This window comes from Candidatus Manganitrophaceae bacterium (assembly GCA_016200325.1).
Taxonomy (GTDB): domain Bacteria; phylum Nitrospirota; class Nitrospiria; order SBBL01; family Manganitrophaceae; genus Manganitrophus.
In genome coordinates this window covers 1-57,671 of record JACQEZ010000015.1, presented here as the reverse complement: position 1 = coordinate 57,671, position 57,671 = coordinate 1, and the positions used below count along the sequence as shown (strand labels likewise).

Here is a 57,671-nt window from a genome sequence, read left to right as displayed (position 1 = left end):
AAATAAAGCATAGACCGCATAGAGAATCTTCTTAAAATCAGCGGTGAGGTTGAACGCCACAACAACGCGGTAAACAAGCGACCGCAAAGACTGATTAAGCGGATTTTCACCGGCCCAAAAATGGGGGGTCGAAGCGGTCTCTTGTTGAGAGAGGGCCGGTCGAACGATATCCTGAACCCACTTTCCGAAGTAGCTGGTTTGCGTCTCTCCGGCGGAGAAGAAGAGGTCGGGGAGAAAAGAAACGAAGAGATAAATCAGAACACACCAGGCGAACACTTTCCACTTTCTCCGAAGGAGAAGATAGGGGAAGAAAAGAAGCGGCGTGACTTTCAGCGCCGCCGCCATGGCGATTCCAAAAGCGGCCGAGAAATCCTTCTTCTCCATCAGCCCATAGAGTCCCAATAAAATAAAGAAGAAGACCAGATAGTCGTATGCCTGGTTTTCCAAAACGGCCAGTATAAGTTTCAACCCGACTGCCAGCGACAAGAGTCTAAACCAATAAAGTTGATTCGGGCTGAATTTCACCTCGAACGTTTTGAGAATCAAAGATTCGCACAGTCGGAAGCTACAGTAGAGAATGGAAATCGAAAGGATGTACCAAAGCAGATTCCGCAGTCCGATCGGAAGCGGTGCGAAAGGAATCATCAGAAAAGCGAAAAGGGGAGGATAGGTAAAGGTCGGTGCGCAGGGAATGAACGGCTGTCCGGAGAGAAGACAGTTTGCGGCGACCGGATAAAGGATCAGTCCGTTTTTGATGAACCGAAAATAATAAAGCCCGACCCCGATCCAGAATAGGAAGGACCATTTCCGAAACCGCGTCAGGTCGGGCGCGTCAGAGAGCATTTTTGAACTGCTGTGCCCCTTCTACTTTTTTAGATCCCAGACGGAGCTTCCAGACCTTGATCAATGCATCGAGAATAATCCATTTTGAAAGCTTGGAGCTTCCGTACCGCCGATCTGTAAATACGATTGGAATTTCTTTGACTGAAAAGCCGTTCCGATAAAATAAATAAGCGAGCTCAATGGTGAACTCATAGCCGTTTGACCGGATCTCTTGATAGCCGATCTTCGTCAGCAACTCTGTCCGAAGGCATTTGTATCCGCTCGTTAAATCGTAAATCGGAACGTTGAGGACCCAGCGCGCATAACGGTTTCCCCAGCGGCTCAAGAGCCTTCTAAACCAGCCCCAATCTTCAATCGCTCCGCCGGGGGCATACCGCGAGCCGAGGACAAAATCAGCCTCCCCGATCGTCTCAAAGAACTGATTTAAATAGGCCGGATGGTGCGAGAGATCGGCGTCCATACAGACGATGAGATCATAGTGATGCTTGAGGGCATAGGTGAATCCTTCCAGATAAGCGCGCGCCAGACCGTCTTTGCATTTTCGCTCCAAGAGTTTGACGCGATCGTTTTTGCGGGATATCTCAGAGACGATCTTCCCGGTTCCATCGGGAGAGTTATCGTCGATGACCAGAACATCGACCTCTCGTTTCACGGTGGAATAGATGGCATCAATCAGATGTGAGATATTTTCCTTTTCATTAAAGGTCGGGATCAGGATCAATATCTTCTCATCTCTCAGCATGTCAGCCTTTCCTTTAGGGTCGGTCTCTTCTAGTATTTTGTCTGTCGCTCTTGATCGACCGATCAAGCGAGGAGCGTGTCGGCTGGAGAACGGTTGGGGCGGAGGTGGAAGAACGGATCGCTTTTCTAAGGATGTTTTGGCGGAGCGATTTCAATACACCCCCAATACGAAAGAACGGACGGATGATGCGGGTTAGGCGTTGAGAGGCGGTGCAAAAGTTTCTTTCCTCCCAAAGTGATACCAAATTAGCGCCTTTTGGTTTCCTTGTCAATACCTAATAGAGGTCCTCCGGCCGGTTTGCGGGCACTCGGCTCTCTTGTTCAAACAGGGAGGATCAGGGCTGACAAAAAGAACGGAGGGAGATCGGGGGATAAAACCTCCTGCAACGCGCAGCCGCTTTCACCCTCCGTTCCGAGGGACGGAGCGACCTCTTTCCAACTCGGATTGCGTTTGCTTTCATCCATTGTTTATACTGGCAGCGGCAGCGCGGTTAAGTGACGGCTACGTGAGAGAGGGAGATTGTTCGTGTTCAGGTTTATTTTGAAGGTCGGCCTTTTGTGGTTCTTTTTGCTCACCCTTTTCCAGGGCGGAACCGCTTTGGCAAACCATCAGGTCGATCAAATCGAGGCGGGGTTGTCGGATGCGGTGGGGGAGCTGGCGAAGGCGAAACTGCAGGATGCGCTCTCCGACAGAGACCAGGCGTACGCCTACTTTCTCGTGGCGGTCTACAACCATGATCCCACCGCGCGGCAGAAGGCGGAAGCGCTCTACACCCGGTTGGACACCCCCGAAGGGGAGGCATTTCTCGGGAGCCTGATGATGCTGAAAGCCCGTGATTGGGAAGGAGGGGTTCTTCAGGTATTCAAGCGTAAAAGGCTGGTGCAACAGGGGATCGAACAGCTCGATCAGATGGCCCGGGCCCATCCGGAAGACCCACAGGTCCATATCATTCGGGCCATCAGCTACCTCGGATTACCCGCGTTTTTTGGAAGGTTTAATGACGGCCTCGCCGACATGGAGCAGGTGATCCGGTGGATGGATGGGGGGAAGATCAAGGTTCCTCAGGAAGAGCTTCTTTTTCGGGACCGCTCTTCGCTCTATTATTATGCAGGCCGGTACTATCTAAAGCAGGGAGAGAGAGAAAAAGCGAAGGAGATGTTTTCGAAAGCAAACGCCTCCAACTTCCATACGCCGTTTGCAGCGGCCGCGCGAAAACGGATCGCGGCGCTCTCCTGATGTCCAATTCAATTTTCGAGTTTATCCCAGTCCCGCCGACAGCGCTTGAACGATCCGGATGAACGGCGTCGGATAGACCCCCAGCCAGATCAGTAACCCGGCCAATAGAATCATCACCCCGCTTCCGAGGGGAGAGAGCGGCGGGGTCGGCCTTGCTGTGGTCAACTCCATTTTTGTATAGAGGACGATCACCAGCCGTAGATAATAAAAGAGGCTGATCCCGCTGGTGACGGCGAGAATCAACACGAGAATCCAGCGCGCCGAAGCGGTCCCTGCTGCAACGATGTAAAATTTTCCGACAAAGCCGGCCGTCAGCGGCAGCCCCGCCAGAGAGAGAAGCATCGCCGTAAAAATTCCCGCCAGCAGCGGCCGGCGCCAGAAGAGACCGCGGTAGTCGTCGAGCCCGTCGGCGTCCCGTCCGGCCTCGGAAAGAAGGATCACCACGCCGAACGCGCCGAGCGTCATGACAAAATAGGCGGCGAGGTAAAAGCTGACCGTTTCGACCGCCATCCTCCCCGACGCCAAAAAGGCGACGAGCAGGTAGCCGATCTGTGCGATCGAAGAGTAGGCGAGCATTCGTTTGACGTTCTGTTGAAGCAACGCCAGGAGATTTCCCACAATCATTGACGCGGCGGCAATCAGGCTGATCCCAACGGCAATCGGTCCGGCCGCGGGAAGGTCGGCGCTGAAGCGGAGGAGCAGGGCGAAGACGGCTCCTTTCGAGACCGTTGCGATGAAGGCGGTCACCGGCGCCGGCGCCCCCTCATAGACATCCGGGGTCCAGAGGTGAAACGGGACAAGCGAGAGCTTGAAGCCGACCCCGGTCAAAATCAGCGCCGTCCCGGCGGCGAGGAGCGTCGGATGGACCTCCGGGTTCTCGTTCAACAAAAAGGCGATCCGCTGGAACGACATCGTGCCGAGGTCGGCATAAATCAGCGCCATTCCGAAGAGGAGAAACGCGCTGGAAGCGGTCGCCAGGACCAGATATTTAATCCCCGCCTCGAGCGGCCGTTTCCGGTTTTGGAGATAGGCATTGAGCGCAAAGAGGGGGATGCTGAGGGTTTCGAGGCCGAGAAAGAGCGAGGCGAAATGGCTGCTCGCCGCCAGCACCGCCCCCCCCAGCGTGGCGATCAACAGAAGGAGATAAAACTCTTCCGGTCGATCGGCTTGTCTCTCCAGATAGCCGTAGGCGAGCGCCGCCACGGCGGCGCTCGCCGCGATGATTAATCCAATATAGAAAAGGGCGTACCGGTCTATCTGAAGGAGCGGCGTTACTGGTCGGGGCGCCACCCGGAGCGAGAAGAAAAGGGAGACGAACGCGGCGGCGAGCCCGATCAAGGTCCAGGCCAGCGTCAGGCGGTGGCTGCGGGTCACGGCGATCGTCAGCATCGCGGCAATGGCCGCGGCGGCGATAAGAAGAAAGGGAAGCAGTGCGGTAAAATCGGCGGTCTGCATCGATTACCTCGCCAGCGCCAGCGTCGCATCGGCGACGGTCTGTTGGAGGGAGATCATCGCGATCCGGAAGGTGTCGAAGACCGGCTGCGGATAAAGGCCGAGCCAAATCAGCGCGAGGATCAAGGGGACAAGCACAACGATCTCCCGAGCGGAAAGATCGGGCAGCCTCCAGCGATGAAGATTCGGTCCGTGGAAAGTCCGCTCGACCAGCCTGAGCGCATAGAGGGTGGCGGCCAGGAGGCCGACCGTCGCCAGGGCCGCTCTCCAGCGGCTGACCGGATAGGTGCCGAAGAGGATCAGGAACTCGCCGATGAAATGGCCGAGGCCCGGCAGGCCGAGCGCCCCCATCGCAAAGAAGAGCCCGGCCCCGCTCAGGCGGGGGATCGTCTCCCAGAGTCCCCCCATCCGGCCGATCTCCCGGGTCTGCATCCGCTCCTGAAGTTGACCGACCAGAATAAAGAGCGCCCCGGTGCTGATTCCATGCGCGAGCATTTCGACCAATGCCCCTTGAAGCGCCAAACCGTTCCAGGCGAAGATGCCGAGGAGGACAAAGCCGAGATGGCTGACGCTCGTGTAGGCGACCAGTCGCTTGAGGTCCGTCTGCGAATAGGCAAGCAGCGCACCATACAGAATGCCGACGACGGCGAGGGTCATGACGATCGGAGCAACCCGCCGCGCGGAGATCGGAAAAAGCGGAATGACAAACCGGAGCATCCCATAGGCGCCGGTCTTCAGCAAGAGGCCGGCGAGCAACACACTCCCGGCGGTCGGCGCCTCCGTATGGGCATCGGGCAACCAGGTGTGAAAGGGGACCATCGGAAGCTTCACCGCGAAGGCGATGAAGAAGCCGAGCATGATCCAGATCTCAATCCCCGGCGGAATGACCGTGCCGAGGAGATCGGCATACTGAAAGGTCCACGTCCCGGTCTGCCGGGCATGGAAGAGGACCAATGAGAGAATCGCCACCAGCATCAGCAGCCCGGAGAGCTGGGTGAAGAGAAAGAACTTGAGGGCGGCATAGACGCGCCGCTCATGGCCCCAAAGGAAGATGAGAAACGACATCGGGATGAGCATCATCTCCCAGGCAAAATAGAAGAGAAAGAGATCGGCCGCCAAAAAGACCCCGACCACGCCGGCAAGCGTCCAGAGGAGATGGAGGTGAAAGAAGCCGACCCTTTCTTGAATCTCATTCCAAGAGGCCAAGACGGCGAGGGTGCCGAGGAAGAAGCTGAGGACGACCAGAAGGAGGCTCAACCCGTCGACCGCCAGGTGGAAGTGAATGCCGAATCGGGGAATCCAGCTCCGGTCGAATTCTTCCATCCAGGTAATCGGAGCGCTCGGCGAGGAGAAAATCGCCCTCGCGCCGGCGTGTCGCATCCAGAGATCGAGGCTCGTCTGAAATCCAATCAGCGTCGCCACCAGCGCAATCCATCGCGGCCATTCCCGGCTCCAGCGCCCCGCCGCCGCAGCGAGCGGCCCGCAGATCAGAAGAATCGCGATTAAAGTAAGAAGCATCATATGAACAGCACCAGCCCAATAAAGAGGACCGTTCCGGCGGCGATCCCGCCGACATACCATCGGATTCGTCCGGTCTCGGTCCGCCGCAGCGCGTCGTAAGAGAGTGTCGTCAGCCGGGCAAGGCCGATATAAATCAGATCGATCCAATCGGATCGGGCCGCCCGGGCCAGGGCTTTCACCGGCCGGACCACCCTCCGATCATAAAAGAGATCCCACCCCCATCCGGTATACCAGAGGGTGTACATCCCGGCCGCCATTGGCAACCTCATCAGCCCCCGGACAGCCGCGCGGCGGCGGAGGTAGAGTTCATAGGCCAGGAGAAGGCCGACCATAAACGCCGCCGCAACGATCACTTCCGAGCCGAACGGGGTCAACCGCCCCGGCGCCCCTTCCCGGTCCGGAGGAAGCGCCGCGTGCAGAAAGCGGCTGAGGCGCGGGCGGCTGGGGAGATTGATGAATCCGCCGAAGATCGACAACAGGGAGAGGACGACGAGCGGGATCCGGATCAGGAAGCCCGGTCGCGGCGCCGCTTCCGCTTCGGTTCGTCCGAAGAAGACGAGGAAGAAGAGGCGAAACGTGTAGAGCGTTGTGAGGACGACCCCGATCACCCCCGCCGCCCAGAGAACGGGGCCCCCGCCGATCCAGGTTCCCCAGAGAATCTCCCCTTTGCTGTAGAACCCGGCGGTGATCAAGGGAAGGCCGGCCATCGACGCCCCGCCGATCAGAAATCCCCAAAAGGCGAGCGGGACGATTCGGCGCAATCCTCCCATCCTGAAGAGGTTCTGCTCTCCCTCCATCGCGTGAATAACCACCCCCGCGGAGAGAAAGAGAAGCGCCTTGAAAAAGGCGTGGGTCATCAGGTGAAAAATCGCCGCCGACCAAGCGCCGACGCCGAGGGCGAGGAACATGTAGCCGATCTGACTGATGGTCGAATAGGCCAAGACCCGTTTGAGATCGGTCTGCACCAGCGCGCTGAATCCGGCGATCAACAGCGTCGCCGCGCCGATCACCGCAACCACCGTTTGCACCGGTGGTGCGAGAATAAAGAAAGAGGCGGTCCGGGCAATCAGATAAACCCCGGCGGTCACCATCGTCGCCGCATGGATGAGGGCGCTGGTCGGCGTCGGTCCGGCCATCGCATCGGGAAGCCAGACCTGGAGCGGAAGCTGGGCCGATTTTCCGATCGCTCCGACCAAGATCAACGCCGCCGCGGTGATCGCCAGCGGGCTTCCGATCGGCCATTCGGCCACGGCGTGTTGCATCGCCGCGGCGATGTCGAGTGTTCCCAATTGCGTGAAGAGGAAAAAGAGGCCGATCGCCAGCGCGGTGTCGCCGACCCGGGTGACGATGAATGCCTTCCGTGCCGCGCGTCCGTTTTCCGAGTTTGTATACCTGAATCCGATCAGCAGATAGCTGCACAACCCGACCCCCTCCCAGCCGAGATAGAGGAGAAGGAAATTATCGGCGAGGACCAGGACCCCCATCGCGGCGACGAAGAGGTTCATGTAGGCGAAGAAGCGGCTGTATCCTTCCTCTCCGCGCATAGAGTCGGCGGCGTAGAGGTGGATCAGAAAGCCGACGCATGTGACGATTAGAATCATCGTCAATGAGAGGGGATCGAGGACGAATCCGATCGGCACCCGAAGGTCGTCGACCCTGATCCACGACCCGAGCGATTGGCTGTATCGGCCCTCTGGCGGAGGGGAGAGAAGGAAGTCGGCGGCGATCCCGAGCGAGATCAACGCGGCGAGGGCGATGGACCCGACGCCGAGGAGCGCAGTCGTTCTTCGAGAGAAACGGGGGCCGAAGATCGCCAAGAGAACCGCGCTGAGGAGTGGGAAGGTCGGGATGAGCCAGAGTGCTGTCCGCATCTTATCCCCTCATTTCGCTCAAGGCATCGGCATCGAGCGATTCATATTGGCGGTGCATCCGGAGGACCAGCGCCAATCCGACCGCCACCTCGGCGGCGGCCATCGCCAAGATAAAAAAGAACATCACCTGTCCGTCGGCCTGCGCCCACCGTGCGCCGGCGACGACAAACGCAAGCCCGGCGGCGTTGAGCATCACTTCGACCGACATCAAGATGAAAATAATGTTACGCCGAACCAACAGGCCGATCAGCCCCACGGTGAAGAGGAGCGCCGCCAGAAGCAGTCCGTGCTGCACGGGAATGAACATCATCCGCCATCTCCAATTTCGGTTTATGCCAGCCGAGATGATAGGCCCCGACCAACGCGCCCATCAGCAGAATCGACGCCAGCTCGACGCCGATCAGATAGGGTCCGAAGAGAGCCCGGCTGACCGCCTTGGGATCGACCTGTTCGACCGCCGGGCTCGGAAGGCCCGCCTGGGTCAAGAGGTAGACGACCTCGGCGATAAGGACCGCCGCCAGAATCGACGGGCCGATCCAGACCGCCGGCCGAAGCCAACGGCGTTCCTGCTCGGTCGCCCGCTGTCCGAGATTGAGCATCATCACGACGAAAATAAAAAGGACCATGATCGCACCGGCATAGACGATGACCTCCAAGGCGGCGACGAACGGCGCGCCGAGAAAGGAGAAGAGCAGCGCCACGGCCAAGAGAGAAACGATTAGATAGAGCAGCGCATGGACCGCATTGGGGCTCATCACCATCAAGAGGGTGGCGGCAACCGCAACGGCACCGGTAATATAAAATGAGATCAGCATTGTGACTCCAAATTTCGGATTGCGGATTGAAAGTAAAGGGAGAGAACCGATCCGATTTCATTCCGCATTCCGGAAGATCTCCTACTAGGGCATCAGGCTGTGCAGATCGACCGGTGGCGATTCCCGCTCGGCCTCTCCTTTGTCTTTCCCGCCGATCGCCGCGCCGGCGACCTTCCAGTAGTTATAGCCGTGATACTTCCCCTCGCCGGCGATCAGGAGATCTTCTTTTTCATAAACCATCTCTTGCCGGTTGTATTCGCTCATCTCGAATTCCGGGATCAGCTGAATCGCATAGGTCGGGCAGGCCTCCTCGCAGTAGCCGCAGAAGATGCAGCGGGAGAAGTTGATCCGGAAGAACTCCGGATAGCGCCGGCCGGTTTCGTCCTGCGTCGCCTGCAGCGCGATACAATCGACCGGACAGGCGACCGCACAGAGATAACAGGCGACGCAGCGCTCCCCGCCGTCCGGATCGCGCGAGAGGATAATCCGCCCCCGATAACGGGGGGGAAGCACCGCCTTCTCCTCCGGATACGGAATGGTCACCGGACGCCGGAAGAGATGGAGAAAGACATCCCACAGGGTGCGTAAGATACTCCACATGGTAGAACCCCTTTTATTGCGGATTTCGGAATAAGGGAGGAATCCGCATTCCGAAATGGTTTATCTCCCTCCTCTCGCCAGCACCGCCGCCCCGGTGATGAGCAGGTTCAACAGCGCGAGCGGCAGGAGCACCTTCCATCCCAACGCCATCAACTGATCGATCCGGGGCCGTGGCAAGGAGGCCCGCATTAAAATAAAAAGGATCAGAAAGAAAGCACTCTTCAGCAGAAACCAGACCACCGGCGGCAGGAACGGCCCGAGCCATCCGCCGAAGAAGAGGGTCGTCATCATCGCGGAGAGGAGGATCATCCCGAGATATTCTCCGATAAAAAACATCCCGAACTTCATCCCCGAATATTCGGTGTGAAAACCGCCGACCAGCTCCGTTTCGGCCTCCGGCAGATCGAACGGGAGCCGGCGCGTTTCGGCGACCCCGGCGATCGTAAAGAGAATAAATCCGAGAAATTGCGGAATGACAAACCAGACTCCCCGCTGCGCCTCGACAATGTCGGCAAGGCGAAACGAGCCGGCCAGGAGCACCGGCCCCATCAGCGACAGGCCGAGGAAGACCTCATAGGTTATCATCTGGGCCGCGGCCCGCAGTCCGCCGAGCAGCGCATATTTGTTGTTCGACGACCAGCCGCCGAGGACGATGCTGTAGACGGTGAGCGAAGACATCGCCAGAAAAAAGAGAATGCCGATGTTCAGATTGGCGAGCACGACGCCGGGCGCAAACGGCAGAATGACAAACGACATCAGCACCGCCGCCATGATGATCGCCGGGGCGATCACGAAGACCGGTTTGTCGGCGAACGGCGGAATCCAATCTTCCTTCGTAAAGAGCTTGATGGCGTCGGCGAGCGCCTGCAGCGATCCGAAAGGGCCGACGCGGTTCGGCCCCAACCGGTCTTGCCAGACCGCCAAGAGACGCCGCTCCACCCAGGTAAGCCATCCGGCGAGGCTGAGGGTGACGAAAAGGAGCGCAATACTAAAGAGCAGTGTCCTCAATATCATGACGCCATCCTCAGCATCCCTCCGGCGGCGGGGCGGATCCGGCTCCAAGCGGGAAGGGTCGCCCCCATCCAGGGAGGAAACCCGGCCGGGACGGCTGCCAATCCTTTCGGCAGCGCCGGATCGATCCGGACCAGCAGGGTCTGCGCCGCTCCGCCCCATTCGACCTCGACCTCGTCCTCCGGTTCGACCCGAAGACGCTTTGCATCGTCCGGGTGTAACGCGATGTAAGGGGCCGGCGCCAATTTCATGATCGCCGGCGCGCGGCGGCTCAGCTCCTCCGAGCCGAAAATGTGATGGCGGGGGATCAGGAGCCACTCGTTGGCGCGGGAGATAAAGGAGGCCGGGATCTCCTGAAAGTAAGCCGGCGCTTTCCCCCCTACCGGCTCGATCAGACGGACGCCGGAGCGCTCTTTCGGCAAGGCGTCGTCCGCCTCTCCTTGGAGCTTGATGTTCGCCTGCTGATTCGAGTTCCACCCCGGCGCCCAAGGGATCGGGCGGAGACCGGCCGGCGTCTCTCCCGAATACCCTTCCATCGAGAAGGCATAGGGGGAGTCGGGATCGTCGGGAGGCTTCGGCTCATGGACATTGATATTCGCCCAGATCGCCGTCCGCCCGCTGAAACGAAACGATTCGCGCGGAATTTTTTGGTCGACGATTCGAAACGCCGCCGACGGCGCGGCATCGCCGGCCGGCGCCAACGCCGGGATCGCCTGCGCCATCGCCGCGATCAAATCGTCAAGCCCCCGCCAGCGCTCGATCTCTTTTCGGCCCGCCTCAAGCATCCCGTCGCGCAGCCATCGCCAACTCTCTCGGATCTCTCCGGAAGGGATAAAAACTTGAGTGAACCGCTGCGCGCGTCCCTCGCTGCTGACGAGGGTTCCGGTCGCCTCGGCAAAGGTGCCGGATGGAAGAACCAGCTCCGACCGGGACGCGGTCGCGTGGTGGAGCGCGTCGAGGGTCACCAGATGCGGGACGGTGTTGAGAAAAGGCTCGACCGACGCCTCCTCCGCACGGCGCGTAAGGTCGTTCTCCAAGACCAGCGCGGTCTCCGCCGTTCCGTCGCGGACGGCGCGGAAGGCGTCGCTCAGCGGGCGGCCCCCCATCATCGTCAGACCGAGGCTGTTTCCTTCCGGAACGGTGAAGGCGAGTCCGGCCTGCTTTCCCGCGGCGCAGAGGGCCCAGGCGACATTCGCTGCGGCGCCGATCACCGCGTCGCTGTTCGCGCTTACCCCGCTGACGATCAGAGGACGTTCCGCGGTCTGCAGCGATCGGGCGATCCGGTCCGCCAAGGCGCCGACCGCGGATGGAAGGTCGGGAACGGCGGGGGCGTCCGGATCGATCGCATGCGCCACCGCAAGCGCCAGCCGCGCCAGCGCTTCGGGGGCGGCCCGATAGGTTTCGGTCGCAATCTCGTCCAAACGGGTGGCGGTCGAAGCGGCGATAAAGAGGGGGCCCTTCAGATCCCTGGTTGCGTCTCGGACCGCGATATCGTTCCAGCTTGGGATTTTCATTTTCTCGGCGGCGGCCAGGGCATACTGTCGGACCGACTGCCGGAGGCTCAATGCCATCCGTGGGGCGACCTGTGTCACATCTTCTCCGACGATGAAGACCGCATCGGCGCGTTCGATTTCGGCGAGCGACGGGGTGCGGGCCGGGCCGTGCCGAAGAAGGTCGAGGATCCGCGAGAGGAGCCGATGCTCCGCGTCGGCGATCCCCAGAAAAAAGTGATCGGGACCGACGGCGGTTCGGAGCGCGAAATTCGCCTCCAGCGAGGCGCGCGGCGATCCGATTCCGATCACCCGCCCCTTTCGGAGCAACCCACCGAGGTGCGCGACCGCCGCTTGCTTTGAAATCGGTACCGCTTTTCCCTCGCGGCTCAAGAGCGGCTCCCGGATCCGCTCGGGGCTATTGACGAATTCGTAGCCGAAGCGCCCCCGGTCGCAGAGAAAGTAGCCGTTGACCTCCGTGTTGTAGCGATTGATGTTCCGCCGCAGCGTGCCGTAGCGCTCACCGGGGGAGATGTTGCAGCCCAGCCCGCAGTGGACGCAGACGGAGGGGGCGGTCTGCAGATCCCATTTGCGGACATAGTGACGGCCATAAGTGGCATCTTTGAAGACGCCGGTCGGGCAGACCTCATCGAGGTTGCCGGAGAATTCATTCTCCAACACCCCATCGCGCTCCCGGCCGAAGTAGACGGTGTTCCGGAGATGAAAGGCGTGCAGGTCGCGGCCCCCGGCATAATTCCGGTAGAAGCGGACACAGCGATAACACTGAATACAGCGGTTCATCTCATGCTTGAGGAACGGGCCGAGGTCCTGATTGCGGTAGGTCCGCTTTCGGAAGCGGTAGCGGCGGGCGACATGGCCGCTCATCAGCGTCATATCTTGCAAATGGCACTCGCCCCCTTCGTCACAGACGGGGCAGTCGTGTGGATGATTGAGCATCATCCCTTCGATGATCGCGGCGCGGAAGGCCTTCGCCTCCGGGTGCTCAACGGAGATTCGCGTGCCGTCGGCGGCCGGGGTCATGCAGGCCATGACGATTTTGCCGCGCGTGTCGTTCTCGTCTTTAAACGCTTTCACCGCGCACTGGCGGCAGGCGCCGACCGACCCCAGCGCGGGATGCCAGCAGAAGTATTCCAAATTCAACCCGGACCAGAGGACATTTTGAAGGACATTTTGGGTCGGATCGGCCGGGTAGGGTTTGTTGTCAACGTAGAGTGTCGCCATTCATCCTCCAAGGGCAGCGCTTTTCATCGATATGCCGTTTGAAATCGTCGCAAAAATAGTTCAGGCCGCTTGCAAGCGGCTCCATCGCGCCGGGGGCGAGGGCGCAGAAGGTATTTCCGGGAGCCATAAATTTCGTCTGCTCTCGGAGGATCTCGAGATCTTTCTCTTCTCCCTCGCCCCGCTCCATCGCCCCCAAGACCTGCTCCACCCAGGAAAGCCCGCTCCAGCAGGGGGTGCACCAGCCGCACGACTCCTGCGCGAAGAACTGCTCCAGATTCCAGAGGAGTCCCACCGGGCAGGTCTGGTCATCAAGGATGATCATCGTCCCGGTGCCGAGGCGGCTGCCGACCGTCCGGAGCGCATCGAAGTCCATCGGGACGTCGAGCTGCGCGTCGGTGATGAATTCGGTCGAAGCGCCGCCGGGGATCGCCGCGCGGAATCGGAGGCCGTCGCGCATTCCGCCGGCATGTTCTTCGAGAATCTCGCGGGCCGGCGTCCCCATCGGCAGCTCCCAAAGCCCGGGGCGCTTCACTTTGCCGCTCGCGCCGTAGAGTTTCGTCCCGCCGTCTTTCGTCCGGCTGAGCCCCTTAAACCAATCGGCGCCGTTTTTCAAAATGTGCGGGATATTACAGAGCGTTTCGACATTGTTCACCACGGTCGGTTTACCCCAAAGGCCGACCGTCTGCGGATAGGGAGGTTTGGCGCGGGGATTGGCCCGTTTCCCCTCCAACGCGTTGAGCAGGGCGGTCTCCTCGCCGCAGATATACCGGCCTGCGCTGACGTGGAGGATCATTTTCAAACCGTGGCCCGACCCGAGAATCTCCCGGCCGAGATATCCCCGCTCGGTCGCTTCAGCGATCGCCCGCGAGAGCGCCTCCTGCGCTTGCCGGTAGGCCCATCGAAGAAAAATGTAGGCGACATCGGCTTCAATCGCATAGGCGGCGATGATCATCCCTTCAATCAATTGGTGCGGATTTCCTTCCAGGAGACGCCGGTCTTTGAAGGCGCCCGGCTCCATCTCATCGGCGTTGGCGACCAGATATTTCGGATGGGGCGCGCCCGCTCCCATCGGGACGAGGCTCCATTTCACCCCGGTCGGGAAGCCGGCGCCGCCGCGGCCCCGCAGGCCGGCGCGCTTGACCGTCTCAGTGACTTCCGCCGGCGACATTTGGAGTGCTTTTCGAAGCCCCTGATATCCGCCGGCCTGTTCGTAGGCATCCAAGTCGAGCGGGGTTCCGTCGGTCCGGAGGTGTTGGGTGAGCGGTTTTTCGAGGGTCGGCATCGTTATGAATACTCCTCTAAGATTTTTTCTATTTTTTCGGTCTTCAGGTCGAGATGAAGGTCTTCATTCACCATCATCACCGGCGCCCGGTCGCAGGCGCCGAGGCAGACATTCGGCAAAAAAGTGAAGCGATGATCGGCGGTCGTCTGGCCGAGACGAATCCCGAGCCGCTCCATCAAAGCGCCTCGGATCCGCTCATACCCCATGATCCAGCAGCTGACGCTGTCGCAGAGGAGGATGACATGCCGGCCGACCGGCCGACGGTAGATCCGGTTGTAGAAGGTGGCGATTCCGTCGAGCTCATCGGGGGCCATGTCGAGGAGCGCGGCAACGTCCCGGAGCGCTTCATCGGAGACCCACCCCCGGTGTTTCTGGACGACCTTCATCGCATCGATGCAGACCGCCTGCTTGGTCGGGTAGTGGGTGAATTCGGCTTCGATCTCTTTTTTTTCCTCGGGACTGAGCAAGGGGGACTCCTCTCTTCTCGTTTCATCTCCTTCTCACCGGTCGACGTCCGAGAGGACAAAATCGACACTTCCAAAAACGGCGACCAGATCGGAGATCGTCCGGCCCCGGCAGAGGAGGGGAAGCATCTGCATGTGGGGGAACGACGGGGTTCGGATGCGCGTCCGATACGAGGTCGTGTTCCCGTTGCTGATCAGATAGTAACCATTGTTCCCCTTGCTCGCTTCGATCGCCCCCAGCGCCTCGCCGGGAGGGACGACCGGGCCCCAGCTGACATTTAAAAAATGGGCGATGAGGGTCTCGATGTCGTGCATCGTCCGCTCTTTCGGCGGCGGCGAGGCGAGCGGATGGGTCGATTTATAAGGGCCGCCCGGCATCTGTCGAACGCACTGGTCGATGATGCGCAGGCTTTGCCGCATCTCCTCCATCCGGACGAGGGCGCGATCATAGCAGTCACCGTTCTTTCCGGTCGGGATCTCGAAGTCGAATTGATTGTAGCCCGAATAGGGGTGGGCCCTCCGGAAGTCCAATCCCAATCCGCAGGCGCGGAGGTTCGGCCCGGTCATTCCCCATTCGATTGCCTCATCGATGTCGGTCTGCCCGACCCCTTTCGTCCGCGCTTTAAAAATCCGATTCTGGATGATCTCCTCTTCATATTCGGCAAGGCGCGCCGGAAAATAGTCGAGAAAGTCTCGGAAGAGCCGCTCCCATCCGATCGGTAGGTCTTGTGCGGTTCCCCCCGGACGAAACCAATTCGGGTGCATCCGCGCCCCGCAGATCGCCTCGCTGATCGCATAGGCGCGCTCCCGATCGTTGAAGGCGTAAAAAACCGGCGAGAGCTGTCCGACATCTTGGGCGAAGGTTCCAAGCCAGACGAGGTGATTGGTGATCCGATACAGCTCGCACATCATCACCCGAATCACCTGGGCCCGCGGAGGGATATCGATGCCGGCGAGCTTCTCCAGCGCCGTGAGGTAGGCGAGGTTGTTGATCACGCCGGAGAGATAGTCGACCCGGTCGGTATAGGGGAGATAGGTATACCAGGTCTGCCGCTCGGCGATTTTCTCCTGTCCCCGATGATGAAAGCCGATGTCGGGGACCGCATCGAGAATGATCTCGCCGTCGAGCTGTAAGACGACACGTAAAATGCCATGGGTGCCGGGGTGTTGCGGTCCCAAATTCAAGAAGATGAAGTCGGTGCCGTCGTCGCTTCGCTTCATCCCCCACTCTTTCGGTTCAAAGCGGAGTTGCTCCTGCTCCTCGACCATTTTCCGGTCGGGCATGTTCAGGCCGAGCTCGGTCCCCCGGGCGGGGTGGTCTTTCCGAAGGGGGTGGCCTTCCCAATCGCGCGGCATCAGAATGCGGACCAGATGGGGATGGCCGTCGAAGACGATGCCGAACATGTCCCACGTCTCCCGCTCGTACCAGTCGGCCGACGGCCAGAGATTCGTGATTGTCTGAACGGAGGGCGATTTCTCCCGCAGCGGCACCTTGAAGCGGACGTAGGCATTTCGGTCGACCGAGTAGAGATGGTAGACGACCGTGAAATCGCTCTGCGGCAGACCGGGCTGGGGGTTGCGGGCCCGCTCGTCGACGCCGGTCAGATCGTAAAGCATTTTGTAGGGACGATCGATTCCCTCTTTCATATACCGGAGCACCGCCGGAATCTTCTCCTTGGCCATCCAGAAGGTCGGGATGCCATCGACGGTCGGCGGCGCAGAAAGAAGCGCCGGTCCGGCTTGGGCTCGGATCGCCTCGATTAAGGGGCGTTCAGCGCCCGGCATCTTTGCCTCCGAGGGCCAGATCGTGTGACGCGTAATCGGGCGGGGTGAGCCGGCCGATCGATTGGCGCTTCGGCCGCTTCAGCTCGCGCTGTGCGGGGAAGGCCGGCCGCTGCACCCCTTGCGGGCCGACGACCCAACTCAGCGGACGCCGCTCTTTTCCGACCAGGTTTTGCAGCAGGAGCAGCCCTTCCATCAGGCTGTCGGGCCGGGGGGGACATCCTTGGACGTAGACATCGACCGGCAGAAATTTATCGACCCCCTGAATCACACTGTAGACGTCGAACATTCCGTCGGAGTTGGCGCACGAACCCATCGCGATCACCCAGCGCGGCGCCATCATTTGCTGATAGAGCATTTTGATCATCGGAGCGGCCTTATAGAAAACCGTTCCGGAGACGATCATCAGATCGGCCTCGCGCGGGGTTCCGCGAATCACCTCCGAGCCGAATCGGGCCAGATCGTACTTGCTTGTCAAGCTGGTCGCCATCTCGACATAACAGCAGGAGAGGCCGAAGTTAAACGGCCAGATCGAATTCTTCCGGCCCCACGCGACGAGCGCTTCGAGCCGGGAGAGGGCGACGTTGCCGTGCGGCGCTTCATTGGAATTGGGATTCGGGAGATCGGAGGAATTCGGATTATTTTCTTTAGGGTTCTGTTTGCCAAACCAGCCGCGCATCCGATGGGGATCCTTTCTACTATGGGTAAATCATAAATAAGCAATCGGCCGAGACCTCTTCTAACTTATCTTGAGCTCAGAGCGGATCGCTGACCGCGCTTTTTCCTAATGGGAGTACCACCGCGCCGAACCCCAATCGAGGGCGCCGAGCCGCGCCAGGTAAACCAGCGCCGCGAGCAAGACGCCGATGAAGAGGGCGATCTCGCCCCAGCCGATCCAGCCGAGCTCGCGGGCCGCCACCGCCCAGGCATAGACAAAGGCCGCCTCCAGATCGAAGATCACGAAGAACATCGCCACCAGGTAAAACTTGGCGGAGAGCCGAAGCTGGGCCGAGCCGGTCGGCAGGATCCCGGACTCGTAGGGGGTGTCGGTCAAGGTGTTGTGATGCCGTTCTCCTAAGAGGGCCGAGAGGGTCAGCATTCCGACCGTCAGGGCGATCACAAGCACGAAGTAGATTCCGAGGGGCCAAAGGTCCATAACCAATCCAGGTTGTGTTTCCATTCTAGGAGGAGCCGACGAAGCGAAACAATTAGCCGTGGGGGTGATAGCTTTTTGGATAAGGATTGTTTCGGGTTGAAAGAGGTCCAGGCCGGGATAAAGATTGAATCTCGGAAATGGTGTGCTATGATAATCGCCTGACCCGTTGGCGTGCCTCGTTCTCCGCACTTCCGAATCTGTCGGCAGACGAAAATGAAAAAAGATTTTCCCTCACATTTTGTGACGATTCCCCTCTTCATCGCTGTCTACTTCCTCTCCGGCAGACTCGGCCTCTCTTTGGCGTTTTTCAACGCCAGCGCGACGGCGGTCTGGCCGCCCGCGGGGCTTTCACTCGCCGCGCTTCTGTTTTTTGGATTCCGGCTCTGGCCCGGTGTATTCATCGGCGCCTTCCTGGTGAATCTGGCGACGGCGGGGGCGACCGCCACCTCTCTCGGCATCGCAGTCGGAAATACGCTGGAAGCGGTCGTCGGGGCCTGGTTGGTCCGGTTTTTCGCGAACGGTTGCCACGCGTTCGATCGGCCGACCGATATTTTTAAGTACGTTCTCGCGACGGCCGTCAGCACCGCGATCAGCGCCTCCTTCGGTGTCACCAGCCTCCTGCTCGGCGGCGTGGCACGCGGGGGGGAGTTGGGGCTGATCGGGTTGACCTGGTGGCTGGGCGATATGGTGAGCGACCTGACGGTGGCTCCTTTCCTCCTGATCTGGGGAGCGCGGCCGTTTCCTCGCTTGACCCTTCGCAAAGGGCTCGAAGCGACGTTGCTCCTCCTCTTTGTTTTTGTCATCGAGCAGATCGTTTTCGGCGGATGGTTTCCCTCCAACACCAAAAATTATCCGTTCGAATACCTCGTGGTCCCTTTCCTTCTCTGGGTCGCTTTCCGCATGGGACGGCGGGGGGCGGCCGCGGTGACCCTGCTGATGTCGGCCGTTGCGATGCGCGGAACTCTTCGCGGGTTTGGCCCTTTTTTCACCGGTGATCTAAATGAGTCGCTTCTGCTGCTCCAAGCGTTCATAGGGACGATGACCCTGACCATTTTAGTGTTGGCCTCGGTGATCTCGCAGCGGCGGCGGACGGAGGAGGCGCTCTCGGTCTCGGAAGAGCGCTTCGCGAAGGCATTCCGGTCGAGTCCCGACGCGCAGTCGATCACCCGGCAGTCGGATGGCGCGTTCATCGAGGTGAATGACGCCTGGGTCGGTCTCTTCGGATACCGCCGCGACGAGACCCTCGGCCGCACGACGCTGGACTTGGATCTCTACGTCGATCCCAAACAGCGAGAGGAGGCCCTCTTGCTGCTGGAGAAGGGGGGAAGCCTACGCAATTTGGAGGTGGCGGTCCGCCGCCGGTCGGGGGAGGTGCGCCAGATCCAACTCTCTCTGGAAAAGGTGGCGCTGCAGGGGGAGCCGTGTCTCTTGACGACCCTTCGAGATGTAACCGAGCAGAAGAAGGCGGAGTCGGCGTTGCGCGAGAGTGAGGACCGGCTGCGGCTGGCGGTTGAGTCGACGGGGCTCGGAACGTGGGATTACAACCCGGTCACCGGCGCGTTGGCGTGGTCGGTTCGATGTAAAGAGATTTTCGGTCTGCCGCCGGAGGCGGAGGTCGATTTTTCCCTCTTCTTGCAGCAGGTTCACCCGGACGACCGGGAGCGGGTGCGCGAGGCGGTCGACCGTGCAATCGATCCGGCGAGCGGGGGGAGATACTCGATCGAATTCCGGACGGTCCCGCTCCAGGGAGGCCAGCCCCGCTGGCTGGCGGCCCGCGGACAGGTTTTCTTTGATTCTGCGGATCGGCCGGTCCGCTTCATTGGAACGGTGCTCGACATTACCGACCAAAAACATTCCGAGGAGGAGTTGAAGCAAAAAACAGACGAGGCCGAAGCGGCGAGCCGGGTGAAGTCGCAGCTGATTTCCAATGTATCCCATGAGCTGAGAACCCCGTTGAACAGCGTCCTCGGCTACACCGATCTTCTGCTGGATGGGACTTATGGCGTGATTGACGGGAAGCAGCGGTCGGCGCTCGAAGGGGTACGCGGGAATGCGGGAGAGCTGCTCGATCTAATCAATCAAATTCTCGATTTCTCCAAAGTCGAGTCGGGGAAAGTCTCGCTCGAGATCGGTGAGGTGGAGATCGCTCCGATCGCACGAGAGGTGGTCGCGGGGATGTGGCCGCTGATCGCCCGGAAATCGTTCTCCACCGACCTAGACCTGCCTCCCGACCTTCCGGTGATCGAATCGGATCCGCAGAAGATCCGGCAGATCCTCTCCAACCTGCTCTCAAACGCGATCAAATTTACCGAAGAGGGAGAGATTCGAATCGCGGTTCGGAATTTCCCGGAAAGAGGAGGGGTCGAAATGACGGTGGAAGACACCGGCATCGGCATTCCGTCCAAGGAGCTGCCGCGCATCTTCGATGCCTTTCACCAGGCCGACGCCACCGCCACGCGGGAGTTCGGCGGGACCGGCCTGGGGCTCACCATCGTCAGGGACCTGGTCGGTCTTTTGAGGGGAGAGGTTCATGTGACGAGTGAGATCGGGAAAGGATCGCGCTTCTCCGTTTACCTTCCCTATCGATTTCATCTGAAATAATTTTCCCGCTTGATGCGCGGGGTGAAGTATGGAACAATGGCATCGCCTTGCGAGACTTTGGTTTTCTCCCTCTTGGTATTTCATGTTACTAAACGAATGAGGAATCGATGCCTTGGACGCCCCCTCCGCTCAAAACAGAACACCTTTATCTGGTCGGTCCCGACGATGCCGTGCAGCCGGCCTTCGCCTGGAACGGCCGCGACGCCGCGGCGCAGGCGCTGCCGGGTCTTCCGAGCAACTGGAAAATCCACCTTGCTGAGAGCGATCAGCCGATCGGAACGATCGGCTATATCCGCTGGGAGCGGGAGGCGCGCAGCGCGGAAGTCGGATTCATCTTGATGAATATCTATACCGGCCGCGGCTACATGACCGAAGCGTGCCGCGCGGTCGTCGGTTTTGGATTCGAGGGGATGGGTTTGGACCGGGTGGAAGCAAAGTCGCTTCCGAACAACCTTGCTTCGATCCGTGTCTTGGAAAAAGTCGGGATGACGTGTGAGGGACGGTTTCAAGGGCGGCTCTCGTCGAAGGGGCCGCTGGTCGACCTCGATCTTTTCTCGATCAAGAAAGCGGCGTGGCAATCTGCGCAAGGTTCTCGATAATATAATCGGGATGGATCGGGCTTCGCTCCGCCTCGGTCCGTGAGGTGCAGCCGGAGAGGACCAGAATCGTCGCAAGCCCGGCGCGCCGGCCGCCCAAAATGTCCGAGTCGAGCCGGTCGCCGATCATCGCGGTTCTCCCCCCCGGTGGGAAGAGGCCGAGCGCGATCTCAAAGACCGCCTTCTCCGGCTTTCCGACGACGACCGGCGCCACGCCGGTGGCATACTCAATGGCGGCGACGATCGGCCCGGTGCCGGGCCAGAGCCCGTCAGGCATCGGAAAAGTGGCATCTCGGTTCGTCGCAATAAAGGTCGCCCCGCGTTGGATGGCGAGGGCGGCGATCTTTAGCTCCGGATACGAGAACGCTTCGTGTCCTCCCACCACGACGATCCGCGCCCCAACCCCCTCCGCTCCTTCCAGCACGCATCCTCCCACCGATTCAATCTCCGATCGGAGGCCGTCGCTCCCGACGACGAAGACCGGTTCCGAGAGGCGTCCTTCCTTCTGTAGATAGAGCGCGGCGGCGCGTCCGGAGGTCAAAAACTCAGTCGGCTCGGCGGGGATGTCGAGGCGGCGGAGTTTTTGCGCATAGACGTCGGCGGTGTGCCGGGGGTCGTTCGTAATGAAGCGCCGTTTCTTTCCGGCGGCATGCAAAGCATTCAGCGTCTCGGCGGCGCGGGGGGTCGGCCGGTCGCCGATATAGACCACCCCGTCGAGATCGATCAGAAAGTGATCGAAGCGGTCAATTAACCGTAGCGGGGTCATAGGGAGTGCCGTCATACGGTTCGGGACGGGAGGAAGTAGAAATGATCGGTCGGTCCCTGTCCATGGCCGATGGCGAGGCCGTGGCGGATCGCCTCGGTGACATAGCCTTTCGCCTCCCGGATCGCCTCTTTGAGCGGCTTCCCCTGTCCGAGGCGTGCGGCGATGGCGGCGGAGTAGGTGCAGCCGGTTCCATGGGTGTGCTGCGAGTCGATAAACTCGGTTCGATAGAGGGTGGTCTCCTTCCCGTCGAAGAGGAGGTCACATCCCCGCTCTTCCAACAGGTGTCCTCCCTTGATCAGAACGGCACGGCAGCCGAGCGGATGGATCTTACGTGCGGCGGCCTCCGCGTCGGAGAGGGTTCGGATCTTCATCCCGGTCAACAGTTCGGCCTCGTGGATGTTCGGCGTCACCAGCGCCGCCAGCGGAAACAGATCGGTCCGCATCAGTGTGATCGCGTCCGGTTTCAGGAGCGGATAGCCGCTTTTGGAGACCATGACCGGATCGACGACGAGGTTCGGGGCGCCGACTTCTTTGAGCAGAAGCGCCACCCGCTTGACGATCGCTTTAGAGGAGAGCATCCCGGTCTTGACGGCGGCGACGGTGAAATCATCGAAGATCGCCCGGATCTGCGCCTCTACCACCCTGAGCGGAAGGTCAAACGCGGTCGTCACGGTGCGGGTGTTTTGCGCCGTGATCGAGGTGAGGACCGACATCGCGAACGCGCCGTTCGCCTGGATCGCTTTGATGTCGGCTTGGATGCCGGCCCCGCCGCCGGAGTCGGAGCCGGCAATCGTCAGGATCTGCGCGATTGAGGAGGCCGGTTTATCGGCATCGGCTATACCGGCCATCGCTCTTCCTTCCAGGCCATCTCCCAGAACATCCACTCATACCGGGAGCTGATCACAAAGTGGCTCTCCATCCGGAGCTTCTCATCGGTGCCGGCCCCTTTGGCCCATAGATCGACCTTCTCGCACATCCAATGGGCGACCTCGGCGAATTCCGGAGAAGAATAAAGAGCGAGCCAATTTTTATAGGGATGCCGATCGGGCGGGGGTCCCTCTTTCGTTAAACGCCGTCCGACCTCGACATAAATCCACGCGCAGGGGAGGGCGACCGCCGTCGTTTCGGCGAGGGTGCCGGTGGCGGCGACCTGGAGCATGTGGCGGGTGTAAGCATAGTTGGTCGGGGCCATCGGAAAGGCGGCCATCTCGCCCTCGGTCATCTTCCAGCGCTTGCCGTATTCTTTGTGAAGCCCCCGTTCGACTTGCAGCGTTTCGGCGGCGAGCTGCGTGAATTTCTCCATCGTTTCGGCATCGGGGCTTTTCTGGCCGGCCGACGAGAAGATCTTCGCCAGTTCGAACAGAAAGAGCGCATCTTGAATGATATAAAACCGGAATTTCTGCTCCGGCAGGGAGCCATCGCCGAGGGCCTCTACAAAGGGATGTTTTAGCTGCGCATCCCAGATCGGCTGCGCGATTTTTCTTAGATGTCGGCTGAACATGCTTCCTCCTTACAAAAGACTGGGTAATGAGAAAGATATTTTAAAAGAAGCGACGTTTTATTGCAACTGAACAAGAAGGGGAGAGAGGCCGTGTTAAGATCGATTTGATGGGATCAAGGGCGATGGAATGGGGGCTTTGGTCCAAGACCCACCTGCCTTAAGGTCGTGGGGTTTCACCCCACCCCCACCGTGGGGGCCGACTGCCCGGCCCCCTCCGGCCTCCCCGTGCAGCGGGGGGGCTCCCCCCCTGCTCCCCCCCACGGTCACAACTTGCACCACGCGCGGGAGGGCACCGCGGATGGTGCTTCGACAGGTGACCTGATTCGGTAGGTGAACCGTCTGATATAAAACGCAGCAGAGTGGGGGGGCGTAGTACGCCCTTGCCGCGCAGTCGCTTACGATCTTTATTTCAAAAGCCCCGGGGGAAGCCCCGCTGGCTGGGGAAGCCTTGGGTGTGGGGTAGGGCGCACCTGGTGTGAAGATCGGAGACCAACCTTCTTCTCCCAGCGCCGCTCCCACAGAATATCAACGTGGCAAGACGGCCCCACGGTGGGGGGTGGGGTGAAACCCCACGACCTTCGGCTGTGAGACGCGAGACAAAGCCCAAACAGTGTTTTCACATGAACGAGCAGACGACGAGAGCGAAAACGTCGGTGAGAAATTGGATGAAAATAAGGAGCGGATTCGTTATTTGTGGGGTTTGGCGGTGATGAACCAGTCCCAGAGACGGGGCTGGTCGTGGAAATGCTCGAAGCCGCCGATCTGGCCGCCCCAGGGGTAGAGGACCTTTTTGATCCGGATATTCTTGAAGCCCGACTTCTTGAGTCGATGCTTGATCTCGAACTCATAGAAAAATTTTTGTTTGAGGCCGTGGTCGTCGTAAATCCCGCTGATGAAATCGAACTTCCGGCGCTCCAAAATGCGCTTGGCGGCGGAGAGCGCTTTTTCTTCATCGCCGATTTTTTCGATTTCCCGATCAAAGATTAACGCCCCTTGATAGAGGATCACCTCCATTGAGGGGAAAATCGCCATGAGGACCCCCTCCGGCAGGAGCGCTTTTTGGATCTCCGACAAGATGGTGTCGATGCTTTTGGAGGAGGGGAAAAGGATGGAGTTGACCGCGACGGCGATATCAAATTGATTATAAAAGGGGGAGAGGTCGGTCAACGAGGAGCGATGAAAGGAGATGTTCTTGGCCTGCGTCCGCTTTCGGGCCGCCTCCAACATTTTCGGGGAGAAATCGACCGCCGCGACCTGACCGAAATGCTGCGATAAAAACGGCAGGAGCGGGCCGGTGCCGCAGCCGAGGTCGGCGACCCGTTTCCCCGCTTTGGCGGGAAGGGCGAGGATCTCTTCAAAGAGAGGATTAACGACCCCTTCTTGAAAGGGGGAGATGATCTCCTCGTTATACCGGCCTGCAATTTGATCCCAGTCTCTGATGTCCATGCGCCCCTGCGTTTATGTCCTCTTTGAAAATATAACATATATCCTACCGGTATGGGGGGGCGGCTGGACGCTCGACCGAAATAGTATTTCTTGTAGGGATAAGAATAAAGAGTGGGAGTCGTCGCAAGCGCGGTCCGCGGTCCGATCGAGGACGCGCCACGAAGCGGACGATTGTATTCCCGGCTTGGAACGAGATAAAATTCGGAAGGGCCGCTCGACCGTAGGAGGAGATCGCCTTGGATGAGAAAGAGAGGGAGACGCTCTACACCCTTGGACATTCGACCCGGACGGAGGAGGCGTTTCTGGCGCTTTTGACCCGGTATCAAATTCAGCTCTTGGTTGATGTTCGAACCGTGCCGCGGTCGCGGCGCGTTCCACAATTTAATCGGGAGCATCTTCACGCCCGCTTGCCGACGCAGGGGGTCGCCTACCTTCATCATCCGGCGCTCGGCGGTCTCCGAAAAGGCCGCGATTCGGATCGGTCCAATCAAGGTTGGCGAAACGCCAGTTTTCGCGGCTATGCCGATTATATGCAGACGGAAGCGTTTCGAGAGGGGATCGACCTTCTCTTGTCCGAGTGCCGAGGGAAAAAAACCGCCTTGATGTGTGCCGAGGCCGTTCCTTGGAAGTGTCATCGCTCTCTCATCTCGGATGCGCTGGTGGTGCGAGGGGTCACAGTCTGCCATATCCTCTCCCTCACCGATACCAAAGTACATCAGATCACCCCCTTTGCCAAGGTGGAAGGGGCCCGCATTACCTATCCTGGATCGGAGGAGCAGCCGTCCCTTTTCTAGAATCGACGCGAACTTGATCTTTCGGATCAGATCGATTATTTATAAGAGGCGTTCAAGAGGCTGATCATTGATTAGACATTAAGACAAAGAGGAGGAGAAGATGAAGGTAAAACCGTTGCAAGATTGGGTTGTCGTTCAGCCGGATGAAGCGATGGAGAAAACGGCCGGAGGAATCATCGTCCCCGATGCGGCCCGGGAAGCCCCCGAGAGTGGAAAGGTGATCGCGGTCGGAGAGGGTAAATATATTGAGGAGAAAGATACAAAAGGGAAAATGAAGGAGAAGAAGTTCGTCAAAACAACCGTCAAGCCGGGCGAACACATTCTCTACGAAAAATATGCGGCGCGCCGGATTGAGATCGACCGCGACGAAATCGTTCTGGTCCGGGAGCAGGATGTCCTCGGTTATCTCGCCGATTCCAAATAAGGAACGGCCGGTTCCTTTCTTACACTGTGACTCTGCTTGCCTGAAATTCTCCCCAAGGGTTTAAATTTTAAATAAGGAATGGCCGGGAATAAGACCGGCCATTCCTACGCACCCCGCTTAATCGCATCGCATTTTCTCGTTTACATGTTTCGGCATGGCTCGCGGTATCGTACCGCCTGGAGTAAGGTTTTGCACAAAAGCTCTTCTATCGATGAGGAGACCGCTGCTCATTCGAAATCGTGCGAAATCGTGCAAAGCCGCGCAAAGCCGCGCAGAGAAACTCCCACCGATGTACATCGAAGCGCGTTGTATGGGTCGGTTCGATCCCATCTCGAAAACCCCTCTGGGTCCTGTTGCTTGATCGAGATCGCGCTGCCGTTTTGTGATGGGACCAAACGCGTAGAACAAGTTGACTTTTGGGAGAAAAAGGCCATAAAAGTATTGACAAGCCTGGGAATGTATGCTATAAGTGCAAATCTTTCAAAAGAATTCGCATCTTGTGTGTCTTTGAGAAGTGTGTATCCTGTTCGATTTTGGGTCGGCGCTGGACGATTCTGTTCGGTAAAACACTGGTCTTATCCTGAAATTTTTTAAGTATAACGTTTAAGTTTCTAGAAGGCCAAGGGGTATCTCCATTAGACATGGAGCCGGATTGTTTTCTTCTCTATCGGTTGGATACAGCTTCTCTCCTTTCCATACCGAAAATTCAGCAACATCAGTCTCCCTGTCTTCCATCTCTCCCTCTTTATGTCGATGTCCGGGGATGGTTTTGGCACTTCATTATCCAGTGATAAGGGGATAAGATTGTTTAATAAAAGAGCGGTTCTTTTAGCAAGCCTCCTTTCTTTCCTTTTTTTTGCCGCTTCTCTCTCTGAGGCGGCTCCCGCAAAAAATATAAAAAAAGAATCCCCTGCTCCGTCTGCTCCTTCGTTCCAGGCAAAGGGGAACGCTGCAGAAGGGAAGCGTGTTTTTAAGCATTACTGTGCCGTCTGTCATGGCCTTTCCGCAAAGGGAAACGGCGTCAACGCAGACAACCTCGATCCACACCCTTCCGATTTGACCAGCGAAGAAGTCCAGGGCCTTTCCGACAATGAAATATATGAAGTCATAGAAAAGGGGGGCGGGGCAGTGGAACTCTCCGTCTCGATGCCTCCTTGGGGAAAGACCCTCTCCGGTGATCATATTCGCGACCTCATCGCCTATATCCGCACCTTAAATAAAAAGGGCTCCGCGGAGTCTTCCAGGGAGGTTCGTGTCTCCGATCTGCGGCGGGAAGGGAAGGCCGAGTGCCAGGTCTGCCATATCAAACAGGGGCAGCATCCGACGCTGGCGCCGAACCTCGGCCATGAGGGAACCAAGTTAAATCGGGAGTGGCTCTCGAAATTCCTGAAAGATCCGGGACGGATTCGTCCCGTCGGCTATGTTCCGCTGACAAAAACAAAGATGCCCAATTTTCAGTTAAGCGACGAAGAAGTGGCCGCCCTGACCACCTTCTTGATGACACAAAAAGACGATGGGATTTCCGCTTCCCCGTTGTCCGGGGCGAATCTTTCAGACCCGGCCGAAGTAGAAAAAGGAAAACGGCTTTTTACCGACAAATATGCCTGCGATGCTTGCCACAAGACCGCCAACGCGGGGGCGGGGGGTGTCGTCGGCCCCGATCTCTCAGAAGCGGCCAAGCGGCTGCGGCCGGAATGGGTCTTTTATTGGCTGAAAAATCCGCAGGCGATTCGGCCCGATGTGAACATGCCGAACTTCGGGATTCCCGACCCGGAGATCCGCTCGCTCATCGCTTACATCTACAGTGTCGGCGGAGGGATGTCCCAGGTCGCGACCGTCTCTGAGCCGGCTCCGGCCCGCCCCGATCTGGTGGCGAAGGGAGAAAAATTAGTCAAAGATAAAAATTGTGTTGCATGTCACACGCTTGATCGCTTTAATAGTCAAGATAAGAAACAAGAGAAAGGGACCGCCGGGCCACATTCTTAGGACATTCATGCGGCGGCTCTTTCATCCAGCTGAAACGAGGAGTTCTGGGTAGATCTCATACATCAACGAGAGGAAAAGATGACGAAACGCGAATTCCGCTTTTTTCTTTTGAGTTTGGTTGCCGTTGCTGTTCTGGTCGCTCCGGCGTTTGTCGCCGCGGCCGATGATGAGGAAGACAAGCCGTTGAAGCCGGTTCCGAAGGTCTATGCCGACAAGCATATGCCGAAGGGCTGGTGGACCGATCCGAAGATCATAGAGGAAGGGAAAAAGCTTTTTGAGACCGCCACCCTCGAGTTTGAATACAAGGGAAAGAAAGAAGAGGTTAAGGAAGGCTGTTCTACCTGTCACGCCATTGATAAAGAAAAAGATCGGCCCAAACAGCGGGGCGCCCGCGACTTTCGCGTCGGCAAGAAGATAAACGAATATTCGGACAGCTACTGGTTCTGGAGGGTTTCGGAAGGGGTTTCCAAGACGAAGATGCCGGCATGGAAAGAAAAGTTGACCGAGGAGCAACGCTGGAAGATCATCGCCTACGAACATACCTGGTCCCATGGAAACAAGCCGGAGTCGCACGAGCATAAGGAGATCAAAGTATCGGTTGAGCCATAAACGGTCGCGGTAGAAGAAGTGATTCTTTGACTGATAATAGAGGATAAGAAGTATCGCCTGGGTCCGTTACGCTCGGACGCCTCTCTACCCAAAAGGGGTCGATCGTGCCCCTCATGGAGGGATGGAGTGTCTCCTGGCGAGAGGAGGACCGCTTTACGGGTCGGTATCTCTATCAGCTGTCTCGATCCAAGTGTCTCTATCGCTCTCTATGTAAGGATGACGGATCGAAGCAGCGGAAAAGCTGGAAAAACGGTAAGACTAAGGTAAAGCTGGGGTAGATCAAGGGTTGCCGGGGTAGCGTAAGGAGGTTTCCGCCATGGAAATTGAATCGATCAAGCCCTTGTTGGCCGTGGCCATCTCTTTGGTGGGGGCGCTGCTCATTATTGCAACCCGTAAGGACCCGAACCTCCGGGAAGGGTGTTCCCTCGTTACGGCGGTCTTAAAGTTCTTCATTGTCCTCACCATGATTCCGGCGGTCCTCGCGGGGAACAAGCTTCATTATAACCTCTTCTCCCTCTTCCCCGGCGTCTCCATTGAATTTCGGGTCGATGCGCTGGGGCTTCTCTTTGCAACCACCGCTTCCTTTTTGTGGATTCTGACCACTATTTACTCCATCGGCTACATGCGCTCGCTCAACGAGCATTCCCAGACCCGCTACTATACCTGTTTTGCCCTTACACTCTCCGCCACCCTCGGGGTCGCCTTCTCAGCCAATTTGGTGACCCTTTTTGTTTTTTATGAGCTCATCACCTTCGTGACCTATCCGTTGGTCACCCATCACGGCACGAAGGAAGCGTACGCGGCAGGAAACAAATATCTCTTCTATCTCTTGGCGACGACCAAAGCGTTCTTTGTCACCGCCACGTTCTTGACCTACAATCTCTCCGACACCTTCACGTTTAAGGCCGGCGGCGTCTTTCCCCCCGGCGTCGGTAGTACGGTTCTGATCATCACCTTTTTTCTCTTTTTGGCGGGACTGAGCAAGGCGGCGATCATGCCCTTTCATGGCTGGCTTCCCTCCGCCATGGTGGCCCCCACGCCGGTGAGCGCGCTCCTCCATGCGGTGGCGGTCGTGAACACCGGGGTCTTCTGCATCCTCCGAATTATTTTTAATATCTTCGGTGTGGAGCTGATGAAGTCGTTGAACCTCGGGGTCATGACCGGCTTCGTCGTCTCATTTACGATCGTCATGGCATCAATCTATGCCCTCACAAAAGACAACCTCAAAGCGCGATTGGCCTATTCTACCGTGAGCCAGCTCTCTTACATGATCTTAGGGGGGGCTCTTTTGACGCCGAGCGGGATGACCGGCGGAATTATGCACATCGCCAACCATGCCTTTGCAAAGATCACCCTCTTCTTTTGCGCGGGGTCGATTTATGTCGCCTCGCGGAAGACCAATATTTCTGAAATGGCGGGGATCGGGCGGAAGATGCCCTGGACGATGACCGCGTTTGCCCTTGCCACGCTCAGCATGATCGGGGTCCCTCCCGTCTCCGGCTTTTTGACGAAATGGTATCTGATGACCGGCTCGATGGAGGCGCAAGAGCTCCCTTTCATTTTTGTGCTGTTGGCCAGCTCTCTTTTAAATGCCGGCTATTTCCTCCCGGTGGTTCACAAGGCCTTTTTTGAAGGGGCGCCGGAGACGGCGGAGGAGGTTCAAAAAGGACTTCATCCGGTCCCGCAGAGCCTCGGGGCGGCCGCAGCCCAAGATCACGACCCCCATTCACACGGTGCCCACGCGTTCACCGGGCCGATCCGAGAGCCTTCTTACTTCTTGGTGGTCCCTTTGCTGCTCTGTGCCGTGGTTTCGGTGCTCTTGGGAATTTACCCGGACTTTTTATTGGACCTGATTAAACTCGTGATTCGATGAATTTGCAGACGAATAAATTGCGTTCCGGCGCCCCTTCCAACCCGATCGAGAATCGGTCGAAAAGAGCGATCGCACCGAGTCCGCTTCCCGTTCAGCAAGATCGACGGGGCATCTCTTTCGGGAGAGATTTCGGCACGCCGGAGCAGATTCAAAAGATCACGATCCCGCTATACGGCGTGCTCGGTACTCTGGTATTGATCGATTTTTTAGTCCCCCGAGAACATGCCGTCTTTATCGGGGATTCGATCCCCGGTTTCAGCGCCCTCTATGCCTTGATCGCCACGCTGCTGATTATCTTCGTCTCCAAATTTCTGGGGCGCGGGTTGATGAAGTCAGAGGATTACTATGGAGGACGTTATGATTGAGTGGATTCATCCCACCGCCCTCTTCTTCCTCGCTGCGGTTCTTCTTCTTTTCGTCAAAGGAAAAGCAAAGCAGGCGATCCTTCTCGGCGCGCCGGCGCTCGGTTTCCTCTCTCTTCTGATCGTCTCGGAAGGAAATCATGGCACGATGTCCTTCATGGGACAGCAGTTGATCTTCGGGCGGGTCGACCGTCTCAGTCTCGTCTTCGGTTATGTTTTTACCCTCATCACCTTTATCGGGATGGTCTACGCCCTTCATCTGAAGGATGAAAGGGAGCAGATTGTTGCGTTCATTTATGCCGGAAGCGCCTTGGGGGTGACCTTTGCCGGGGACCTCTTTACCCTCTTTTTGTTTTGGGAGATCATGGCGTTTTCTTCGGTCTTTCTGATCCTCTTCGGCGGGTTTAAGTCGTCGAGCGCGGCCGGAATGCGCTATCTGTTGGTCCATATCGCCGGTGGACTTTGTCTCTTGGGAGGCATTGTCATCTACGCGGCGGGCGGCGGCGGAATTGCCTTCAACGCGTTTCCCCACGAAGGCTTGGGGCCGACCCTGATCCTCATTGGATTCCTTTTGAATGCGGCGGTGCCGCCGCTCCATGCATGGCTGGCCGACGCATATCCGGAAGCGACCATCGCAGGAATTGTTTTCTTGAGCGCGTTTACCACCAAGACCGCGGTCTATGTTTTGGTGCGGGGCTTTCCCGGAACAAAGATTTTGATCGCGCTTGGGGTGACGATGACCCTGTATGGGGTGATCTATGCGATGCTCGAGAACAACATCCGAAGATTGCTCGCCTACCATATCATCAGCCAGGTCGGTTTCATGGTCGCCGCGGTTGGAATCGGAACGGAACTCGCCCTCAATGGCGCCGTGGCCCACGCCTATGCGCATATTATTTATAAAGGGCTGTTGATGATGGGGATGAGCTCGGTCGTTTTTATGACCGGAAAACGGAAGGCCTCCGAGCTCGGGGGGCTTTATCGGACAATGCCGCTGACCTTCATCCTTTTCATGATCGGCGGGTTCTCCATCTCCGGGGTGCCGTTGCTCTCCGGATTCATCAGCAAATCGATGGTGATTACCGCCGCTTCGGTCGAGCCGAATCTGACCTGGGCCTATTTGCTCCTGACGCTCGCCTCCGCCGGAACGTTTCTCTCGACCACGCTCAAGCTTCCCTACGCCGTGTTTTTGGGAGAGGACAAGAAGATCCCGGCGGCCGATCCTCCTAAAAATATGATCTTTGCGATGGGGTTGGCCGCCTCTCTCTGTATTTTATTCGGCGTGTGGCCGGGCCTGCTCTATCGGCTCCTTCCTTTTCCGGTGGAGTACCATCCCTATACCTTGGAACATCTGGTCGGCTCTTTACAGCTCCTCTGCGCGACCGCTTTGGGATTCGTCTTTTTCTTGAGCAAATTCCATTTGGAAAACAAGATCAGCCTGGACACCGATTGGTTTTATCGAAAAGGGACGGCCGCTTTCCTCTGGCTGACCAAGCGTTTTTAACTTTAAAGAGGTTTTAAACAGGCCGTTCATGAATCCGCATACCGACCAGACCAGCTCCACCCATAAGGAAGGATCGATTCCTAAAAAAGGGACCGATCACAGCGGAAGACAGGCGTCAAACCACGCTGGGGATCAGAAGGGGGTCGGCCTGCAGCTTGAAAAGTATTTCGGCAAACCGGGGCAGATTCAAAGAATGAAGACCCCCCTCTATGCCACGCTCGGGATTCTGGTGGTGGCCGACTTTTTCGTTCCCCGGGAGCATGTCACCTTTATCGGAGATTCGATCCCGGGGTTCAGCGCAGTCTATGGCCTGATCGCCACCGTGTTGATTATCTTCGTCTCTAAAGGCTTGGGGGCCGGGTTGATGAAGCGCGAGGACTACTACAAAGATTAAGAATGATCCTCCGACGAGTCGAATCGTCTATTGTTCAAAGGCAGCGATTCATTTAGGAATGGCAACGTCAATAAACCGCAAACGGATCTCTGGAGCCGTTGAGATTTAAGGGGAGGTTTCCCATGACCTTCAAAAAAGTGATCCGACAACCGGTTGTAGGGGCGGGAATCCTTTTCGCGGTTCTACTCTTGCTGCCTTGGACGTCTCTCTTCGCTCAGACCCCCGCCGCCGTGGAATACCGCGATCCCTCCTGGATCAGTAGTCGTAATCTGATTTGGGTGATCTCCCAGGTCCATTTACTATTTGGTGGCTTCGTTTTGGGCGTGCCAATCTTCGCCTGGCTCTGTGAGGTGATCGGGGTTTGGTCGGGAGATCGTCGATACGATCATCTTGCCAAAGAGTTTACAATCCTGATCACCGCTTGTTTTGAGATGACGGCCACCCTGGGGATTATTTTTCTTTTTTCCCTTCGCGTTCTATATCCCAAATTGTGGACATTTCTGGTAGGGGTTTTTCTGCCCAGTTTTTATTTTTATCTTTTCCTTTTCCTCCTGGAAGGAATTGCGCTCTATATCTATGCGGCCAAGTGGGATGTCATGCAGCGGGGCCGGCTTAAGGGACTCCACATTTTTGTCGGATTCATGCTGAACTTCGTCGGCCTCTTCGTGATGATGGTGCCGAGCGCCTGGGCCTCTTTCCAGGCGAGCCCGGTGGTTTTAAATGACTCCATGACTGCCTTGCAGCGGACCTGGGCCGCCGCGAATAATCCGACTTGGTGGCCGGTTAATATTCATCGGATCGTTGCCAATGTGGTCTTGGGAGGGTTTGTCTGCGGAGCCTATGCGGGAGTTCGGTATCTGGGGGCGAAAACCCAAGAAGAGCGAGAGCATTACGATTGGATGGGATATATCGGGAACTTCATCGGAATCTTCGGACTTCTCCCGTTGCCGTTCGCCGGCTATTGGCTGATGCGAGAGGTCTATCAATATAACCAGCAGATGGGAATTACCTTGATGGGGGGCATTCTCTCCTGGTTATTTATCCTTCAGGCGCTGCTGATTGGGGTGCTGTTCCTCGGTTCTAACTATTATCTCTGGCAAGGCCTGCTGAAAAGAACATCGGATGGAATTAAATATAAACCATACATTATGATTATCCTCTTCACCCTTCTCGCTTGTCTAGGGGTTTGGATGACTCCGCACAGCTTGGTCGCCAGCCTGGAGGAGGCGCGCGCGATGGGGGGAAGTCATCACCCCATCCTCGGCGTCTTCGGGGTCATGTCTGCGAAGCTCACCGTGGTTAATATCATGATCCTCAGCACCTTCATCAGCTTCCTTCTTTATTGGAGGGCGAACCAGCAGGTGACCGTTCGCTGGGGAAAGGCGGCCCGCGGCTTTGAAGCGGTCCTCTTTACGGTTGCGATCATTGGTGTAATCGTCCTGGGAATTTACGGCTATTTTGTTCCGTCCATTATCCGAGTCAATTATCTTTCTGTCGCTCAGGTTTTAGCGGTCATCAGCGTGCTGATTTTAGTGACTCCGATGACCGGGATGATGCTCCGAGGGGCGAAGATGACCGGAAAGATGACGTGGGGGGTCATGCCGCCCAGCTCCCAATACGCCTTGGTTCTCAATGCCATTACGGTGGTCCTGACGATGAGCCTGATGGGGTATGCCCGTTCCGCCTCGCGCGTTCACTGGCATGTCTATGGCGTGGTGGAAGACACCACCCCGTATGCCTATACCCCTCCGCTCGGAACGGCGGCCTTCCTTTGGTCTGTGAATACCCTTCTATTTTTCTCTCTGGTTGCCTTTATCTTCTTCGTCACAACCCGCACCATCCGTTATAATGGTTTTTCCACACAATACTTTTTTATCGCGCCGTTCTTCGAATGGCTGGTCTCTCTGCCGGAGAAGGTCAACGCGCCAAAACCGGTGGCGGCGGCCGGGCCGAATCATTTTTGGAAGGTTGTAGCGGTCGTCGTTGGATTTTTAGCAATCTTTACTTGGGTCGGTTTTTCAGTTCCCCAGAGCATTGGACTTCCTCCGACCAAAGAGAAGCTCGATATCGCGGCAATCAAAAACGATAAAGACCTGGCCAGAATCGGCCAGAATATGTTCTTCGGCAAGGGGCAGTGCGCGCTCTGTCATACGCTTGGAGCGGAAGCGGGGCGTTGCCCAAGTTTGCAGAATGCCGGTGCGCGTCTGACGCGGGAATTTATCTATGAGACGCTGACGAAGCCCGATGCCTATATCAAGCTTGATTTCGAAGAGGTTGAGCCTAAAAGGTTTCCGGCGCGGATGCCGACGATTAACAAGCCGCCGATCGCGCTTTCGGAGCAGGAGATGCTTACAGTAATCTCTTTTGTCCAAAGCTTGGGGGGCAAGGTGACGGTTAACCCATCGGAGTTGGCGATTGATCAAGCTGCCCCGGCGCCGCAGCCGCAGCCGGCCAGTGGGGAGCCGGCCCCTCAGAAGAGCTTGATCCAAAGCCACCGAGAGGTCGAGCACAAAGGGTCATAAGAAGAGCTCCGTTGGAAATTAAAAGAGGGATCGGCTTCGGAATTATTTTAATTTTGGGATGGATCGCCGCCTGCAGCGCCCGGGTTGAAGAGAGGCTGGATCTGGGTGCTGTTTCAAGCGAGAAAGAGTTAGTCAACGTCGGGCAGAAAATTTTTTTCGGGAAAGGTCAATGCGCCCTCTGCCATACCCTCGGAGGAGAAGGGCGTGGCAAATGTCCCGATTTGGCGGGAGCGGGTGCGCGTCTGACGCGGGAATTTCTCTATGAGACGCTGACGAAACCCGAAGCCTATATCAAGCTTGATTTTGATTCTGCCGAGCCGAAAAAATATCCGGCGCGGATGCCGACGGTCAACAAACCGCCGATCGGCCTCTCGGAGCAGGAGCTGCTCACGGTGATCGCTTTCGTTCAGAGTCAGGGGGGAGCGGTGACGGTCCGCCCGGCGGAAGTGGGACAAAAAAATTCGTTTTAATGATCCGGTCATAGAGGGGGGTCAGATGGCGCAGATAAAAAAAGAGAGGGTTCCTCCCGGAATCAGGGTTGCCCTCGCAATGCTTGGATTCTATCTGGTCCTGAAGTATGTGGTTCGTCCTCCTCTCCCGTTCAGCGTCATTTTCATGTACATGTGCATGGCCCTGGCCGGGGCGATCATGTATTTGACCCTCTTTTACAATATCAAAGATGCCGTCATTACTCCTCTTTATACCTTTTTGGGAGGGGGTGTCGAAGGAGGGATGGCCAAGGGAGGGCGATATGCCGTCCTGGTTGCCATGCCGCTGCTCGTCTGGTTCGGGTCGTACGAAAAGTTTAATAAAAAGATGCAGCCCCCGTTGGACTCGCGGGTCATCCATCCCGCCCCTCCGGTGGAATTTACCGGTCTCTACAATCCCTATCGTGTCGAAGACAAAGAGCTTTTCAAGAAGTATGTCGCCGATGGAAAAGAGATCTATTATCGGAACTGTATCTTCTGTCACGGAGACCTCCTCAACGGAGAAGGCATTTATGCGCACGGGTTCAATCCGAAACCGGCGAATTTCCAAGACCCGACGGTCCTCCCGATGCTGCAGGAATCGTTTCTCTTCTGGAGAATCAGCACCGGCGGGATCGGGCTTCCGCAGGAATCGACCCCCTGGAGCTCGGCGATGCCCCGGTGGGAGGCGATGCTGTCGGATGAGCAGCGCTGGAAGGTGATTCTTTTTCTCTCGGAGTACACCGGGTTCTCTCCGAGAACCTGGGAGTAGCATTCAGGATGGAAAGCGAAACCTTCGGGGAGTTACAGCGTCTAAAGCAAGCGACCGGCTCCGCCGGTCCGAGCGCGGGGTTTAGGGGCACAGGGTGGGACACTGGATGTCTCGGAGGACAAGCCTTTTCTCTTGCCGCACGGACCTCCGCATAGAATAAAGGAAGCAGATGTTAATCACAGCGATCAGAAAATATGGCCTCCCGCTTTTGTTGATTCTCGGGGTCGTTGCTACGTCGGGCCAGGCCGAAGAGGGGGCGCCCGCCGAGCCGAAGAAGGCGGAGGAGAAAAAGACCGAGGAGAAGCCGACCGTCAGCATGGAGCTCGGGAAGGCCATTTATGAGAAACGGTGTCTCGGCTGCCATGGTCCTTCCGGCGCGGGAGACGGCCCGGCGGCGGAGCGGTTTAAACCGCGTCCCAGAGACTTCACCCGCGGTCTGTTCAAGTATAAAACGACCGCCCATGGAAGCGTGCCGAATGATGACGACCTGGTCCGAGTGGTGACCAGAGGGCTTCCCGGGACCGGAATGCCGGCGTGGCAAAGTCTTCTCAAGGAAAACGAAATCCGCTCGGTTGTTCAATACATCAAAACCTTTGCCCCGCAGTTTGCCAGCGAAACACCCAAGCAGATTACCATCGGGGCCGAGATCAAACCTTCGAAGGAGAGCATCGAGAAGGGGAAGGACCTCTTCAACAAGGTCGGCTGCATCATGTGTCACGGAGACGAAGGCCGGGGGAATGGCCCGCTCGCTCCGACCCTGAAGGACAATTGGGGCCGGCCCGTTCAGCCGAGAAACCTCACCAAAGGGTGGGTCTTCCGCGGAGGGAATGCGCCGAAGGATATCTATACCCGGATCAATACCGGCTTGATGGGAACGCCGATGCCGTCGTTCGCCAGCACCCTCGATAATGAGAAGAGCTGGAATCTGGCGAATTACGTCAACTCTCTCTCTCAGTATCCGGGCGCGCCCGATTGGAAGGTCGCCGTGGTCGCGAAGCCGGTGACCGGCGAGGTGGCCGATGATCCGGACGATCCCCGCTGGGCGGGTCTGGAGCAGCATAGCTTTCCGCTGGTCGGCCAGGTGACGATCGATCCCCGGATGTTCACCCCCACCGTCGACATGGTCACCGTCAAGGGGATGTATAACGCAAAAGACTTTGCCCTGCTGGTGATCTGGGACGATCCGACCAAGAGCGTGGCGACGCCGGCGGCCGGCGAGACCGTCCCCGAAATCTTTGATGACGCCGTCGCGATCCAATTCCCGGCCAAGATGAAAGAGGGGAATGAGAAACCCTATTTCATCATGGGAGACCCGGCCCATCCGGTTTATGTCGCGCGGTGGACGGCCGGAACCAACAAGGTCGACGAATTCAACGCGACCGGCACGGAGGTCAAGGTCGGTCTTCGGATCAAGCCGCAAGAAGAGTCGCACTGGCAATTCAAAGGGAAGGGGACCTATAAGAGCGGGCAGTACCGGGCGGTCTTCAAACGCGCGCTCACCACGGAAGACAAAGAGACCGACCTGCAGATCGAGCCGGGGAAGTTTTATCCGATCGCCTTCACCGCCTGGGACGGCTCCAACGGCGAGAGAGACGCCCAACGCTCTTTGTCGGCCTGGTATTCGATTCTCCTGGAAGTCCCCGCCTCTAAAGATCGCTTTATCTATCCGACCCTTTTTCTGTTAGTTGTGGTCGGGGTGGAGTGGTGGATCTCCCGAAGCTACAGAAATGGAAACGGGAACGGGAAGCAGAAATGATGTTTCTTTTAGGAGGAAGAGCGAAGTAATGAAGAAGCTGCAATTGGTGCTCATTCCGGCGATCGTCCTTATTGCAGGCGGGGTTGCCTTTTCGTTTTTCTTTCAAGACAAACATGTCTCTCAGGGGAGACATCTCTTTGATCGGTACTGCACTCCCTGTCATGGGAACAGCGGCCAGGGAGATGGGTATAATGCGAGGAACCTCGATCCCCATGCGCGCGACCTGACCGACAAGAAAGAGCAGTATATGGTCAAGTTAAGCAACAAGGAGATCTACGACGTAATCGACAAGGGGGGCCGCGGAGTCGATCTCTCCGGAATGATGCCGGCCTGGGGAAAGGTCTTCTCCGAAGAAGAGATCTGGTCGCTCGTCGCTTATATCCGAACCCTCCACCCTTACAAGGGAGAGAAGGTCAAGTTTGATAAAGAGAAGCCCTATTCGACGACCCGGGTTCGGGCTCCCGGCGTTCAAGAGAACGAATTTCGCACCCTCATGGAGTCGAAAGTTCCCAACGATGAGAAAAAGCAGGAGCTGACCGACCAGGGGAAGGAGCTGTTCGAAGAGCATGGCTGCATCGGCTGCCACATGGTCGGGAAGAAGGGGGGAACGCTCGGTCCGTATTTATCGCGCGCCGGTTTTATGCTGCAGCCCCAATTCATCTACCGATGGATTCGCAATCCGCAATCGTTTAAGCCAAAAACGCGGATGCCGAATTTGGGATTGTCGGAGGATGAAGCGTTGGCGGTCACCCTCTACCTGACCACCCTCAAAGGACCGCCGCTCCAGCCGGATGGTGTGACCCCTTATGAGGATCCGCCGGTAGCGGGAGCACGGAAAAGTTAAATCATCGGGTCGATGCAACGGGGCCGCGGGGAGGTCATCGGTCGACCGATAAAAAGAGTTCGCTGAAAGTGGATGAAGGGGATGGTTCTTTAAGGGGGCACCGGCGAAGCATGTCTGTTTGGGGAGCCGGTGGGGGACGAAGGAAACACATCGGGATTGTTGACATATTTTCTCCGCTGATTTATGATACGGCGATTTTATTTTCGCCGAAGAATCTCTCCGGAGAGATTTCCTGATGGAACGCGATTCGTGATCCTTTTTATTTTCGTTCTCTCTCTCTTAGGCATTTCGCCCAATCCTGCTTTCGCAACTCACGAAGCCGATCATCGCTATGTTGTCTCCGGTTATGTCCGGGATGCCGAGGGAAACGCCCTCAAGGGCGTTGACGTGCTCCTCGAGCATAAAGGGGGGGAGAAACAGAAGACGACGACGAACGGCTTCGGTTACTACGAAGCCCTTTTTCACCTCCATGACGACAATCTCGGCGATGAGATTATCGTCACCGTCGGGAGCGAGGTCAAGAAGGCGCCGGTGACGTTCACCCCCGGCGACCGGGTGACGCACCGGGGGGCGACCATCGATTTCGGCGCACCGGGGAAAGAGTCGCCCTATGCTTGGATCTATTGGACGGGCGGGTCGGCTTTCCTGATTGCGATTGTTTATTTTGGTTTTTTTCGGAAAAAAAAGAAGGCGAAAGCGATCCCGCGTAAAAAAAAGAGATGATCTTCCGTTTTTGTCGCATCAATTAAGAAACAGACCACCGCGTCAACGCGGTGCGGAGGAGGTTCGGATATGATTCCCGGTGGCAAGAAAGAGGGTCCGCAGAATCCACAACAGGCAGACGTCAGCCGGCGGCGGTTTTTTACCCTCATGGGTTTAGGAATCGGCTGGGGCGGGTTTGCCGCGGCGCTCGGGGGGACCGGTGTCGGCGCCCTCAGATATATGTTTCCCAACGTCCTTTATGAGCCGCCGACGGTTTTTAAAATCGGAAAGCCGGAAGAGTATGGGGTCGGCGTCGACAACAAGCTGAAGAAAGAGCGCCAGATCTGGGTGGTCCGAAACGAACGGGGGCTCTATGTATTGGTGGCGATCTGCCGGCACCTCGGCTGCACCCCCAACTGGTTCGACGACCAGAAACGTTTCCGGTGCCCCTGCCATGGGAGCATCTACGACGTCACCGGAAACGTGGTCGGCGGTCCGGCCCCTCGAACTCTTTGGCGGGCGGGGGTCGCGCTCGACCCGGTCGACGGCCAGATTGTCGTCAACTTCAACCAGCGTCAGGACCCCGATCCAAAAGGGACCGATGAAGGGTTGATGGTCGACGAAGCGACTCGAGAAGTTCCTCCATTTTTCTTGAAGATTTAGCGGGACAGGGTATCACACTGCATATGAAGGAGAGACAGCCGGAATGAACAAGTTACTTGATCAAATTCGGGAGAACGTCACCCAGACGCAGGCCTGGAAGTCGATCTTCCGTCATGGATTTCCGAACACGGATGCCAACCGCGCCTTGGTGATGTTCAGCAACGTCATCCTTCATCTTCACCCGGTTCGTGTCCGTCGCGGTGCATTAAAGATTAAATTTACCTGGTGTCTGGGGGGGCTGACCTTTTTCTTCTTCGTCATGCTCGCCATCACCGGCGTCTTCTTGATGTTCTATTATGTTCCCGATACCCGGCGCGCTTATAACGACATTAAAGATTTGGGAACGGTGATCTACTTCGGGAGCCTCTTCCGAAACCTGCATCGGTGGTCGGCCCATGCGATGGTCTTCTCCGTCTGGATGCATATGACCCGGGTCTTCCTGACCGGCTCGTATAAACCGCCGCGGGAGTTCAACTGGGTCGTCGGCGTGATCCTCTTGGTCGTGACCCTGGTGATGAGCTGGACCGGTTATCTGCTTCCTTGGGACCAGTTGGCCCTCTGGGCGGTGACGGTCGGAAGCAAAATGGCCGAAGCGACCCCGTTGGTCGGAAATACCGGGCCGTTCGGGCCGGAGCTCGGTGTCACGGTCGACAACGACGTTCGCTTTGCGCTGCTCGGTGGAACGGTGGTCGGACAGAGCGCGCTCCTTCGGTTCTACGTGCTTCATTGTCTCGGGTTGCCGCTGGTGATGGCGCTGTTCATGGCGGTTCACTTCTGGCGGATCCGAAAAGACGGATTCTCGGGACCCCTTTAATCCTATCGTTTTGGTTTGAGGAAAATAGATGGCTGAAAAGGAAACAACGCTTGGAACGCTTCCGAAGCGGGATGGAAATTCGGGCGGGCTGGCCGCGCTCATCAAGAAATCGGCGATTGAAAAGATGGGGCCGGAAGACCACGTCTTGGTCTGGCCGAACCTGGTCTACCTCGAGCTGATTTCAATCTTGGCGGCGACCGCTTTTCTCCTCTTCCTCTCGATTATCTCCCCCGCGCCGCTGGAAGAGCTGGCGAGCTCCGACACGACGCCGAATCCGACGAAGGCCCCCTGGTATTTCTTGGGCCTTCAGGAGCTGCTGGTCTATTTCGATCCCTGGCTGGCCGGGGTGGTCCTCCCTTCCTTGATCATCGTCGGGCTGGTTCTGCTCCCTTACATCGATCCGAACCCGCGCGGCAAAGGATACTACACCTTCTCCGAGAGAAAGTTCGCCGTCCTCGGTTTTATCTTCGGACTCGGACTTTGGTACATTCTGATCGTGGTCGGCGTCTGGTTCCGGGGCTTGGATTGGTCGTGGTACTGGCCGTGGGACAACCCGCATGAGCACAAGGCGATCACCGGAGGGCTCATCGATCTGGAGGTCATCTTTCAAAAGACGCTCGGATTGAGCGCGACGCCGCTCGTCACCCTCGGCCGCTACGGCATCACGATCGCGAACCTGTTGACCTGGGTTTTGTTTCTCGGATATTACGCGGTCGGTTTCGGCGTTCCGTTCATCTTTATGAGGAAGTTTTACAACTCGTTGGGGTTCGTCCGCTACAATCTGATGATGTTCCTCTTCCTCTCGATGGTCGGGGTGCCGCTGAAGATCTATTTGCGACTGCTCGCGGGGGTCAAATATGTCTTGGTGACCCCTTGGTTTAAGATATAAAGGCGAAGGAGGGATTCTTCATGAATGACCGATTGGGAATTGGGCTTTTTATCACGGTCGGCACCCTGGGGATCATGGGGCTCTTTCTCGGGGTGACCGTCTGGCTTGAGAACGCGTTCAAGAAGGAAAAGCAGAAAAAATAGGAAGGGATCGAGCGGTTTATGGTAAAACACGTCTTATTTGCGTCCTTCAGTGTGGCGGTTCTATTCCAGATCGGGGTCTTCGCTTTTCGGGAACAGGCCCCCGAGTGGAAGAAATACGAAAAGGTCTATTACGAAAAATTGGCGAAGGTGACGAACGACCCGAAGGTGGCCGGCACCCCGCTCAAGGTCAAGCAGATCTGGAATGAGCGTCTGAACCGAGCCGATCGCTGCACGACCTGCCATGGCGGGATCGACAACCCGGCATTCGAGAATGAGCCGCAGCCGTATAAAACCCATTCCAACTTTGCAAAAGAGGGATATATCTCGAAGCATGCATTCGAGAAGTTCGGCTGCACCATCTGCCACGAGGGAGACGGCCAAGCGGTTACGGTAGAGAAGACGCATGGCGTCGTCCACCATCTCGACCGCCAGCTCCTCACCGGCCCCTATGTTCAGGCCGCCTGCACCAAGTGCCACTATGAGCTCTACTCGCCCGATGTCTATTGGCCCGAAACGAAGGTCTTGATGGAGGGGAAGCGGCTCGCGACCGAGCTTGGCTGCGTCGCCTGCCACGCCATCCGCCAATTGGGGAGCACCGCCACCCTGGCGCCGGAGATCTCATCGATGGGGAGCAAGACCGAGCTGGCTTTTTATCTCGTCCACGATTACTCCCGGATCAAAGCGAAAGACCATACGACCCGAACCTGGGAGTGGGAGCATTTTAAAGATCCGCAAAAGATCGTGCCGGGGACAATGAATGCGCCGAATCCGAAAGACCGGACGCCGCCGACGATCATGCCGAATTGGAACCTCACCGACGACGAGGCGACCGCGCTGACCGTGTTTGTGTTGTCATTGAGAGATCCGAAGATGGAACGGATTCCTCGGGAGTACCTGCCGAAAGTGGTCGAGCACAACGAGTACGACCAATTTAAAAACTAAGCGCGCTTTTGAAAAAGGCCCTGGTCTGAGACAAGACCAGGGCCTTTTTCATTTCGGAGGACAACGGTTTTGGAATGTATGGTTTTTCTTTATGAATGGTAAATTTACTTTTGAGAGGCTGTGAGGCTATTAAGTATTCCCTTTCGAAGGAGCCTAAGAACATCCTCTCGGCCGCAAGGTGCAAATATGTAAGGAAGTTGAGAGGGGGCGCTTACCCTCTCTTAAGCGCCACCATCCCCAGCGGGGGAATCGTGATCTCAATCGAGTGGGTCCGGCCGTGGGATTGAATCGGCTCGGCATTCACCCCGCCGCCGTTTCCGAGGTTGCTTCCGCCGTAGAAGGCCGAGTCGCTGTTGAGCCGCTCCTGCCAAAACCCTTCAAAGGGAACGCCGATCCGGTAATGAAGACGCGGGACCGGGGTAAAGTTGAAGGCCATGACGATCACGTCGTTCGGATCGTCTCCGCGGCGGAGATAGCTGATGACGCTCGCCCCCGCGTCGCCGAAGTCAATCCACTCGAAGCCCGACTGATCGAAATCTTTCTGATGCAGCGCCGGCTCGTTCCGGTAGAACCGATTGACGTCGCTGAGCCACTGCTTCACCTGCTGGTGTTGCGGGTATTGGAGCAGATGCCATTCGAGGCTCTCCTCATGGTTCCACTCGCGGCCTTGGCCGAACTCTCCCCCCATAAAGAGAAGCTTCTTCCCGGGGTGGGTAAACATGTAGCCGAAGAGCAGCCGCAGGTTGGCGAACTTCTGCCAGCCGTCTCCCGGCATCTTGGAGAGGAGCGATCCCTTTCCATGGACCACCTCGTCATGAGAGAGGGGAAGGACGAAATTTTCGAAAAAGGCATACCAGATGCTGAAGGTCAGCTGGTTTTGGTGGTATTTTCTAAACACCGGATCATTGGAGAAGTAGGAGAGGGTGTCGTGCATCCAGCCCATGTTCCACTTCATCCCGAAGCCGAGCCCGCCGACATACACGGGGCGGGAGACCATCGGCCAGGCGGTCGACTCCTCCGCATAGGTCTGCACGTCGGGGAACGCGCCGTAGATCGCTTCGTTCAATCGCTTCAGCAGAGAGATCGCTTCTAGATTTTCCCGCCCGCCGTACATGTTGGGAATCCACTCGCCCGACTTTCTCGAATAATCGAGATAGAGCATCGAGGCGACCGCGTCGATCCGGAGCCCGTCGATGTGATATTTCTCGAGCCAGAAAAGGGCGCTGCTGATGAGAAAGGCTTGAACTTCATTCCGGCCGTAGTTGAAGATGGAGCTGTTCCAGTCGGGGTGGTATCCCTTGCGGGGATCGGCATGCTCGTAGAGGTGGGTTCCGTCGAAGTAGGCCGGTCCGTGCTGATCGGTCGGAAAGTGGGAGGGAACCCAGTCGAGAATGACGCCGATGCCGTTTTGATGGAGGGTGTCGATCAGGTACATCAGATCTTGCGGCGTTCCGTACCGGTGGCTCGGGGCGAAGTAGCCGGTCGTCTGATACCCCCAGGAGCCGTAGAAGGGGTGCTCGGTGAGCGGCAGAAATTCCACATGGGTGAAACCGGTCTCCTGCAGATATTCGGTCAGCGGCTTGGCCAGCTCTCGATAGGTGAGCGGCCGATTCCCCTCCTCCGGCACCCGGCGCCAGGAGCCGAGGTGCATCTCGTAGATGGAGATCGGCGCGCGGAGGTGGTTCGCCTTTGCCCGCTGCGACATCCACCCCTGATCGCCCCATTCATATCCCAAATCCCAGACGACCGATGCGGTTCGGGGAGGGAGTTCCCACCAAAAAGCAAACGGGTCTCCCTTGTCGACCTCATATTGATGATGCCCGGAAGCGATGTGATATTTATAGATCGCGCCGACCCCGACGTCGGAGAAAAACCCTTCCCAGACCCCCGAGCCGTCTGGACGGACGATCAGAGGATGAGCGCTCCGGTTCCAGTCGTTGAAGTCGCCGACGACCGAGACCGACTCCGCATTCGGCGCCCAGACGGCAAAGTAGACCCCGCGGAGACCATTCTCGGCAATCGGGTGGGCCCCCATTTTGTGGTGAAGCTGGAAGTGGCTTCCTTCTTTCAGCAGATAGATATCGTGGTCGGTGAGGAGGCTGATCTGGGGGGCGGCCCCTTTCATGCGTTGACTTCCACTCATTGTGCGGTCTCCATCAGATGGGCGATCCCCTTCAGCGGGATCACGACCCATTCGGGACGATTGTTTAACTCATAGGCGATTTCATAAATCGCTTTATCCAGAAGAAACATATTCAACAAGATCTCGATCTCTTCCCGTTCCTTGGGAACGAATGGAGAATCCCCGGCGGTATCGAGGTAGGACCTGAGAAACGCCCCGGCCATGTATCGATACCATAAATCGCCCCAAGGTTCAAGTATCGGGATATCCTCGGCGCGGATAGAAGACTGCGTGATCAATCCGGTGTGGGCCTTGTAATGGAACGACCGGATCATTCCGGCGACATCCCGAAAAGGGGAGCGCTTGAGGCGCCGCTCGCTTAAGGGCCGCGTCGGCTCTCCTTCGAAGTCGATGAGGAAAAAGTCATTCCCCGTATAAAGGACCTGGCCCAGATGGTAGTCGCCGTGGGTCCTAAATTTAATCGTCGAGAGCTTTTTCTTGTAGATTACTTTAAAACGCTCCAAAATCTGCGGTTCGATATCCAGAACGTTCTGAGCCTTGGCTTGAACGGCGGCCGGGAGGTATTTGAGATTGTTTCTCAGAAGTTGAAAGGTCCGACGTCCCCGGCTTTGCATCCCCTGAAAGATGGAGCGTTGATAGAGGAGGGTATACGGCTCCGGCGCAAAGGCCGGGTCCTCGGTATTTGAAGCGAGCGCCAGATGAAATTCGGCGGTCCGTTTGCCGAGCACCGACGCCATCTCCAGCAGGACGGTGCTGATGAGCTCTTGAAGGAGTGGGGGGACCTCTCGGTAAGCGGTCTCATAAATAGAAGGGGGAGAGGGAGGGAGCTCGCGGACCTCGCCTCGGATGGAGAGGACCCGCTCGAAGAAGCGGGAGACCGCATCGACCGTATATCGCCACGCGTCCCCCTCGTTCTGGACATAGCCTTGCAGCAATCCGATGACGATCGGCTCCGCGCCGTTTTTGCGGTATTCGATCGCCCCCGCGAAGGGAGGAATTCGCGGGAACGGGGGGGTCTGCTCGGTGAGGTACCGTCCGACCTCCAGATCGGGATTGACCCCCTCATCCAGCCGGCGGTAGAGCTTGAAGAAGAAGGCATGGTCGTACAAAATCGAGGTGTTGGTCTGATCGCCGCGGAGGACTTGTGATTCGGAGAGGTTCTGGCCCGATGCCAGGTCTTTAAAACGCTCTCCCGGGGAGCCGATTAATTCTCCCGCGGCTCCCCGGACATGCTGTCTCTTCGAGATCATCGAGAGGAGATGACGGCGGAAAGCCTCGCTGTAAACGGCGTCATAGAGAATGCCGGTCGTCCCGACGGTGAGGCGGGCGATGACCGCCAGCGGGGCCTCTTCTTCGATCCGCGCCGCTGCATCACGCGAAGCGAAAGCGACCGGGAGAAGATAGGTCTCCGGAATCCCCTCCGTGTATTCGATTTGCAAGAAGAGCAGCCGGCCCGCCTCTCCATTCCGCCCGATCGGAATTGTCTCGGCAATCCGGAGCTGCTCGATCTGGCGGGCTTTTCCGCCGAACCATCGGCATCCGACGATGTAAGCGGGGAGGATTCCTCTCTCCAGCCGTTCCCGCTCTTTCCCTTCCAACGCCTGGAGCCACTGCCCGCTGATCTGAAGCTCCGGAACGGTCCGGCGACTCGCGGCCGAGATCGCCTCTTCGCCTCTTCTGAGGAGAAAACGATAATAGCCGTAGGTGCCGAGGGTGACACTGTAACGCCCATCCCGGATCGCCGGGAATTTGGTCCGGCTGAAGAGGGTCTGAGGGACATAGCCGACGAATTTGGAGAGATCGAGCTCGGCGATCTGGGAGTGCCGGGAGAGGTTCACCACGACGAGGATCGTCTCCTCTTCATATTGCCGGAGGAAGGCGAGGACCTTTGGATTGTCGGAGTGGAGAAACTCCAGCGTCCCCCGTCCGAACGCTTTGTAGTTCTTCCGGGTGGCGATGAACCGCTTCATGCTCCAGAGAAGCGAGGAGTGGTTGCGCTCCTGATTCTCGACATTGACCGCTTCATAATGGTACTCCGGATCGATGATCGCCGGGAGATAGAGCTTCTGCGGGTTGGCGCGCGAGAAGCCGGCGTTTCGATCGGCATTCCACTGCATCGGGGTCCGGACCCCGTTTCGATCGCCGAGATAAAAGTTGTCCCCCATGCCGATCTCATCCCCATAATAGATCACCGGGGTTCCGGGGAGGGAGAAGAGGAGGACGTTCATCAGTTCTATTTTTCTCCGATCATTCTCCAGCAGCGGGGCGAGCCGCCGCCGAATGCCGAGGTTGATCCGCATCTTCGGGTCGCGCGCGTAAATGCGGTACATGTAGTCGCGCTCTTCATCGGTTACCATCTCCAGCGTCAGCTCGTCATGATTGCGCAAGAAGATCGCCCATTGGCAGTTCTCCGGGATCGCGGGGGTCTGCTCCAAGATATCGATGATCGGAAAGCGGTCCTCCATCCGGAGCGCCATGAAGATCCGCGGCATCAACGGAAAGTGAAACGCCATGTGGCAGGAGTCTCCCTTGCCGAAGTAGGCGACGGCATCCTCCGGCCACTGATTGGCCTCGGCCAGAAGCATCCTGTTTTTAAACTGGGCGTCGACGCGGGAGCGGAGCTTTTTCAAGAATTCATAGGTCTCGGGGAGGTTCTCGCAATTGGTTCCCTCCCGCTCGTAAAGGTACGGAATGGCATCGAGCCGCAATCCGTCGACCCCCAGCTCCAGCCACTGCTCCATCACCCGGAGCATCGCCTTCTGGACTTGCGGGTTGTCGAAATTCAGGTCGGGCTGGTGGGAGTAGAACCGGTGCCAGTAGTATGCTTTTGCCACCGGATCCCAGGTCCAGTTGGAGGTCTCAAAATCTTTAAAAATGATCCGGGCCTCTTTGTATTTCTCAGGGGTGTCGCTCCAGACATAGAAGTCCCGCCAATGAGAGCCCGGACTGGAACGCCGGGCCCGCTGGAACCATTGATGTTGATCCGAAGTGTGATTTAAGACGAGTTCGGTGATCACGCGGATGCAGCGCCGATGGGCCTCTTTTAAAAACTCCTTGAAGTCGCGCATCGTCCCGTAATCGGGGTTGACGCTGAAGTAGTCGGCGATGTCATAGCCGTCATCCCGCATCGGAGAGGGATAGAAGGGGAGGACCCAGATCGCCGTGACCCCGAGGTCTTTCAGGTAATCTAATTTTTCGGTCAGCCCTTTAAAATCGCCGATCCCGTCGCCGGTCCCATCGAAAAACGCTTTGATATGGAGCTGATAAATAATGGCGTCCTTAAACCATTGAGGATCGTCATCCGCCTGAAACTCCTTTTCGGACATTCAGATCTCCTCGCTTTGATTTGATTGAAAAAACCAAGAGGCCCGTCGCCGGGTCTCTCTATCCCGTCCCTTTTATCTTTTATTAAGGGAGTTTTGGATTCACGCTGAAAATGTGAGCCGGCATGACCGCCGGATCGAGCCGGATATAGTTCCACTCGCCGCGCCATTGATAGCGGACATCGGTGATCAGATCGTGAACCGGATAGCTTTCATCCGTCTCAATACCGAGCTCGTGAATCGGAACCTGGACCCACCCGTATTGCGGATGGTGCGGGTCGAGGTTTACCGCAATGAGGAGGCTGTTCGAGAGATCTTCCGTCGTCTTTGTATAGCAGAGAATCTGGTCGTTGTTAATGGCGCAGAAGCGAAGCCGGTCGTTAAAATGGAGCGCCCGGTTCTCTCCCCGGATTCGATTGACGCGGGCGACGAGCTCCTTGATGTTGCCGGGGCGCTCCCAATCCCAGGCGCGGACCTGGTACTTCTCTGAATCTTGATACTCTTCCGTTCCGGGAACGGCGCGGCTCTCACAGAGCTCATAGCCGCTGTAGATCCCATAATTCGCCGCCAGCGTTGCGGCGAGGACGAGCCGCGCCTGAAAGGCCGGTCGGCCGCCGGTCTGCAGATAGGCGTGGAGAATGTCGGGGGTGTTCGCGAAGAAATTCGGACGAAAGTACTCCCGCACCTCCGTCTGGGTCAGCTCAGTGACGTAGTCGATCAGCTCCTGTTTTGCATTGCGCCAGGTAAAGTAGGTGTAAGATTGCGTGAATCCCCCTTTGGCGAGCGCATACATGATCTTCGGTCGGGTGAAGGCCTCGGCGAGGAAGATCGTCTCCGGGTGTTTTTTCTGGATCTCGCCGATCAGCCAGAACCAGAAGCGAAGCGGCTTGGTGTGGGGATTGTCGACGCGGAAGATCTTCACCCCCTGGTCGATCCAAAATTCGATGACGCTTTTCAACTCCGTCCAGAGTCCTCGCCAATCGTCACACTCGAAATTGAATGGATAGATGTCCTGATATTTCTTCGGCGGATTCTCCGCGTATTTGATCGTTCCGTCGGGGCGGTGGAGAAACCACTCGGGATGCTCCTTCACATAGGGGTGATCGGGGGAGCATTGGAAGGCGATGTCGAGGGCGACTTCCAGCCCCTGTCGATTGGCCGCCGCGACGAACTGCCGAAAATCTTCCAGCGTGCCGAGTCCCGGATCGACCGCTTTGTGTCCGCCCGCTTCCGATCCGATCGCCCAGGGGCTTCCCGGATCGCCTGGCCCCGCCCTCAACGCATTGTTGGGCCCCTTGCGAAATTTTTTTCCGATCGGATGGATCGGGGGAAGATAGAGGACGTCGAATCCCATCGACGCGATCTCCGGGATGCGTGAGGCCGCCTCCCCAAAGGTGGCGCTGCGCGCCGGATCGGGACCGGCTGATCGGGGAAACATTTCGTACCAGGCGCTGTAGCGCGCCCGTTCCCGCTCTACACGGACTTCGAGTGTCCGCTCGTACCGGGTGGCGCGGCTTCGGTCGGGATACCGCGACATCAGGGTGTCGAGCGATTCATGCAGCGCGACCTCAATGCGCAGTTCCTGAGGCAACGAACCCGACAAAATTCCGGCATGCTCGCGCAGCCGCTCTTGATCTTCTCCGGCGGCCCGCTTGGCGGCATCGGAGACGAGGCCGGCCCCTTCCAGCAGTTCGCTGCCGACCTCCTGGCCGGCGTTGATCCGTTTGGCCAGATCGTCCCGCCATGAAACAAACCGGTCGATCCACGCCTCCAGGGTGTAATGATAATGGCGCGCATCGGCCGGGACGAACGTTCCGCTCCAAGCATCATTGCCGAGCGGCTCCATCAGCGTCTCTTGCCACCTCTCTTCCGTGACCGGTTTATAGAGGAGCCGGGCGGCGATACGGTCGTGACCATCGGCGAAAATGGCGGCGGTCACGACGACCTTTTCCCCGGGCGTTCGCTTGATCGGATAACGACCGGCGTCGATTTCCGGCGCAACCCGTTCGATCATCACCCGCTGCTGTGCCTGGTCCGGAAAACGTGGCTGGAGGTTTTTGGATTGAGTCATTGTTCCCAAACGTTTCATTTTTTTGACGGAGAGCTCTCTTCAATTATTTCATCTCGAGAGGACCGGCCGTCGTTTGTTTTATTGTAACTGATCCGGGTGGGGAAGGTAAACTGAGGCTGGTTTCTGTAGGATGATTTTGGAGCGACTTTTGCAAATTTCCTAGGCATCTAATCGGTAAATTCGCTGATTGAATGTATCGGTGGATCCCGCGGGCTGTCCGACCTGCGGGATCCACTAGACCTTAGCGTGTGAACTCCCTCCCTTCGTCAACGACCTTCGATGCCGCTTGACCGATCGATTTGAGGTGTTCTTGGGCGTCGTTTGCCCACTGTTTTCCCTGGTCTGCCGCGCCGGCGAGGGACTCTCTTGTTTTTTCGGTGATGCGACCGAAGCGCTTCCCGGTTTCGTTCGCAAGCCCTCTTAAATCTTTTTGAGTTTCTCTGCCCGACCGAGGGGCGAACAGCACCCCTGCCAATGCGCCGGCGGCCAGGCCTGCCAAGAACATCAGCAGACCAAAAGCAAAACGGGATTCCCCTTTCATGTTTCCTCCTTTTTCAGGATGAGGGAGAGGCGATGGCCGCTCCGAGTCTCGGTTAAAAAAGATATTCTATTGTCTATACAGATCGATTTGAGAAGTCAAGTCTCGGAGGTAATGAGTAATGGCACAAGGGGTGGAGGGTGGATTGAGACGGTTTCGGATTCCGGGTTGATGCGTCTCCCGTCCCCTGCCGGTGAGTTACAGGAGGGCTGAGAAGCGAATCCCGTTTGATCGCTCTCTTTGGGAGACGCCCTGATCGGAGCCGATGGCAGGCGCTGTTAACGGCTGTCTCGCCTTTCTGTTTTGCGGCGTTCGTGCTGAAGGGGATCGAGCGGCATCTGGAGGGTGACTTTCGTTCCCTTTCCGATTTGGGAGGTGACGTCGATATTTCCACGGTGTTGGTCGACGATATGGTGGCAAATCATCAAGCCCAATCCGGTTCCCTCCGCCTCCTTCGTCGTGAAAAAGGGATTGAAGAGTTTTTCCAAATTTTCCTCTGAAATGCCGGCGCCGGTATCGGCGACGACCACTTTGACCAGAGTGGGGGAGGGGTCCGCCTGGTAAGAGGTCATCAGGGTGATCTTCCCGGTGGCGGTGGCCTGGATGGCATTTAAAATGAGATTTAAAAAAACTTGCTTGATCTTCTCCTGATCTATTTTGATGGGGGGGAGATCGGGGGCGAGTTGAAGGTCGAACTCGATCCCTTTCTTGCCGGCTTCGTGTTTGAGGAGGGTGACGACTTCTTGTAAGAGGAGATTAAGGCTTTCTTCTTTGAGCGAAAGGGTATCCTGATCGGCTCCCTTAGAGAAGTCGAGCAGTTTCCGGATCAGCGTCTGGATTCTCTCCGCCTCGCGAATCGAGAGCTGATAGAAGTGATCGAAATATTCTTTGTCGAGTCGCGACTCCTGGAGTTTTTGTGGGAGCATCTGAAGGAAGGTGTAAATCGCCACCATCGGGTTGTTGATCTCGTGCGCCATCCCGGCGGCCAACGTGCCGATGGCGGTGAGGCGGTTGGTTCGTGCGACCCGCTTGAGCGTCTCGATTTTTTCCGCATAAAGCCGGTCTCGCTCTTTCACGAGACAGTGGTGCTCCACCCCCTGGAGCATGGCACAGCGAAGCTCGGCGACGTCATAGGGCTTCGAGATGTAGCGGTAGATATTCCCTTTGTTGATCGCTTCGATGACCATCTCCATTTCGGTGTAGGCGGTCAGGAGCATCCGGACGGCATCCGGACAGATCTTTCTCGCTTCGGCGAGGACTTCAACGCCGGTCATGCCCGGCATTCTCTGATCGCTGATAATCACCGCGATCTCGGGATGGGCCTGAAGGATCTCGATCGCCTCCCGGCCGCTCTTCGCCGTATAAACCGTGAACTCCCGCTCATAGAGCTCCGCGAGGCTGAGCAAGGCCATCTCTTCATCATCGACAAAGAGCACCGGGTATTCTTTGTGGTCAGGTCCAGATTGCATAAGAGCTCCTGAAAGGAGTGATCTGCGGATTAATGCCGCACGACGCTGAGGGCCTGTCGAGCGGGCAGCGTGAGAATAAACTCGGTCCCTTGTCCCGCCTGGCTGTAGACGGAAATCTCTCCCCCATGGCTCTGAAGGATACGATAGCTGACCGAAAGCCCGAGGTCGGTTCCCTTTCCGACCTCTTTCGTGGTGAAGAAAGGCTCAAAGATCCGTTTTTGATTTTCCATCGGAATGCCCGTTCCGCTGTCTTTCACCGAGACCTTCACCCACCCTTCTTCTTTCCACGTTTTAATGCGGATCTCCCCTTTGTCCGGAATGGCATGGATCGCATTCTGCAGCAAGTTCATGAAAACCTGATTGATCTGGCCGGGAACCGCTTCGATCAAGCCGATCTCCCCGTATTCCTTGGTGACGATAATGCGATCCTTGAGCTCTGGACGCATTAAATTGAGTGTCGAATCAAATCCTGCATGGAGGTCGATCGGTCTGAATTGGGCCTCGTCTTTTCTGACGAAAGCTTTCAGGTCGGAGATGATGGTCTCGGTCCGGTCCAACCCTGTTTTGATGATCGAGATGGCCCGGCCGATTTTCTCATTTAATCGGTTGATCTCGGCGCTGTCGAGGGTCGCCCCCTCTTTTGCAAGCCGCTCGTGCTCGTCGAGCGCGCTACGAAGGTTCTCCAGACTGACCTTGGCGAAGCTGATCGGGTTGTTGATCTCGTGCGCCATCCCGGCGACGAGCAGGCCGAGGGCCGCCATCTTTTCCGAATGAATCAGCTGGGCTTCCAGACCGCGCTGGTTGAGGAGCGACTTGATCCGGGCCCGAAGCTCCTCGCAGCTAAACGGCTTTGTGAGATAATCGTCGGCGCCATATTCCAATCCCTCGATCTTCATCGAGAGGTCCGCTTTGGCCGAGATCAAGACGACCGGGATCTGCTTGGTCAGCGGGTTTTCCTTGATCTCTCGACAGAGTTGATAGCCGTCTTTGATCGGCATCATGACATCGGAGAGAATTAAGCTCGGCAGCTCCGACTGAGCCCGCTGTACCCCCTCCACCCCATTCTGAGCCGTAATGATATAATAGTCATCTTGGAGTTGAGCCGCCAGAAAGTGGAGCATGTCGGGATTGTCTTCGACCACCAGAAGCTTCGGCGTGCCGGGCCGGCTGCCTGAGACGGTGTTCTGAATCGGTTGCGACTCTTGGACAATGCCGGCGGTCGCATATTCTGCCGCTTGATGCAACGAGCGGGTCCAATCCTGACTCCCTTCCTCTTTTTCCTCGGAGATGAAAACGGGGGCATCAAGAAAGGGAATGGTAAAGGTCATGGTCGTCCCGCTACCCAGCTTACTCTCTGCCGAGATTTCTCCTTTATGAAGCTCGATTAACTCCTTCGAGAGGGCCAGCCCGATCCCGGTTCCCTCAAACCGGCGGCTGGAAGAGGCATCGACTTGAGAAAAACGGTTGAAGAGCTTGTGGAGGTTTTCCGCGGCGATGCCGATCCCCGTATCGGTTACTTTAACGAACACCTGATCGACGCTCTGCTCGCAGGAGACTTCGACCTTTCCACCGACCGGGGTGAACTTGATGGCATTGAAGATCAGATTTAGAAGAACCTTTTCGATCTTATCTCGATCGAAATAGAATTCATCGATCGGATCGGGACAGGTGAAGGAGAGAGAGATTTCCTTCTTCTCCGCCAAAGGTGTAATGGAGGCAATAATCCCTTTAATGAATTTTGTAAAGTCCGCTTTTGAGTAGGAGAGCTGCATCTTCCCGGCGTCGATCTTGGCCAAATCGAGAAGGTTGTTGATCAACTTGAGAAGGCGAAGGCCGTTTTGATACATGCTGTTTAAGTCTTCCCGTCGGTCGTTTTGCAGCGTCTCCCGATGGAGCATCGATTCCAGCGGGGCCAGGATCAGTGTGAGAGGGGTGCGAAGCTCATGGGAGATATTGGCGAAGAACTGGGTTTTGACTTGATCGAGCTCTTGGAGTTTTTGATAAGAGCGCTCCAACTCCGCCTTGCTTTCGGACAACTCACGGGTCCGCTCTTCGACCTTTCTTTCTAAGTCTAATGCCCACTGCCGGAGTGTTTCGGACATTTTGTGAACATCATCATATAAGAGCGAATTGGAGAGGGCAATGGAGGCTTCGATTCTTAGATTTGAGAGGAATTCAATATCCGAGCGGGTAAATGGTTTGAGATTGTCTTTTTCCCCGAGGTTAATGATCCCTATCAGTTTTTGGTCATGGATTAGAGGAAGTGCAACCTTGGCTGAAAAGGCTTCGAAATAGCGATGAGCCGATGCTTTAACGTTTTCATGCCGTGGATCGGCCTCAAGTTCCATAGACTCGATGACTCGATCTTCTTTCTGCATCCAGTTTAAAAATGGAGCGTGAGCTCTAAAATCAATTTGAGTACTTTCGTTTCCCACATAAGCATACTGAGATTTCTTCACATCCCACAATACTATGGAAGAATGAGAAACGTATAGCGCCTCCCGAATTGTGGATACAATCTTTTCGGTTAATCCCTTCAAATCCTTTAATAGAGTTAGTTCTTTGACCATTCCCTGCAGTATTTTTTGCATGTCATACTTTCGACGCTGGAAGAGATGGTCGATGCGCGGTTGAACCGTTTTGATGTAGAAAACCAGTAAGAGAAAATGGAGAGCGATCATAGTGGAAAGTTGAAAATCAGAAAGGTTTGTTATCCACGGTCTGGCCCATATAGTTGTAAACAGAATGGGCATAAGGGCCAGCGACGAGGTGGTCAGCCACATCGCCGTCTTATGAATGACGGTTCGAATATCCATTAACTGATAGCGGACTATTGCATAAGTGGTGGCCCCAACATACAGCGGTACGGCATATGTTCCATAGCTATTAAGAAATGGGATCCTAACGTCATAAACCAAGAGGAAGTTTGAACTGCCGCCAAGGTAACCCGCTATGGATGACCACAGGTAATACCCCATCTGAACTCTCTTAGATCCCTTTGATGAGATATATGCCTGGAAGAGTTTTAGATGGCCATAAGAGATACAAAAGGCAAAGAAGATTAATAGAAGTGAATAAAAAGGTCCAGGCACGATCATAAAATTGATATCAGTTCTTTGGATTACATCTGAGATCATCAGATTAGTGAAAAAAAGCATACTGAGAAATATGCTCACCGAATAGAGGATAACCAATTTCCAGCGAGCAAGAGGGTTTTCGAGCAGGATAGTGACAAAATGTACCAGGAGGGTAGGAATATAGGGAACCCCTGCTTCCATGCTCCTGCCTATTAATAAGGCTGATTCTTTATTTGTATTTGTGATTAGCAGCAGTTCAAGAAGACTCCACCATGAGATGGAGATACAATAAAAGAAAAAAATTAATCCAAGAGATTCCTTCCTTTTGTTCAAAGATACAAAAAGCCCAAGAAGAAATGTGGCAGCGGCTGTTAAGCCTAAACCTACTGCAAGGTTGTCTTGGAATGCTTCCATTATTCCTTCATGAAATAAGACCGATCAGGCCTACACTGAAGCCAGCAGCAATCCCGGCTAATAGTACTTTGTCTTCCTGTTTAACTCTTTTTGTTCTTATTGCTTCGCACATTGCAATGGGCATACTGGCTGTAGCAATGTTTCCATAATATGGAAATGTCCACATTAGTTTATCGTGCGGAATTCCCATTGCCTTATGATATAGATTGTCTGTAAACGTTGTAGGTATCTGGTGAGGTATGACTAAACTGATGTCTTCCATATTCCAATTCAGTATCTGCATGATTTTTTCTAATCCCTTCGGAGCTAATTTAACAGCAGCTGTTTCCAGGTCAGTCCCGTGGGACCTAAAGAATTTATTATGTTCATTTGCTCCTTCAAGGGTGCCCGCAAGTGCGAGTCTCCAGTACTCACTGTTTGATGAAAACCATCTCGCACGTATTCCCCTGGGTTCATTCACCGTTGCTCTCGTCAAGACTGCTGCTCCGCCTGCATCCCCAATAGTATAGCTGAAGATACATAATTTAAAATCGTCTTTTGTCTTTGGTTCCCAATCGATCGCGATTGATACTTTTTCGCCCGTTACCACCATGCCGTTTTCACATCGTCCGGAAGCAATCATAGAATCAAGAATATCTATGCCGGTAACAAATCCATTACAGGCATTGACCAGATCAAAAGCGTAAGCATCCTTTGCTCCGATTTTATCTTGAACCACAATCGCAGTGGCGGGTTCATCGAAGTCTTTGGCTATACCACAATAAATAATTACATCGAGATCTTTTGCATCCATACCCGCATTATTCAACGCATCTCGAGCAGCCATACCTGCTAAATCAGAGGGAAAAAGATCGGCGCTAGCATAGCGCCGTGACTTAATCCCGGTGAGAGTCTCAACAACCGCTCCGACATTTTTGTACCCTTCTGCTCTAAACATTTTATTAATCTCTTCGGCCGTGATCTCTTGGGGTGGCAGGTAGGAGCCCCAGCCGACAATTTTTGACGCGTGAACAGTCGATTTTCGAATAGCAGGTCTTACTTTCTCTTCAAGAGATTTCAAGGTTTGATAGTGAAAATCTAAAATACCTTGGGACATGTTATCCTTAGCAATGGTAACGCTCACTGATGACTTCCCCTCTGTTATTGTATTTTGCTTGAGTGCGTGAATGGCCGTGCTAAGTATTTTTTGATCGAAATCATGGATGGCAGAAAATTTAATTCCACTTATATAATGATTAGTCCCATTGTTTTTTCCCGCGCTACAGAAGACAACTTGACCACTGATGTTTAAATAACAGAAACTTTCGCCAAAAGAAATCTGAAGAGTGACCGGAGTGCCTGCTGGTAGAGGATCGCTAATTAATATAAGCAGTCCACTCAAGCTGATATTTTGAGTGTGTCCTGATATCTCTTTTCCATCTACATGAAGATGAACGGGGATGCGGATGACCTCTCGATCAAATCGCCGAAGTTGCGAGGCGAGGCGCCTCCGCTCGGACGAAGGGGACTCTAAATTACTTCTTCGTTCGGCTCTCCGCCGATCTGTAAAATCAATCGGTGCGATGCTCTTCCTTCTCTCATAGAATACTGCCGTTCCTGCACTCATTTACTCCTCCTTTGTGTCATGGAATTATAATAAGAACCAGTGTTGACGTTCTTCAGGTCAACAGCTCATTTCAACTTTTTTGTTCTTTCGACGAGAATTATTGCTCCGTCTCACTCACGAAGTCGATAATATCGCGGGCGGTATGTAGCTTAT

At 56.6% G+C, this 57,671-nt stretch carries 47 protein-coding genes (1 of these 47 running past the window's edge); 21 read left to right on the top strand and 26 right to left on the bottom strand.

Translation table 11 applies throughout. The annotated features are described in order from the left end of the window. Positions 1 to 843: the 5' portion of a DUF2029 domain-containing protein gene (locus HY282_12770; protein ID MBI3804623.1), read on the bottom strand. Its footprint begins 423 nt before the window's first position; only the first 843 of its 1,266 coding nucleotides appear in the window; the start codon lies at positions 841 to 843; its stop codon lies beyond the left edge, outside the window. Further along, positions 833 to 1,585, bottom strand: a complete 753-nt coding sequence (locus tag HY282_12765) for a polyprenol monophosphomannose synthase (GenBank protein ID MBI3804622.1) — start codon at positions 1,583 to 1,585, stop codon at positions 833 to 835. The genes HY282_12770 and HY282_12765 overlap by 11 nt, the downstream gene beginning before the upstream one ends. Positions 1,586 to 2,110: 525 nt before the next feature. Between HY282_12765 and HY282_12760 the strand changes: the two genes are divergently transcribed. After that, the gene (locus HY282_12760) at positions 2,111 to 2,821 is read left to right on the top strand and encodes a hypothetical protein (GenBank protein ID MBI3804621.1); all 711 of its coding nucleotides are present in this window, start codon (positions 2,111 to 2,113) and stop codon (positions 2,819 to 2,821) included. Between the two features lie 21 nt (positions 2,822 to 2,842). Here the strand turns inward: HY282_12760 and HY282_12755 are convergent, their stop codons facing one another. The 13 genes from HY282_12755 to ndhC all read right to left on the bottom strand — a co-directional run bounded on the left by HY282_12755 (position 2,843) and on the right by ndhC (position 17,507). After that, a complete protein-coding gene (locus HY282_12755; protein MBI3804620.1) occupies positions 2,843 to 4,276 on the bottom strand; it encodes an NADH-quinone oxidoreductase subunit N in 1,434 nt (477 codons plus the stop codon). 3 nt (positions 4,277 to 4,279) lie between these two features. Then, positions 4,280 to 5,794, bottom strand: a complete 1,515-nt coding sequence (gene nuoM / locus HY282_12750) for an NADH-quinone oxidoreductase subunit M (protein MBI3804619.1) — start codon at positions 5,792 to 5,794, stop codon at positions 4,280 to 4,282. After that, positions 5,791 to 7,665, bottom strand: coding sequence for an NADH-quinone oxidoreductase subunit L (nuoL, locus tag HY282_12745; protein ID MBI3804618.1), 1,875 nt, complete (start codon positions 7,663 to 7,665; stop codon positions 5,791 to 5,793). Before nuoL ends, nuoM begins: the two co-directional genes overlap by 4 nt. Before the next feature lies 1 nt (position 7,666). After that, entirely contained in the window at positions 7,667 to 7,975 is a 309-nt protein-coding gene (nuoK, locus tag HY282_12740) for an NADH-quinone oxidoreductase subunit NuoK (GenBank protein MBI3804617.1), read from the bottom strand. Continuing rightward, positions 7,890 to 8,480 carry an NADH-quinone oxidoreductase subunit J gene (gene nuoJ / locus HY282_12735; GenBank protein ID MBI3804616.1) on the bottom strand — a complete coding sequence of 197 codons (591 nt, stop codon included), beginning with the start codon at positions 8,478 to 8,480 and terminating at the stop codon, positions 7,890 to 7,892. The genes nuoK and nuoJ overlap by 86 nt, the downstream gene beginning before the upstream one ends. Before the next feature lie 84 nt (positions 8,481 to 8,564). Next, positions 8,565 to 9,080, bottom strand: coding sequence for an NADH-quinone oxidoreductase subunit NuoI (gene nuoI / locus HY282_12730; protein MBI3804615.1), 516 nt, complete (start codon positions 9,078 to 9,080; stop codon positions 8,565 to 8,567). A gap of 60 nt (positions 9,081 to 9,140) precedes the next feature. Next, on the bottom strand, positions 9,141 to 10,094 hold the full coding sequence (gene nuoH, locus HY282_12725) for an NADH-quinone oxidoreductase subunit NuoH (protein ID MBI3804614.1): 954 nt from the start codon (positions 10,092 to 10,094) through the stop codon (positions 9,141 to 9,143). After that, positions 10,091 to 12,823 (bottom strand): NADH-quinone oxidoreductase subunit NuoG, encoded by a 2,733-nt coding sequence (nuoG, locus tag HY282_12720; protein MBI3804613.1) that lies wholly within the window; start codon positions 12,821 to 12,823, stop codon positions 10,091 to 10,093. The genes nuoH and nuoG overlap by 4 nt, the downstream gene beginning before the upstream one ends. After that, a complete protein-coding gene (gene nuoF, locus HY282_12715; GenBank protein ID MBI3804612.1) occupies positions 12,804 to 14,105 on the bottom strand; it encodes an NADH-quinone oxidoreductase subunit NuoF in 1,302 nt (433 codons plus the stop codon). Before nuoF ends, nuoG begins: the two co-directional genes overlap by 20 nt. Before the next feature lie 2 nt (positions 14,106 to 14,107). Then, positions 14,108 to 14,572 carry an NADH-quinone oxidoreductase subunit NuoE gene (nuoE, locus tag HY282_12710; protein MBI3804611.1) on the bottom strand — a complete coding sequence of 155 codons (465 nt, stop codon included), beginning with the start codon at positions 14,570 to 14,572 and terminating at the stop codon, positions 14,108 to 14,110. A 33-nt stretch (positions 14,573 to 14,605) separates the two neighbouring features. Beyond that, positions 14,606 to 16,354: an NADH-quinone oxidoreductase subunit C/D gene (nuoC, locus tag HY282_12705; protein MBI3804610.1), complete on the bottom strand. Its 1,749-nt coding sequence runs from the start codon at positions 16,352 to 16,354 to the stop codon at positions 14,606 to 14,608. Further along, complete coding sequence (locus HY282_12700; protein MBI3804609.1) at positions 16,341 to 17,030, bottom strand: NADH-quinone oxidoreductase subunit B; 690 nt, start codon at positions 17,028 to 17,030, stop codon at positions 16,341 to 16,343. Before HY282_12700 ends, nuoC begins: the two co-directional genes overlap by 14 nt. A gap of 105 nt (positions 17,031 to 17,135) precedes the next feature. Continuing rightward, positions 17,136 to 17,507 (bottom strand): NADH-quinone oxidoreductase subunit A, encoded by a 372-nt coding sequence (gene ndhC, locus HY282_12695; protein MBI3804608.1) that lies wholly within the window; start codon positions 17,505 to 17,507, stop codon positions 17,136 to 17,138. A gap of 213 nt (positions 17,508 to 17,720) precedes the next feature. Between ndhC and HY282_12690 the strand changes: the two genes are divergently transcribed. Both HY282_12690 and HY282_12685 read left to right on the top strand, forming a co-directional pair. Beyond that, positions 17,721 to 20,108, top strand: a complete 2,388-nt coding sequence (locus tag HY282_12690; GenBank protein ID MBI3804607.1) for an MASE1 domain-containing protein — start codon at positions 17,721 to 17,723, stop codon at positions 20,106 to 20,108. Positions 20,109 to 20,215: 107 nt separating this feature from the next. After that, on the top strand, positions 20,216 to 20,707 hold the full coding sequence (locus tag HY282_12685) for a GNAT family N-acetyltransferase (GenBank protein MBI3804606.1): 492 nt from the start codon (positions 20,216 to 20,218) through the stop codon (positions 20,705 to 20,707). Here HY282_12685 and HY282_12680 read toward each other — a convergent pair. The 4 genes from HY282_12680 to HY282_12665 form a co-directional block, all read right to left on the bottom strand. Then, positions 20,667 to 21,470 carry an HAD-IIA family hydrolase gene (locus tag HY282_12680; GenBank protein ID MBI3804605.1) on the bottom strand — a complete coding sequence of 268 codons (804 nt, stop codon included), beginning with the start codon at positions 21,468 to 21,470 and terminating at the stop codon, positions 20,667 to 20,669. The two genes, HY282_12685 and HY282_12680, sit on opposite strands and share 41 nt — an antisense overlap. Before the next feature lie 11 nt (positions 21,471 to 21,481). Then, a complete protein-coding gene (thiD, locus tag HY282_12675; GenBank protein MBI3804604.1) occupies positions 21,482 to 22,279 on the bottom strand; it encodes a bifunctional hydroxymethylpyrimidine kinase/phosphomethylpyrimidine kinase in 798 nt (265 codons plus the stop codon). Between the two features lie 26 nt (positions 22,280 to 22,305). Then, positions 22,306 to 22,971 (bottom strand): thiaminase II, encoded by a 666-nt coding sequence (gene tenA, locus HY282_12670; GenBank protein ID MBI3804603.1) that lies wholly within the window; start codon positions 22,969 to 22,971, stop codon positions 22,306 to 22,308. Positions 22,972 to 23,658: 687 nt separating this feature from the next. Beyond that, positions 23,659 to 24,417: a class I SAM-dependent methyltransferase gene (locus HY282_12665; GenBank protein ID MBI3804602.1), complete on the bottom strand. Its 759-nt coding sequence runs from the start codon at positions 24,415 to 24,417 to the stop codon at positions 23,659 to 23,661. A gap of 236 nt (positions 24,418 to 24,653) precedes the next feature. On the opposite strand from HY282_12665, the gene HY282_12660 reads away from it, so the two are divergent. The 18 genes from HY282_12660 (at position 24,654) to HY282_12575 (ending at position 42,877) form a co-directional block, all read left to right on the top strand. Beyond that, a complete protein-coding gene (locus HY282_12660; protein MBI3804601.1) occupies positions 24,654 to 25,211 on the top strand; it encodes a DUF488 domain-containing protein in 558 nt (185 codons plus the stop codon). A gap of 100 nt (positions 25,212 to 25,311) precedes the next feature. Then, positions 25,312 to 25,635: a co-chaperone GroES gene (locus HY282_12655; GenBank protein MBI3804600.1), complete on the top strand. Its 324-nt coding sequence runs from the start codon at positions 25,312 to 25,314 to the stop codon at positions 25,633 to 25,635. 804 nt (positions 25,636 to 26,439) lie between these two features. Beyond that, positions 26,440 to 27,621: a c-type cytochrome gene (locus HY282_12650; protein MBI3804599.1), complete on the top strand. Its 1,182-nt coding sequence runs from the start codon at positions 26,440 to 26,442 to the stop codon at positions 27,619 to 27,621. A gap of 78 nt (positions 27,622 to 27,699) precedes the next feature. Next, positions 27,700 to 28,230, top strand: coding sequence for a cytochrome c (locus HY282_12645; GenBank protein ID MBI3804598.1), 531 nt, complete (start codon positions 27,700 to 27,702; stop codon positions 28,228 to 28,230). Positions 28,231 to 28,546: 316 nt separating this feature from the next. After that, positions 28,547 to 30,103: a monovalent cation/H+ antiporter subunit D family protein gene (locus HY282_12640; protein MBI3804597.1), complete on the top strand. Its 1,557-nt coding sequence runs from the start codon at positions 28,547 to 28,549 to the stop codon at positions 30,101 to 30,103. Positions 30,104 to 30,213: 110 nt separating this feature from the next. Continuing rightward, positions 30,214 to 30,468 carry a hypothetical protein gene (locus tag HY282_12635; GenBank protein MBI3804596.1) on the top strand — a complete coding sequence of 85 codons (255 nt, stop codon included), beginning with the start codon at positions 30,214 to 30,216 and terminating at the stop codon, positions 30,466 to 30,468. After that, complete coding sequence (locus HY282_12630; GenBank protein ID MBI3804595.1) at positions 30,461 to 31,969, top strand: Na(+)/H(+) antiporter subunit D; 1,509 nt, start codon at positions 30,461 to 30,463, stop codon at positions 31,967 to 31,969. Before HY282_12635 ends, HY282_12630 begins: the two co-directional genes overlap by 8 nt. A 193-nt stretch (positions 31,970 to 32,162) precedes the next feature. Continuing rightward, the gene (locus HY282_12625) at positions 32,163 to 32,363 is read left to right on the top strand and encodes a hypothetical protein (GenBank protein ID MBI3804594.1); all 201 of its coding nucleotides are present in this window, start codon (positions 32,163 to 32,165) and stop codon (positions 32,361 to 32,363) included. Positions 32,364 to 32,485: 122 nt separating this feature from the next. Next, positions 32,486 to 34,885: a cytochrome ubiquinol oxidase subunit I gene (locus HY282_12620; protein ID MBI3804593.1), complete on the top strand. Its 2,400-nt coding sequence runs from the start codon at positions 32,486 to 32,488 to the stop codon at positions 34,883 to 34,885. A gap of 11 nt (positions 34,886 to 34,896) precedes the next feature. Continuing rightward, on the top strand, positions 34,897 to 35,355 hold the full coding sequence (locus HY282_12615) for a cytochrome c (GenBank protein ID MBI3804592.1): 459 nt from the start codon (positions 34,897 to 34,899) through the stop codon (positions 35,353 to 35,355). A 25-nt stretch (positions 35,356 to 35,380) separates the two neighbouring features. Then, on the top strand, positions 35,381 to 36,124 hold the full coding sequence (locus HY282_12610) for a cytochrome c (GenBank protein ID MBI3804591.1): 744 nt from the start codon (positions 35,381 to 35,383) through the stop codon (positions 36,122 to 36,124). Between the two features lie 169 nt (positions 36,125 to 36,293). Beyond that, complete coding sequence (locus tag HY282_12605; GenBank protein MBI3804590.1) at positions 36,294 to 37,880, top strand: c-type cytochrome; 1,587 nt, start codon at positions 36,294 to 36,296, stop codon at positions 37,878 to 37,880. 28 nt (positions 37,881 to 37,908) lie between these two features. Further along, on the top strand, positions 37,909 to 38,724 hold the full coding sequence (locus HY282_12600) for a c-type cytochrome (GenBank protein ID MBI3804589.1): 816 nt from the start codon (positions 37,909 to 37,911) through the stop codon (positions 38,722 to 38,724). A 249-nt stretch (positions 38,725 to 38,973) separates the two neighbouring features. Continuing rightward, entirely contained in the window at positions 38,974 to 39,447 is a 474-nt protein-coding gene (locus HY282_12595; GenBank protein MBI3804588.1) for a carboxypeptidase regulatory-like domain-containing protein, read from the top strand. 69 nt (positions 39,448 to 39,516) lie between these two features. Then, a complete protein-coding gene (locus HY282_12590; protein ID MBI3804587.1) occupies positions 39,517 to 40,089 on the top strand; it encodes a Rieske 2Fe-2S domain-containing protein in 573 nt (190 codons plus the stop codon). Between the two features lie 43 nt (positions 40,090 to 40,132). Then, positions 40,133 to 40,903 carry a cytochrome b N-terminal domain-containing protein gene (locus tag HY282_12585; protein MBI3804586.1) on the top strand — a complete coding sequence of 257 codons (771 nt, stop codon included), beginning with the start codon at positions 40,133 to 40,135 and terminating at the stop codon, positions 40,901 to 40,903. Positions 40,904 to 40,931: 28 nt separating this feature from the next. Further along, complete coding sequence (locus HY282_12580) at positions 40,932 to 41,792, top strand: cytochrome B6 (GenBank protein ID MBI3804585.1); 861 nt, start codon at positions 40,932 to 40,934, stop codon at positions 41,790 to 41,792. Positions 41,793 to 41,953: 161 nt separating this feature from the next. After that, a complete protein-coding gene (locus HY282_12575) occupies positions 41,954 to 42,877 on the top strand; it encodes a c-type cytochrome (protein MBI3804584.1) in 924 nt (307 codons plus the stop codon). A gap of 211 nt (positions 42,878 to 43,088) precedes the next feature. On the opposite strand, the gene glgB is transcribed toward HY282_12575, so the two are convergent. The 7 genes from glgB to HY282_12540 form a co-directional block, all read right to left on the bottom strand. Continuing rightward, entirely contained in the window at positions 43,089 to 45,002 is a 1,914-nt protein-coding gene (gene glgB / locus HY282_12570; protein ID MBI3804583.1) for a 1,4-alpha-glucan branching protein GlgB, read from the bottom strand. A gap of 14 nt (positions 45,003 to 45,016) precedes the next feature. After that, positions 45,017 to 48,346: a maltose alpha-D-glucosyltransferase gene (gene treS, locus HY282_12565; GenBank protein MBI3804582.1), complete on the bottom strand. Its 3,330-nt coding sequence runs from the start codon at positions 48,344 to 48,346 to the stop codon at positions 45,017 to 45,019. An 82-nt stretch (positions 48,347 to 48,428) separates the two neighbouring features. After that, positions 48,429 to 50,357, bottom strand: coding sequence for an alpha-1,4-glucan--maltose-1-phosphate maltosyltransferase (locus HY282_12560; protein MBI3804581.1), 1,929 nt, complete (start codon positions 50,355 to 50,357; stop codon positions 48,429 to 48,431). Positions 50,358 to 50,655: 298 nt separating this feature from the next. Next, a complete protein-coding gene (locus HY282_12555) occupies positions 50,656 to 50,955 on the bottom strand; it encodes a YtxH domain-containing protein (GenBank protein ID MBI3804580.1) in 300 nt (99 codons plus the stop codon). 275 nt (positions 50,956 to 51,230) lie between these two features. Next, positions 51,231 to 52,421 carry a response regulator gene (locus HY282_12550; protein MBI3804579.1) on the bottom strand — a complete coding sequence of 397 codons (1,191 nt, stop codon included), beginning with the start codon at positions 52,419 to 52,421 and terminating at the stop codon, positions 51,231 to 51,233. A gap of 29 nt (positions 52,422 to 52,450) precedes the next feature. Further along, a complete protein-coding gene (locus HY282_12545) occupies positions 52,451 to 55,912 on the bottom strand; it encodes a response regulator (protein ID MBI3804578.1) in 3,462 nt (1,153 codons plus the stop codon). A 7-nt stretch (positions 55,913 to 55,919) separates the two neighbouring features. Further along, a complete protein-coding gene (locus HY282_12540) occupies positions 55,920 to 57,518 on the bottom strand; it encodes a PilZ domain-containing protein (GenBank protein ID MBI3804577.1) in 1,599 nt (532 codons plus the stop codon). Positions 57,519 to 57,671: the final 153 nt, after the last annotated feature.

Coding starts and splice junctions, on each gene's coding strand:
- HY282_12765 (MBI3804622.1), bottom strand. CDS start 1,585: ATGCTGAGAGATGAGAAGATATTGATCCTGATCCCGACCTTTAATGAA.
- HY282_12755 (MBI3804620.1), bottom strand. CDS start 4,276: ATGCAGACCGCCGATTTTACCGCACTGCTTCCCTTTCTTCTTATCGCC.
- HY282_12625 (MBI3804594.1), top strand. CDS start 32,163: ATGAAGACCCCCCTCTATGCCACGCTCGGGATTCTGGTGGTGGCCGAC.
- treS (MBI3804582.1), bottom strand. CDS start 48,346: ATGTCCGAAAAGGAGTTTCAGGCGGATGACGATCCTCAATGGTTTAAG.
- HY282_12600 (MBI3804589.1), top strand. CDS start 37,909: ATGAAGAAGCTGCAATTGGTGCTCATTCCGGCGATCGTCCTTATTGCA.
- HY282_12550 (MBI3804579.1), bottom strand. CDS start 52,421: ATGCAATCTGGACCTGACCACAAAGAATACCCGGTGCTCTTTGTCGAT.
- HY282_12620 (MBI3804593.1), top strand. CDS start 32,486: ATGACCTTCAAAAAAGTGATCCGACAACCGGTTGTAGGGGCGGGAATC.
- nuoL (MBI3804618.1), bottom strand. CDS start 7,665: ATGCGGACAGCACTCTGGCTCATCCCGACCTTCCCACTCCTCAGCGCG.
- nuoH (MBI3804614.1), bottom strand. CDS start 10,094: ATGATATTGAGGACACTGCTCTTTAGTATTGCGCTCCTTTTCGTCACC.
- glgB (MBI3804583.1), bottom strand. CDS start 45,002: ATGAAAGGGGCCGCCCCCCAGATCAGCCTCCTCACCGACCACGATATC.
- HY282_12690 (MBI3804607.1), top strand. CDS start 17,721: ATGAAAAAAGATTTTCCCTCACATTTTGTGACGATTCCCCTCTTCATC.
- nuoF (MBI3804612.1), bottom strand. CDS start 14,105: ATGCCGACCCTCGAAAAACCGCTCACCCAACACCTCCGGACCGACGGA.
- HY282_12655 (MBI3804600.1), top strand. CDS start 25,312: ATGAAGGTAAAACCGTTGCAAGATTGGGTTGTCGTTCAGCCGGATGAA.
- HY282_12665 (MBI3804602.1), bottom strand. CDS start 24,417: ATGGACATCAGAGACTGGGATCAAATTGCAGGCCGGTATAACGAGGAG.
- HY282_12590 (MBI3804587.1), top strand. CDS start 39,517: ATGATTCCCGGTGGCAAGAAAGAGGGTCCGCAGAATCCACAACAGGCA.
- nuoM (MBI3804619.1), bottom strand. CDS start 5,794: ATGATGCTTCTTACTTTAATCGCGATTCTTCTGATCTGCGGGCCGCTC.
- HY282_12630 (MBI3804595.1), top strand. CDS start 30,461: ATGATTGAGTGGATTCATCCCACCGCCCTCTTCTTCCTCGCTGCGGTT.
- nuoG (MBI3804613.1), bottom strand. CDS start 12,823: ATGGCGACACTCTACGTTGACAACAAACCCTACCCGGCCGATCCGACC.
- HY282_12605 (MBI3804590.1), top strand. CDS start 36,294: ATGTTAATCACAGCGATCAGAAAATATGGCCTCCCGCTTTTGTTGATT.
- nuoK (MBI3804617.1), bottom strand. CDS start 7,975: ATGATGTTCATTCCCGTGCAGCACGGACTGCTTCTGGCGGCGCTCCTC.
- HY282_12545 (MBI3804578.1), bottom strand. CDS start 55,912: ATGGAAGCATTCCAAGACAACCTTGCAGTAGGTTTAGGCTTAACAGCC.
- HY282_12680 (MBI3804605.1), bottom strand. CDS start 21,470: ATGACCCCGCTACGGTTAATTGACCGCTTCGATCACTTTCTGATCGAT.
- HY282_12575 (MBI3804584.1), top strand. CDS start 41,954: ATGGTAAAACACGTCTTATTTGCGTCCTTCAGTGTGGCGGTTCTATTC.
- tenA (MBI3804603.1), bottom strand. CDS start 22,971: ATGTTCAGCCGACATCTAAGAAAAATCGCGCAGCCGATCTGGGATGCG.
- HY282_12580 (MBI3804585.1), top strand. CDS start 40,932: ATGGCTGAAAAGGAAACAACGCTTGGAACGCTTCCGAAGCGGGATGGA.
- HY282_12560 (MBI3804581.1), bottom strand. CDS start 50,357: ATGATCGAACGGGTTGCGCCGGAAATCGACGCCGGTCGTTATCCGATC.
- ndhC (MBI3804608.1), bottom strand. CDS start 17,507: ATGGACCTTTGGCCCCTCGGAATCTACTTCGTGCTTGTGATCGCCCTG.
- HY282_12610 (MBI3804591.1), top strand. CDS start 35,381: ATGGCGCAGATAAAAAAAGAGAGGGTTCCTCCCGGAATCAGGGTTGCC.
- HY282_12645 (MBI3804598.1), top strand. CDS start 27,700: ATGACGAAACGCGAATTCCGCTTTTTTCTTTTGAGTTTGGTTGCCGTT.
- HY282_12685 (MBI3804606.1), top strand. CDS start 20,216: ATGCCTTGGACGCCCCCTCCGCTCAAAACAGAACACCTTTATCTGGTC.
- nuoI (MBI3804615.1), bottom strand. CDS start 9,080: ATGTGGAGTATCTTACGCACCCTGTGGGATGTCTTTCTCCATCTCTTC.
- HY282_12700 (MBI3804609.1), bottom strand. CDS start 17,030: ATGCGCGGCTGGTTTGGCAAACAGAACCCTAAAGAAAATAATCCGAAT.
- HY282_12540 (MBI3804577.1), bottom strand. CDS start 57,518: ATGAGTGCAGGAACGGCAGTATTCTATGAGAGAAGGAAGAGCATCGCA.
- nuoC (MBI3804610.1), bottom strand. CDS start 16,354: ATGCCGGGCGCTGAACGCCCCTTAATCGAGGCGATCCGAGCCCAAGCC.
- HY282_12555 (MBI3804580.1), bottom strand. CDS start 50,955: ATGAAAGGGGAATCCCGTTTTGCTTTTGGTCTGCTGATGTTCTTGGCA.
- HY282_12585 (MBI3804586.1), top strand. CDS start 40,133: ATGAACAAGTTACTTGATCAAATTCGGGAGAACGTCACCCAGACGCAG.
- HY282_12640 (MBI3804597.1), top strand. CDS start 28,547: ATGGAAATTGAATCGATCAAGCCCTTGTTGGCCGTGGCCATCTCTTTG.
- nuoJ (MBI3804616.1), bottom strand. CDS start 8,480: ATGCTGATCTCATTTTATATTACCGGTGCCGTTGCGGTTGCCGCCACC.